52 protein-coding genes (2 of these 52 cut by a window edge) are annotated in these 56,369 nt (G+C 62.9%); 33 read left to right on the top strand and 19 right to left on the bottom strand.

Annotated elements, in window-relative coordinates; genetic code table 11:
* The 5 genes from pdxH to dinG form a co-directional block, all read right to left on the bottom strand.
* A protein-coding gene (gene pdxH / locus AB7M33_RS14810) for a pyridoxamine 5'-phosphate oxidase (protein WP_027594230.1) crosses the window boundary here: on the bottom strand, positions 1-636 show its 5' portion. Its footprint begins 12 nt before the window's first position; 636 of the gene's 648 nt are visible here — the first part of the coding sequence; its start codon is at positions 634-636; the stop codon falls past the left edge of the window.
* A 19-nt stretch (positions 637-655) separates the two neighbouring features.
* Positions 656-1,642, bottom strand: a complete 987-nt coding sequence (locus tag AB7M33_RS14805; protein WP_265968785.1) for an OmpA family protein — start codon at positions 1,640-1,642, stop codon at positions 656-658.
* A gap of 99 nt (positions 1,643-1,741) precedes the next feature.
* The gene (locus AB7M33_RS14800) at positions 1,742-2,887 is read right to left on the bottom strand and encodes a serine hydrolase domain-containing protein (RefSeq protein ID WP_265968783.1); all 1,146 of its coding nucleotides are present in this window, start codon (positions 2,885-2,887) and stop codon (positions 1,742-1,744) included.
* Positions 2,888-3,007: 120 nt separating this feature from the next.
* Positions 3,008-5,245, bottom strand: a complete 2,238-nt coding sequence (locus AB7M33_RS14795; RefSeq protein WP_454243040.1) for a beta-galactosidase — start codon at positions 5,243-5,245, stop codon at positions 3,008-3,010.
* A gap of 81 nt (positions 5,246-5,326) precedes the next feature.
* On the bottom strand, positions 5,327-7,471 hold the full coding sequence (gene dinG / locus AB7M33_RS14790) for an ATP-dependent DNA helicase DinG (protein ID WP_027594226.1): 2,145 nt from the start codon (positions 7,469-7,471) through the stop codon (positions 5,327-5,329).
* A 97-nt stretch (positions 7,472-7,568) separates the two neighbouring features.
* Between dinG and AB7M33_RS14785 the strand changes: the two genes are divergently transcribed.
* Complete coding sequence (locus tag AB7M33_RS14785; RefSeq protein ID WP_099430252.1) at positions 7,569-8,033, top strand: CopD family protein; 465 nt, start codon at positions 7,569-7,571, stop codon at positions 8,031-8,033.
* A gap of 34 nt (positions 8,034-8,067) precedes the next feature.
* Here AB7M33_RS14785 and AB7M33_RS14780 read toward each other — a convergent pair whose 3' ends face one another.
* The 3 genes from AB7M33_RS14780 to AB7M33_RS14770 all read right to left on the bottom strand — a co-directional run bounded on the left by AB7M33_RS14780 (position 8,068) and on the right by AB7M33_RS14770 (position 9,968).
* Positions 8,068-8,826, bottom strand: coding sequence for a collagen-like protein (locus AB7M33_RS14780; RefSeq protein WP_454243039.1), 759 nt, complete (start codon positions 8,824-8,826; stop codon positions 8,068-8,070).
* The gene (locus AB7M33_RS14775; protein ID WP_027594223.1) at positions 8,819-9,094 is read right to left on the bottom strand and encodes a DUF1145 domain-containing protein; all 276 of its coding nucleotides are present in this window, start codon (positions 9,092-9,094) and stop codon (positions 8,819-8,821) included. The genes AB7M33_RS14780 and AB7M33_RS14775 overlap by 8 nt, the downstream gene beginning before the upstream one ends.
* Positions 9,095-9,275: 181 nt before the next feature.
* A complete protein-coding gene (locus AB7M33_RS14770; RefSeq protein ID WP_027594222.1) occupies positions 9,276-9,968 on the bottom strand; it encodes an OmpA family protein in 693 nt (230 codons plus the stop codon).
* Positions 9,969-10,127: 159 nt separating this feature from the next.
* Here AB7M33_RS14770 and AB7M33_RS14765 point away from each other — a divergent pair, with 159 nt between their 5' ends.
* The 10 genes from AB7M33_RS14765 (at position 10,128) to pdeM (ending at position 22,037) form a co-directional block, all read left to right on the top strand.
* Positions 10,128-10,622: a DUF6231 family protein gene (locus tag AB7M33_RS14765; protein ID WP_027594221.1), complete on the top strand. Its 495-nt coding sequence runs from the start codon at positions 10,128-10,130 to the stop codon at positions 10,620-10,622.
* A 2-nt stretch (positions 10,623-10,624) separates the two neighbouring features.
* Positions 10,625-11,101, top strand: a complete 477-nt coding sequence (locus AB7M33_RS14760; RefSeq protein ID WP_099430254.1) for a YchJ family protein — start codon at positions 10,625-10,627, stop codon at positions 11,099-11,101.
* A 2-nt stretch (positions 11,102-11,103) separates the two neighbouring features.
* The gene (locus AB7M33_RS14755) at positions 11,104-11,580 is read left to right on the top strand and encodes an LEA type 2 family protein (RefSeq protein ID WP_454244223.1); all 477 of its coding nucleotides are present in this window, start codon (positions 11,104-11,106) and stop codon (positions 11,578-11,580) included.
* Positions 11,581-11,587: 7 nt separating this feature from the next.
* A complete protein-coding gene (locus tag AB7M33_RS14750; RefSeq protein WP_033694179.1) occupies positions 11,588-11,791 on the top strand; it encodes an SEC-C metal-binding domain-containing protein in 204 nt (67 codons plus the stop codon).
* 441 nt (positions 11,792-12,232) lie between these two features.
* Positions 12,233-14,674 carry a penicillin acylase family protein gene (locus AB7M33_RS14745; protein WP_454243038.1) on the top strand — a complete coding sequence of 814 codons (2,442 nt, stop codon included), beginning with the start codon at positions 12,233-12,235 and terminating at the stop codon, positions 14,672-14,674.
* A gap of 306 nt (positions 14,675-14,980) precedes the next feature.
* Entirely contained in the window at positions 14,981-15,997 is a 1,017-nt protein-coding gene (locus AB7M33_RS14740) for a ligase-associated DNA damage response exonuclease (protein WP_454243037.1), read from the top strand.
* Entirely contained in the window at positions 15,994-17,652 is a 1,659-nt protein-coding gene (locus tag AB7M33_RS14735; protein WP_454243036.1) for an ATP-dependent DNA ligase, read from the top strand. Before AB7M33_RS14740 ends, AB7M33_RS14735 begins: the two co-directional genes overlap by 4 nt.
* 98 nt (positions 17,653-17,750) lie before the next feature.
* Complete coding sequence (locus AB7M33_RS14730) at positions 17,751-18,866, top strand: succinylglutamate desuccinylase/aspartoacylase family protein (protein ID WP_454243035.1); 1,116 nt, start codon at positions 17,751-17,753, stop codon at positions 18,864-18,866.
* 67 nt (positions 18,867-18,933) lie between these two features.
* Positions 18,934-21,387: a ligase-associated DNA damage response DEXH box helicase gene (locus tag AB7M33_RS14725; protein ID WP_454243034.1), complete on the top strand. Its 2,454-nt coding sequence runs from the start codon at positions 18,934-18,936 to the stop codon at positions 21,385-21,387.
* Positions 21,384-22,037 carry a ligase-associated DNA damage response endonuclease PdeM gene (gene pdeM / locus AB7M33_RS14720; protein ID WP_454243033.1) on the top strand — a complete coding sequence of 218 codons (654 nt, stop codon included), beginning with the start codon at positions 21,384-21,386 and terminating at the stop codon, positions 22,035-22,037. The genes AB7M33_RS14725 and pdeM overlap by 4 nt, the downstream gene beginning before the upstream one ends.
* Before the next feature lie 12 nt (positions 22,038-22,049).
* On the opposite strand, the gene AB7M33_RS14715 is transcribed toward pdeM, so the two are convergent.
* Positions 22,050-22,277, bottom strand: coding sequence for a hypothetical protein (locus tag AB7M33_RS14715; protein ID WP_027594208.1), 228 nt, complete (start codon positions 22,275-22,277; stop codon positions 22,050-22,052).
* A 95-nt stretch (positions 22,278-22,372) separates the two neighbouring features.
* Entirely contained in the window at positions 22,373-22,939 is a 567-nt protein-coding gene (dcd, locus tag AB7M33_RS14710) for a dCTP deaminase (RefSeq protein WP_012313046.1), read from the bottom strand.
* Positions 22,940-23,279: 340 nt separating this feature from the next.
* Here dcd and AB7M33_RS14705 point away from each other — a divergent pair, with 340 nt between their 5' ends.
* A complete protein-coding gene (locus tag AB7M33_RS14705; protein ID WP_027594207.1) occupies positions 23,280-23,489 on the top strand; it encodes a cold-shock protein in 210 nt (69 codons plus the stop codon).
* A gap of 141 nt (positions 23,490-23,630) precedes the next feature.
* Here AB7M33_RS14705 and apbC read toward each other — a convergent pair whose 3' ends face one another.
* The gene (gene apbC, locus AB7M33_RS14700) at positions 23,631-24,725 is read right to left on the bottom strand and encodes an iron-sulfur cluster carrier protein ApbC (protein ID WP_099430263.1); all 1,095 of its coding nucleotides are present in this window, start codon (positions 24,723-24,725) and stop codon (positions 23,631-23,633) included.
* A 158-nt stretch (positions 24,726-24,883) separates the two neighbouring features.
* Here apbC and metG point away from each other — a divergent pair, with 158 nt between their 5' ends.
* The 7 genes from metG (at position 24,884) to AB7M33_RS14665 (ending at position 30,576) form a co-directional block, all read left to right on the top strand.
* Positions 24,884-26,923, top strand: a complete 2,040-nt coding sequence (gene metG, locus AB7M33_RS14695) for a methionine--tRNA ligase (protein WP_099430264.1) — start codon at positions 24,884-24,886, stop codon at positions 26,921-26,923.
* Between the two features lie 87 nt (positions 26,924-27,010).
* Positions 27,011-27,559, top strand: a complete 549-nt coding sequence (locus tag AB7M33_RS14690; RefSeq protein WP_454243032.1) for an Rnf-Nqr domain containing protein — start codon at positions 27,011-27,013, stop codon at positions 27,557-27,559.
* Complete coding sequence (locus tag AB7M33_RS14685; RefSeq protein ID WP_454243031.1) at positions 27,556-28,539, top strand: RnfABCDGE type electron transport complex subunit D; 984 nt, start codon at positions 27,556-27,558, stop codon at positions 28,537-28,539. Before AB7M33_RS14690 ends, AB7M33_RS14685 begins: the two co-directional genes overlap by 4 nt.
* The gene (locus AB7M33_RS14680; protein ID WP_454243030.1) at positions 28,536-29,135 is read left to right on the top strand and encodes an RnfABCDGE type electron transport complex subunit G; all 600 of its coding nucleotides are present in this window, start codon (positions 28,536-28,538) and stop codon (positions 29,133-29,135) included. The genes AB7M33_RS14685 and AB7M33_RS14680 overlap by 4 nt, the downstream gene beginning before the upstream one ends.
* On the top strand, positions 29,128-29,652 hold the full coding sequence (locus tag AB7M33_RS14675) for an Rnf-Nqr domain containing protein (RefSeq protein ID WP_454243029.1): 525 nt from the start codon (positions 29,128-29,130) through the stop codon (positions 29,650-29,652). The genes AB7M33_RS14680 and AB7M33_RS14675 overlap by 8 nt, the downstream gene beginning before the upstream one ends.
* 4 nt (positions 29,653-29,656) lie before the next feature.
* A complete protein-coding gene (gene nth, locus AB7M33_RS14670) occupies positions 29,657-30,295 on the top strand; it encodes an endonuclease III (protein ID WP_027594200.1) in 639 nt (212 codons plus the stop codon).
* Positions 30,296-30,399: 104 nt separating this feature from the next.
* Positions 30,400-30,576, top strand: coding sequence for a PA3496 family putative envelope integrity protein (locus AB7M33_RS14665; RefSeq protein ID WP_027594199.1), 177 nt, complete (start codon positions 30,400-30,402; stop codon positions 30,574-30,576).
* A 43-nt stretch (positions 30,577-30,619) separates the two neighbouring features.
* Here the strand turns inward: AB7M33_RS14665 and AB7M33_RS14660 are convergent, their stop codons facing one another.
* Positions 30,620-31,246: a response regulator transcription factor gene (locus AB7M33_RS14660; RefSeq protein WP_033702663.1), complete on the bottom strand. Its 627-nt coding sequence runs from the start codon at positions 31,244-31,246 to the stop codon at positions 30,620-30,622.
* A 368-nt stretch (positions 31,247-31,614) separates the two neighbouring features.
* Between AB7M33_RS14660 and AB7M33_RS14655 the strand changes: the two genes are divergently transcribed.
* Entirely contained in the window at positions 31,615-32,049 is a 435-nt protein-coding gene (locus AB7M33_RS14655; RefSeq protein ID WP_027594197.1) for a hypothetical protein, read from the top strand.
* 69 nt (positions 32,050-32,118) lie between these two features.
* Here AB7M33_RS14655 and AB7M33_RS14650 read toward each other — a convergent pair whose 3' ends face one another.
* Positions 32,119-33,336, bottom strand: a complete 1,218-nt coding sequence (locus tag AB7M33_RS14650; RefSeq protein WP_027594196.1) for an argininosuccinate synthase — start codon at positions 33,334-33,336, stop codon at positions 32,119-32,121.
* 488 nt (positions 33,337-33,824) lie between these two features.
* A complete protein-coding gene (locus AB7M33_RS14645) occupies positions 33,825-34,781 on the bottom strand; it encodes a flagellar protein MotY (protein ID WP_454243028.1) in 957 nt (318 codons plus the stop codon).
* 130 nt (positions 34,782-34,911) lie between these two features.
* Here AB7M33_RS14645 and pyrC point away from each other — a divergent pair, with 130 nt between their 5' ends.
* Positions 34,912-35,958, top strand: a complete 1,047-nt coding sequence (pyrC, locus tag AB7M33_RS14640) for a dihydroorotase (RefSeq protein ID WP_027594194.1) — start codon at positions 34,912-34,914, stop codon at positions 35,956-35,958.
* 59 nt (positions 35,959-36,017) lie between these two features.
* A complete protein-coding gene (rnt, locus tag AB7M33_RS14635; RefSeq protein ID WP_371097688.1) occupies positions 36,018-36,629 on the top strand; it encodes a ribonuclease T in 612 nt (203 codons plus the stop codon).
* A gap of 169 nt (positions 36,630-36,798) precedes the next feature.
* Here the strand turns inward: rnt and AB7M33_RS14630 are convergent, their stop codons facing one another.
* The gene (locus tag AB7M33_RS14630; protein ID WP_027594192.1) at positions 36,799-37,401 is read right to left on the bottom strand and encodes a peroxiredoxin; all 603 of its coding nucleotides are present in this window, start codon (positions 37,399-37,401) and stop codon (positions 36,799-36,801) included.
* Between the two features lie 210 nt (positions 37,402-37,611).
* On the opposite strand from AB7M33_RS14630, the gene AB7M33_RS14625 reads away from it, so the two are divergent.
* Positions 37,612-37,830, top strand: a complete 219-nt coding sequence (locus tag AB7M33_RS14625) for a bacterioferritin-associated ferredoxin (protein WP_099455144.1) — start codon at positions 37,612-37,614, stop codon at positions 37,828-37,830.
* A gap of 201 nt (positions 37,831-38,031) precedes the next feature.
* The gene (gene bfr, locus AB7M33_RS14620; protein ID WP_027594191.1) at positions 38,032-38,505 is read left to right on the top strand and encodes a bacterioferritin; all 474 of its coding nucleotides are present in this window, start codon (positions 38,032-38,034) and stop codon (positions 38,503-38,505) included.
* Between the two features lie 56 nt (positions 38,506-38,561).
* Here bfr and grxD read toward each other — a convergent pair whose 3' ends face one another.
* Together grxD and AB7M33_RS14610 are read right to left on the bottom strand one after the other, a co-directional pair.
* Complete coding sequence (gene grxD, locus AB7M33_RS14615; protein ID WP_012313029.1) at positions 38,562-38,897, bottom strand: Grx4 family monothiol glutaredoxin; 336 nt, start codon at positions 38,895-38,897, stop codon at positions 38,562-38,564.
* A gap of 91 nt (positions 38,898-38,988) precedes the next feature.
* Positions 38,989-41,097 carry a molybdopterin oxidoreductase family protein gene (locus AB7M33_RS14610; RefSeq protein ID WP_454243027.1) on the bottom strand — a complete coding sequence of 703 codons (2,109 nt, stop codon included), beginning with the start codon at positions 41,095-41,097 and terminating at the stop codon, positions 38,989-38,991.
* 364 nt (positions 41,098-41,461) lie between these two features.
* On the opposite strand from AB7M33_RS14610, the gene argF reads away from it, so the two are divergent.
* The gene (gene argF, locus AB7M33_RS14605; RefSeq protein WP_085273557.1) at positions 41,462-42,382 is read left to right on the top strand and encodes an ornithine carbamoyltransferase; all 921 of its coding nucleotides are present in this window, start codon (positions 41,462-41,464) and stop codon (positions 42,380-42,382) included.
* On the top strand, positions 42,379-43,488 hold the full coding sequence (locus AB7M33_RS14600; RefSeq protein ID WP_099430271.1) for an ABC transporter ATP-binding protein: 1,110 nt from the start codon (positions 42,379-42,381) through the stop codon (positions 43,486-43,488). The genes argF and AB7M33_RS14600 overlap by 4 nt, the downstream gene beginning before the upstream one ends.
* A 36-nt stretch (positions 43,489-43,524) precedes the next feature.
* On the opposite strand, the gene ybaK is transcribed toward AB7M33_RS14600, so the two are convergent.
* Positions 43,525-43,995: a Cys-tRNA(Pro) deacylase gene (gene ybaK, locus AB7M33_RS14595; RefSeq protein ID WP_054899441.1), complete on the bottom strand. Its 471-nt coding sequence runs from the start codon at positions 43,993-43,995 to the stop codon at positions 43,525-43,527.
* A 303-nt stretch (positions 43,996-44,298) separates the two neighbouring features.
* On the opposite strand from ybaK, the gene AB7M33_RS14590 reads away from it, so the two are divergent.
* The 4 genes from AB7M33_RS14590 (at position 44,299) to glpD (ending at position 49,636) form a co-directional block, all read left to right on the top strand.
* Positions 44,299-45,150: an MIP/aquaporin family protein gene (locus tag AB7M33_RS14590; RefSeq protein WP_027594186.1), complete on the top strand. Its 852-nt coding sequence runs from the start codon at positions 44,299-44,301 to the stop codon at positions 45,148-45,150.
* Positions 45,151-45,201: 51 nt separating this feature from the next.
* Entirely contained in the window at positions 45,202-46,701 is a 1,500-nt protein-coding gene (gene glpK / locus AB7M33_RS14585) for a glycerol kinase GlpK (RefSeq protein WP_099455148.1), read from the top strand.
* Between the two features lie 190 nt (positions 46,702-46,891).
* A complete protein-coding gene (glpR, locus tag AB7M33_RS14580) occupies positions 46,892-47,647 on the top strand; it encodes a DNA-binding transcriptional repressor GlpR (RefSeq protein WP_027594184.1) in 756 nt (251 codons plus the stop codon).
* 450 nt (positions 47,648-48,097) lie between these two features.
* Positions 48,098-49,636, top strand: a complete 1,539-nt coding sequence (gene glpD / locus AB7M33_RS14575; protein ID WP_265968739.1) for a glycerol-3-phosphate dehydrogenase — start codon at positions 48,098-48,100, stop codon at positions 49,634-49,636.
* A gap of 39 nt (positions 49,637-49,675) precedes the next feature.
* On the opposite strand, the gene AB7M33_RS14570 is transcribed toward glpD, so the two are convergent.
* Entirely contained in the window at positions 49,676-54,040 is a 4,365-nt protein-coding gene (locus AB7M33_RS14570; RefSeq protein ID WP_454243026.1) for an NEL-type E3 ubiquitin ligase domain-containing protein, read from the bottom strand.
* Between the two features lie 319 nt (positions 54,041-54,359).
* On the opposite strand from AB7M33_RS14570, the gene AB7M33_RS14565 reads away from it, so the two are divergent.
* The 3 genes from AB7M33_RS14565 to AB7M33_RS14555 form a co-directional block, all read left to right on the top strand.
* Positions 54,360-55,277, top strand: a complete 918-nt coding sequence (locus AB7M33_RS14565) for a glutamate/aspartate ABC transporter substrate-binding protein (RefSeq protein WP_454243025.1) — start codon at positions 54,360-54,362, stop codon at positions 55,275-55,277.
* 142 nt (positions 55,278-55,419) lie between these two features.
* Entirely contained in the window at positions 55,420-56,166 is a 747-nt protein-coding gene (locus AB7M33_RS14560; protein WP_265968733.1) for an amino acid ABC transporter permease, read from the top strand.
* Positions 56,167-56,369, top strand: the beginning of a protein-coding gene (locus AB7M33_RS14555; RefSeq protein ID WP_265968731.1) for an amino acid ABC transporter permease. Its footprint extends 469 nt past the window's final position; the window shows 203 of its 672 coding nt (coding positions 1-203); the start codon lies at positions 56,167-56,169; its stop codon lies beyond the right edge, outside the window. It abuts the gene before it with no gap.

Genomic DNA, 56,369 nt, shown 5'->3' with positions numbered 1-56,369 from the left:
CCGCTCTCGCAGCCATTGCCCATCGACCAGGCGGTAATTCAACCGGTCATGCAGGCGGCTCGCCCGCCCCTGCCAGAACTCGATACGCTCAGGCAACAGACGGTACCCTCCCCAATGCTCGGGGCAATGCGGCTGAGTGTCACAGAACCGCGCCTCGGTCGCCTTTACCAGCGCTTCCAACGCTTCGCGGCCGGTTATTACCTGGCTTTGCGGCGAGGCCCAAGCCCCCAGGCGGCTGCCCAGCGGTCGCACCTGGTAGTAATCGTCCGACTCCTTGGCCGTGACCTTCTCCACACGCCCTTCGATACGTACCTGGCGCTCCAGCGCCGGCCAGAAGAACGTCATGGCGGCGAAAGGGTTGGCCTGCAGTTGCTGGCCCTTGGCACTTTCGTAGTTGGTGAAGAAGGTAAAACCACGGTCATCGAGCCCCTTGAGCAGCAAGACGCGGCAATGGGGCCGGCCCTCGCCATCGACCGTGGCGAGGGTCAAGGCGTTGGCCTCGACCGGGGGTTGTTCAGTCTTCACCGCATCGGCGAACCACTGGTGGAACAAAGCGAACGGCTCCCCCGGGGCCTGGGCTTCTGCCAGGCCATCACGGGTGTAGTCGCGGCGCATATCGGCCAGGGTTTGAGTCATGGCTGCGTTTCCTTGACGATCAGTTGGTCTTCGCAGGGCTGTTGGCGGCTACTTTCTTGTCGGTGGTCGCCTTCTTGGCAGCGGGCTTGGCCGGCGCGGCTTTGCTTTTTGCAGCCGTCTTGGCGGGTGCCTTGGCCTTGGCGACAGGCTTTTTCGCGGCCGGTTTGGCAGCGGCCTTGGCAGCCGGTTTGGTGCTGACGGCCTTGGCGGCAGGTGCCTTGGCATCCTGAACCGCGACCATCGACGCTGGGGTCGGTGCCGGCGCGGCCTGTTGGTACTTGGCCAGCAGCGCGAGCATGGTGTTCTGTGGCGTCAGCAGCAATTCCACACGGCGGTTCAGTGCACGGCCTTCGGCGCTGTCGTTGGCGGCGCGCGGCATTACCGACCCCATCCCCTTCAGGCTCAGGCGATCACGTTGCAGGCCGCTGAGGCGGAAAATCGCCGACACCGAGGCGGCGCGCTCCAGGCTGAGCTTCTGGTTAGCCGCTGCAACACCGCTGCTGTCGGCATGGCCCAGCACCAACACGGCGGTCTTGGAATCGCCCTCGACGGTCTTGGCCACACGGGTGATCGGGCCCAGGGTCATCGGCAGCAGCATGTTCGGGCGATCAGGGTTGTACGAGCTGTCCACCGGAATGGTCACCGCCAGCACGTTGTCACGGCGCTCCAGTTCCAGCTTGCTGTCCTTGATGGCTTCACGCAGCTTGGGCTCGTATTCGTCCAACCAGGCTTGGGTGGCTTTCTGGTCGATCTTCGGTACAACAGGCCCTTTGGCCGTGTCGTCGCCGCCAAACGGCCACCACCAGCGGCTTGCGCTTTCAGACTTGGCATCGGCCTTGGCGACCTTTTCGGTGACGGCTTGCTTCACTTCCTGCTCGGCAACCTGGTCCGACCCAAAAGGCCACCAGTTGAAACCACTGTCCTTCGCGGCGTCCGGGGAGTGGCTGGCGCAGCCGGTAACGGCGGTCAGGCACAGGGCGAGTGCTAAGGTTTTATGTGAAGACATCAGCGATACACCATGAAATAGAAGGAAATTTTGCCAACGCACTTAACGCGTAGACATTGAGGATAGTCAAAGGGGTCAGCCAATACCCGCATTACCCGATCAAAGGCAACTGGCAAGAACGCGGACCAACTTCTGGGCTCTTGGGTCCATGAGCACATACGGGCCAAGGGTATTGACCACAAAACCGAATGCCACATCGTGCTCTGGGTCGGCGAAACCTACTGAGCCGCCCGCGCCGGGATGCCCGAACGCACGGGCACCGAGGCCAAAGGTGGCATTGGCCACCTCGGGCTGGTCAAGCATGCAGCCCAGGCCGAAACGGGTCTGGGTCAGCAAGGTGCGATCCTGGCCGATACTGTGCTCACGGGTGAGTTCGTCGAGCAGCTCGGACTCGAGCAGGCTGCCATCGAGCAGCCCGGCATAGAAGCCTGCCAGGCTGCGGGCATTGCCGTGGCCATTGGCCGCCGGTTGCTGCATGCGCCGCCACTCGGGCTTGTTGGTACTGGTGAGAATCGCTGGCGGGTTGGTGAACGCACGGGTCGACAGCGCCTCGGGCTCACGCATGGTCACCTGCAGCAAGCGCTGGGCCGCGGCATCGCCGGGGTTACCTTTGCCGCGTGCGATATGCGCCACACGGTAAAACTCGTCATCCGCCAGGCCGACATGGAAGTCCAGCCCCAACTGCCGGGCCGTACGGGCCACGATCGAATCGCCTGGGCCACGGCCGTCTGCACGGCGGATCAGCTCCCCGATCAGCCAGCCATAAGTGATGGCGGCGTAGCCGTGTTCGGTGCCAGGCGCCCACCACGGGGTTTCGGCGGCCAAGGCATCGACCATCGCCTGCCAGTCATACAACGCCTCGGCAGGCAGCAACTCACGGATGGCCGGCAGGCCAGCGCGATGGCTGAGCAACTGGCGCAGGGTGATGGACTGCTTGCCGGCCTGAGCGAATTCGGGCCAGTAATGCGCGACCGGAACATCCAGCGCCAATTTGCCCTCGCCTACCAGTTGCAAGGCGGTGACGGCGGTGAAAGTCTTGGTGCAGGAGAACAGGTTGGCGATGGTGTCGCTGTGCCAGGCCTGCTGCCCGTCCTTGTCGCTGGTGCCCGCCCACAGGTCGATCACGGTCTCGCCGCCCACCTGGATGCACAGCGCCGCGCCACGCTCCTGGGGATCATCGAACAACTCGGCGAAGGCTTCACGCACCGCCTCGAACTTCAGCTCATAGTGACCCTGGATCTGCACCCACTGTTCTCCGTACGACCTTCTGAAAATGGCGTGCATTGTTTCAGTAGTTGGCGGTTTTGCAAACTGGCTTAGGCTGGGTGGTCGCAGGTAAAGGGGCCGTTTGACGGCCCCGATGGCTCACGGCTGCGGCTTGGCCAACTGCGCGCGCAACTGACCAATGGCCTGCTGGTTGTTTTTACGCACCGCCTCGACGAACCCTGGGTAGGGCACATCAGTGATGGCCACCAGCCCCAGGTGCCCGTTCTCACCATCGAGCAGCCGCCCACTGGCCGGTTGGTCCAGGTACTGGAACCAATGCGCCCCGACGATCATCGGCTGCGCCAACGCGGCCTTGAGGAAGTTGCCATAGGCCGGCCCACGGTCTTCTTCACGCGCCACCTCCAACGGCCCCGGCCAGAACGGCCCACGGTCGCGGGAGCCGAACTGGAACTCGGACACCAGCACCGGCTTGTCCAGCTCGGCAAGGCGGGCGAAGTCGTAACCGTCCTCAGGCTTGAGGGTATAGAAGTTGAAACTCAGCACGTCGCAGAACTCCGCACAGGCCTTGACCGCTTCTGGCGTGCTCACCGCATAGCGGCCGCCGAGCAGCAGGTGATTGGGCGCGTGCCACTTCAACGAATCGGCGATGGTCTTGAAATAGGTCTCGGCGAACACCTGTTGGAAGTACTGGTAATCCCGCTCGATTTCCGGGTGCTCCGGGTTGGGCAAGGGGGCCTCGAAACCGGGGTCTTCCATCAGCTCCCAGGCGGACAGTTCAATCCCCCAAGCCTTGGACAGGCCCTCCTGGTTGCGGTATTTGTCCCGCAGTTGCTTGAGGAAGGCACGCTTGGCGGGCACGTCGGTGGTCAGGCGCAGTGTGCCGTAGGCCAGCCCGTAGCGGGCCTTGGGGTCATTGCCCGGGGCGGCCCAGGCCAGCTCGTTGTCAGCGAAGTAGCCGATCAGCCACGGGTCATCACGGTGGTCCCGGGCGGCAATGGCGACCGCGCGCTCGGTGGCCATGGCGAACCGAGGGTCGAAGGGGTCGGGCATGCTGCCCCACCAGTCCATGCCCGTACTGATGCTGGCGTAGTCACCGACAATCGACAGCGGCAAGGTGTAGGGCATGCGCTTGGCCTGGCCCAACGCCGAATCGCTCCAGTTACCCAGGGTATTGAAACCCCAGGCTTGCAGGCGATCGAGCGCGTGCGTCTGCCAGCGCGAGGCATCCAGCACCAATGGCGGGCACTCTACTGCAGGCTGCCCCTCAACGCTGGGCGTGCAAGGTTTGCCATAGGTGCGCTGGATATTGGCGGCATAGAAGTCGAACCAACGCCCCTGCTTGAAGTTGCGCCCTTGCGACGAGGCATTGCCGTCGTCGTTGTTACCCTTGCCATAGAACGCCGCCAGCGGATCATTATCGCCGGGCAGCGCCTTGAACATGCCGTCACGGCCTTCGACGTAGGTGCGCCCGCCATCCGCGGCCACGGCGTTGACACCCAGCGAGTAGAACGGGTGGCCATCCGGCGTTACCAGGTACCAGCGCCCATCACGCTTCTCGGTTCGGAAAAAGCCCTTGGCCTCGAACGCCGCCCCGTCCAGCAGCCCGCCATAGGTGTCCAGGGGCTGCTTGCCAAGCTCTGCCAGCCAGCCCTTGAGTTGCTGCTGTTCGCGCACATCGGCAGCCTTGAGCTGCTCGTCGCTGCCGATTTTTTCAGGCCATTGGCCACGCGTGGACTGGCCATAAGCGTCAATCAGCTCGTGGTAGGCCGCTTTATAGGCCTGGTCGTCATCCTGAATACCCACTTTCTCGATCAGCAGGCTCTGCGCCACCTTGGGGTTGGGGATCGTCAGGCTGACAGAGGCCACTTGCTTAAGGTCTACAGCGCCCGCGCTACTGGTCAGCAGCAGGCGCTGGCCGGCATACGTCCACGGCATTGGCGGGCCAGCGCGCATGCCCTGGCTCAACGGCGAGGTGGCCGTGAGCGGCACCATCACCGTCTGGGCCGGCCCGGCTGGCAGGTCGATGCGGCTGGTCAGCTTGCGGCCATCAGTGCCCAGCACGGTGACATCCACAGTCAGCGCCCAATCCATGGCGCTTTGCAGGCGCAAGGTCAGGAACTGCCCGGCCGACCAGTCCCAGGCACCGCTTTGCGGGCTCAGGCGCAGGGTCGGCCGCTCGACCGGGTTGAACACCACACGCCGCAGCACCTCCCCCCCGGCCGTTTGCTCTGCGTTGTACTGCGGCATGCCGGCATCTTCGGTCACCACGTTGACCACCGAGGCCGGGCGCACGAAGCTGAACAGCGTCTGCTGCCCGGCCAGCAAGGGCGAGCTGAACAACAGGGCGAATACGACAGGCAGGGTACGGCGGACCATAGGGCTGGGGCTCTCCTTCAGGGCCCTCGTGAGCCCAAGACTGAGTGATGGACAACAAGCCGGAGCAGTGTGCTCCGGCCGTCAGGAAATCTCCCGCCGGAAGGGCGGCAGCGCATTGAGAATAGCCTTGCCGTAGCGCTGGGTGACCAGGCGCCGATCGAGCAAGGTGATGACGCCGCGATCCTGCTCGGTCCGCAGCAACCGGCCACAGGCCTGGATCAACCGCAACGAGGCATCCGGCACGGCAATTTCCATGAACGGGTTACCGCCGCGGGCTTCGATCCACTCGGCCAGGGCCGCCTCGACCGGGTCGTCGGGCACGGCGAAGGGGATCTTGGCGATCACCACATGCTCGCAATAGGCACCGGGCAAATCGACACCTTCGGCAAAGCTGGCCAGGCCGAACAACACGCTGTGCTGGCCGTCATCGACCCGCGCCTTGTGCTTGTTCAAGGTCTCCTGCTTGGACAGGTTGCCCTGGATCAGCACCAGCTTGCGCCAGTCCCGGTCCAGGCCGTCGAACACATCCTGCATCTGCTTGCGCGACGAGAACAGCACCAGCGCACCGCGGGCATCGTCGAGCATGTTGGGCAGCTCGCGGATGATGGCGGCGGTGTGCGCCGCCGCATCACGTGGGTCGGCGCCCAGGTCGGGCACCCGCAGCAGGCCGGCATCACCATGCACGAACGGGCTGGGGACCACGCAGGTAACGGCATCACGCGGCAGGCCCGAACGCATGCGGTAGCGGTCGAACTTGCCCAGGGCGGTGAGCGTGGCCGAGGTCACCAGCGCGCCGTGGGCGACACTCCACAGGCTGCGACGGAGCATTTCGGCGGCGAGAATGGGGCTGGCGTTGACTTCGATGTCGAACAACGCTCCACTTTCGGCCAGGGTCAGCCAACGCGCCATGGGCGGGCTGTCTTCGGGGTCTTCGGCGGTGAAGGCCGTCCACAGCTCCCAGTTGCCCTGTGCGCGGGTCACCAGGCTGCCGAACAGCGGGTACCATTCTTCGGCCTGGTGGCTGGCGATACCGATATTGACTTCACCGTCCATGCCTTCCTTCAGCAGGTCGGCCAGGCGAGTGAACAGGTCGTTGAGACGGGCGAAGCCCTTTTTCAGTTCGATGCCCACCTCGCGGATCTGCTCCGGCACCACGCCCCCTTCGAAGCGATAGCGCGGGCGTTCACGGCCCTCGGTGTCTTCACTGGGGCGGAAGTCCGCGACCTGTTCGCACAGGGTGAACATGAACTGCTGCTGGGTGCGGATCTCACGTGCCAGCTCCGGCACCTGTTCGATCAGTTTGCCCAGGTCACCCGGCAACGGGTGCTGGGCCAGCAGCTTGGTGAGGTTCTTGGCGGTCTGCTCCAGCCAGTCGGCCGTGGAGCGCAGGCGCGAGTAATGCGCGAAGTGGCCAATGGCTTTGTCTGGCAGGTGGTGGCCTTCGTCGAACACGTACATGGTGTCGCGTGGGTCGGGCAACACCGCGCCGCCCCCCAGGGCCAGGTCAGCCAGGACCATGTCATGGTTGGTGACGATCACGTCGACCTTGCCCATGCCCTCGCGCGCTTTATAGAACACGCACTGCTGGAAGTTAGGGCAGTGGCGGCCGGTGCATTGACTGTGATCGGTCGTCAGGCGTGCCCAGTCCTGGTCTTCCAGGGCTTCGGACCAGCTGTCGCGGTCGCCGTCCCAGCGGTTGCCCGCCAGTTTCTCGATCATGCTGTTGAACAGTTTCTGGCTGCGCTCGTCGACTTCGATGTGGAAGCCTTCTTCCTCGAACAACTGCGCAGTGGCCGATTGTGCGTGGCCTTCTTGCAGCAGCACATCGAGCTTGGACAGGCACAGGTAGCGGCCGCGTCCCTTGGCCAGGGCGAAGCTGAAATTCAGCCCGCTGCTGCGCATCAGGTCGGGCAGGTCCTTGAAGACGATCTGCTCTTGCAGGGCGACAGTCGCGGTGGCGATGACCAGGCGCTTGCCGGCAGCCTTGGCGGCCGGGATCGCGGCCAGCGCATAGGCGACCGTCTTGCCGGTACCGGTACCCGCCTCGACGGCGACAACGGCAGGCTCGCCGGCACGGCGGCCTTCATCGTCGCAGGCGATGTCGCCGAGCACCTTGGCCACTTCGGCGATCATCAGGCGCTGGCCGTAGCGCGGCTTGAGGCTCTTGGCTTCGAGAAAACGCGAGTAGGCGCCCTGGATGGTGGCTTTGAGTTCGTTGCTGATCATGGTCTGCAGGCGCCCGAAGGGCTGGATATATTTTCAGTGTTTCGCATGGGCGGCTATCATACCCCGCTATTGCCCTTTATGCCGCATGGAGATCCGGATGCTTGCCTTTGCCCTCCCCTACACACTGCATGTCCTGGCCGCGCTGGTCTGGGTCGGCGGCATGTTCTTCGCCTGGCTGGTGCTGCGGCCGGCAACGGTTGCAGCCCTCGACGGGCCTGCGCGCCTGCGGTTGTGGGTGGAAGTTTTCCGACGCTTCTTCAGATGGGTCTGGTTGGCGGTCGCGATTTTGGCGATCAGTGGTATCGGCATGTTGCACATGCGCTTCACAGGCTTCGAGACCGCGCCCAAGTACGTGCATGTGATGATCGGTGGCGGCATTGCCATGTTCGCCCTGTTCATGCGCATCCAGGCCTTGCTGCTGCCAGAGCTGAAAACAGCCGTGCAGGCCGAGGACTGGGCGGCGGGGGCCGCGGTACTGGGCAGGATTCGACGGATGGTCGGCATCAACCTGCTGCTGGGCATCGCGGTGGTGGCAGTGGCCAGCTCGCGGTGGGTGCTGTAGGCGACGCAACCCTGGGCCGCGCCGCCCGCGCGGGTCAAAGGCGCTGCAGGATCAACTCACCCGAGGCACCGGCCAGGCCTGGCTGGCCCGGTTGCCCCGGCCGCCCGCTGGCACCGGCATCGGTGCGATAGACCAAACACCCTTTACTCGCCCCGCCTTTGCCTGCCTTGCCCGCTGTGCCGGCCTGGCCTGGGGCACCGCCATCCAGGCGCACCACAATGCGCGATTGAGCAAAGCCCTGCGGCACACTCAGGCGAATTCGCCCACCCGCCGCACCGTCATGCCCGTTGCCGCCATCATCGCCATTGGCGCCGCGGCTGGCTTGGCCCCAGGTGCAGCCCCCGGCTTGGCCGTTGGCACCATCAAGCCCTGCATAACCCGGCGCGCCGGCACCGCCTCGGGCATCGATCGACAGTTGCTCGGCCTCTAACTCATCCAGCTTCAAGTCCAGGCTTCGCCCGGAACGGGCCGCACGCTGGTAGGTGCCTGGCGCACCCGGGGCACTGATCTGGCTGCCCTCACCCAGCCGGGCACTGCGTGCTTCGATGCGCAGCGGGTAGTCAGCGGGGGCAATGGCGATACGCGCCTCGCGCCCCAGTTGCAGGTGATCGACCTTCAACTCGGTGAGCGTGGCAGGCAAAAGCAGCGTCGCCGAGTCGGCCACGCGCAGGGACTCAAGGTGCACGCTGGCCGACTTGTCGGGCAAGCGCAGCATGGAATTGGAAGCCACTTCAAGGCTTTCGGCCTGGGCCAAGGGCGCGGCCAACACCGCCAGCAACATCAGATTACGCATTGCGCGGCGCCTCCTGCGCACGAGGAATGGACATGACATGGAAGATCCCCGTCAGCAGGATCTGCAAGCGGTCGAACCAACGGTGGCTGCGCCCACGCAGGCTGGCGTTGAAGAACAACACCTCGAGCACATGCAGGCTCAGCAAGACAATGCCTGCCGCGTTGATCAGAAGATTGAATGGCAAGGGTTGCGGCATCAACAGATTGAACAGCGCCACGCCCCAGAAGATAACGGTCAGGACCTTGCCCAGGCCCAGGATGAACTTCATAGCCCCGCCCCTCTACATTTATTGTTATGTCGAAGCGGCCCGTTCGAGCGAGCCGTGCGACCAACAGTACCTGTAATGCCAAGGCGTGCGCCAGAGGCCCTGCAGTGACGCTTGTCGGATCGAACTGCCCAGCAGCCTGCGCCCGCGCCACTGCTCCAGGCGCGGACGCTGGTGCTGGCCGTCACCGCTGGATCTTGATCTCGGTGCGACGGTTCATGGCGCGCCCATCGGCCGTGGCGTTGTCAGCCACTGGCTGGGTTTCACCGGCACCCACTATCGAGACGAAGCTGCTGCGCGGCACACCGCTCTCGACCAGGTAATCGGTCACCGAGTGGGCACGGCGCTCGGACAGTTTCTGGTTATAGGTGTCAGAGCCCACGCTGTCGGTATGGCCGCTGACACTAAGGCGGGCACTCGGTGCTTCCTGTTTGAGGCGGGTGGCGATGGTGTTCAGCCGCTCTTTATCCTTGGCGGTCAGACGCGCAGAGTCGAACTCGAAGTGCACATCGCGGATGACGATGACTTCTTCCTTCTGCACCACGACTTCCTCGACCACCGCGACCGGTTCTGGCGGGCAGCCATTGGCATCGACCTGCACACCGCGTGGGGTGCCGGGGCACTTGTCACGGCTGTCCGGCACGCCGTCACCATCCTCGTCGCCATCGCCATGGGCCCAGCAATAGCCCGCCGCCAGGCCACCGCCCAGCAACGCGCCCCAGCCAGCCCAGCTGGAACTCTCGATGGCACCCAAGGCGGCGCCGCCTACGCCCCCGACGGCAGCACACTTCGGCCAGTCGGTTTTTTGCAAACCTGCACAACCAGTCAACACACTGGTGAGCAGTACCAGGGGTATCGCTGTGCGTACTATGCTCATTTTCGTTGCTTCTCCTAGGGGAATCGGCATAAGGCCGATCTCTGGGAGTAAAGACCGCGCAATCCATCCCTGCCAGCAATAAGCCACGACGCGGTCACATGCCGCTTTGCCCAGGCGCTGCGGCCCGTTAGTCTTGGATGACTTGAACGAGGATTGGCAATGACCGACGGTTTTTCCCAGCGCACGCCCCAGCAGGCCTTGGCGGCCCTGCTCGAGCGTTTTACCCCTCAACGCCTGTTGCTGGTAGGCACGCGCTTCCCCGCACTGGACGCCTTTGCCGAGGCACACCCGCAGGTGGCCATCGCAACGACTGCACCCGGCCCGTTGCCGGCAGACCTTGCCGGTCAACGCTTCGACTTGGCGGTGCTGGTGGACTGCCTGGAGCACCTGCCCAAGCGTACCGGCCTGGAACTGCTGGGCGGCATTCGTAACCTTAATGCCAGCCGGGTTGCGGTGCTGGCCGACCTCTCGGCCTGCGGTTGGCAAGACACCGACTTTTTCGCCCTGGCCTTGTCTGCCAGCGAAAAATTCCGTCGTGAAGGGCAGGTGTTGAGCCTCTTCACCTATGATCTACATGACTACAAGCAAGTCCCGGACTGGCTCAATGCGCGATTCTGGGCCAACCCTGAAAATTTTGGAAAGTACTGGTGGTGATGATGAGTGTCTCGGTCTGCCCTTGCGGCAGTGGCAACCTGCTCGACGCCTGCTGCGGGCACTACCATGCCGGAACCCCGGCGCCGGATGCCCAGACGCTGATGCGCTCGCGCTACAGCGCTTACGTGCTGGGCCTGATCGACTACCTGGTGAGCACCACCCTGCCGGCTCAACAAGCGGCGCTGGACCGCGCCGCCATGGCCAGCTGGAGCGCCCAGAGCACCTGGTTGGGGCTGGAGGTGGAAAGCGCCGAGGTGCTGGGCGGCCAACCCGAGCACGGTTTTGTCACCTTCACCGCGCGCTGGCACGATGAGGACGGCGATCACCAGCACCGCGAGCGCTCGGCGTTCGTCCAGCATGAGGGGCGCTGGTACTTCATCGACCCCACGGTCGGGCTGAAGGCCGGGCGCAACGACCCTTGCCCCTGCGCCAGCGGTCAGAAGTTCAAGAAATGCTGTGCCAGTTACGTGGCCAGCTGAGCATGATCGCCCAGGCCCGCGTACTGCTGCTCGGCGCCCTGCTGGCACTGCTGGCGGGCTGCGTCAGCTGGGGCGGCGACGACTGGCGCAAACCTGAGGTGCACCTGGTCAGGGTCGAAACGGTCAAGGCCAGGCTGCTTGAGCAGGAGTTCGTGCTGCACCTGCGCGTCGACAACCCGAATGACAGCCGCTTGTTCATCCGCAGCCTGGCGTATTCGATACGGCTCAACGACCTGCTGCTGGTGCAGGATGAGACCAGTGTGTGGCGCAGCGTCGGCGGCCATGCCCGGCGCACCTTTAAGATCACAGCGCGGACCAACCTGTGGCAGCACCTCAAGCCGCTGGCCAAGCTGCTTAAAAGTGACCAACCGCTGCATTACACCTTGCAGGGCGAGCTGGCCACCGGGTTGCTGTTCCACCGGGACCTGCACTTGTCGCGCAGTGGTGAGATAATCCCCGGTGATTTCATACCGGAGTAACTTTGCAATGACCCAGCAACCTCATGTTCATGGCCCTGACTGCAACCACGATCATGATCACCACCACGATCACGACCATGGCCATGTGCACGGCCCGCACTGCAACCACGGCCATCAGGAACCTGTTCGTAACGCCCTGAAGGACGTTGGCCGCAACGATCCTTGCCCTTGCGGCAGCGAGAAGAAGTTCAAGAAGTGCCACGGCGCTTGATCGGCACGTTGTACTGAGGGCCTGGGTGTAGGGCTTGAGTGATGTGCTGTTCTCGAGATCGAGCGCCGCCCGCGCGGCGCTTCGCAGCACAAGGCTGCTCCTACATCTGTTTCGGGCCAATTATTCCTGTCGCATGAGCGCGCGGCCCCTTATTGCCTGACACGATATCGAGTCGAACAAACAAGGCGGTCGCGCGCCTCTCTCTCAGGCATGACTGGCCCGAAACAGATGTAGGAGCAGCCTTGTGCTGCGAAGCGCCGCGCGGGCGGCGCTCGATCTTGAGAACACCACATCACTCAAGCCCTACACCTGCCGCCCCTCGCCCATCGCCCCTCCCACATACCATTCGTAAATAAACCGCCTCAGCACCTTGCACCGCGCCTGCGTGCTCACTACCTTAGCGCCTTCCAAACCCCCGCCACGCCTTGCAGGAGCCTTGTCATGGCCGCCCCCGCCTTTCCTCCCTTCCGCCCGCGGTTCACGACCGCTGCCACGCTGCTCGGCATGCTCGGACTCGCCGGTTGCCAGATGGGCGGCTACCAGGACAGCGTGCCACCGACCACCGGCGTACAGCCGCTCAAAGGCCTGGCACAAAACGTCTCGGTACGGCGCAATGCCATGGGCGCGCCGTTGATCGAGAGCGGCAACTTCCATGACGCGCTGTTCAGCCTCGGTTACGTACACGCCGGGGATCGCATCGAGCAGATGGTCGCCATGCGCCTGCTCGCCCAAGGCCGCCTCGCCGAACTTGCCGGCAGCGATGCCCTCGACATCGACCGCCTGATGCGCGCCGCCAACCTCAAGCAAAGCGCCGCCCAGCAATACGCCGACGCCTCGCCACGGCTCAAGCGCTTCTTCGAGGTCTACGCCCGCGGCGTCAACGCCTATCTGTTCCGCTACCGCGACAAGCTGCCCGCCAGCCTGGCCAGCAGCGGCCATCGCCCTGAGTACTGGAAGCCAGAAGACTCGGCGCTGATCTTCAGCCTGTACGCCTTCAGCCAATCGGTGAACCTGCAAGAAGAACTTAGCGCCCTGACCCTGGCGCAGAAGGTCGGCAGCGACAAGCTGGCCTGGCTGCTGCCCGGCGCACCGGACGAACCGTTGGCCGACAGCGAAGTGGACAAGCTCAAGGGCCTCAACCTCGCCAGCCAGCTACCTGGCTTGCCCGCCCTGGCGGCAGCCAGCCAAAAGCTCGCCGACCTCGACCTGCTCGGTAGCCCAGGCTCGGCCAACCTGGCCTTGGCAGGCCAACGCAGCCGCAGCGGCAAGAGCCTGCTGGCCAGCGACAGCCAGGCCGCCTGCGCGCTAAGCCCGGTGCAGATCCACACTGGCAAGTACCAGGTCGCCGGCCTGTCGCTGCCGGGCCTGCCGATCGTGCTGGCCGGCTACAACGGTAAGATCGCCTGGAGCAGCAGCGCCGTGATGGCCGACAACCAGGACCTGTACCTGGAGCAACTGCGCCGCCAAGGCAACCAGCTGAGCTACCTGGCCGACGGCAAATGGCTGCCAGCACGAGCACGCAGCGAAACCTTCTTCGTGCGTGGCCAACGCCCGCTGCGCGAGGTCATGTACGACACGCGCCACGGCACCCTGCTTGCCCAGCCGGCAAGCGCCAGCCTGGGCCTGGCGCTGAACCTGCCTCAATTCAAGGGCGACCGCAGCCTCGACGCGCTGTTCGACCTGACCCGCGCCAAGACCGTCGAACGGGCATTCGACAGCACCCGCGAAGTCGCCGCCGCGGCGCTGAACTTCGTCTTCGCCGAGCCAGAGCACATCGGCTGGCAAGTCAGCGGGCGCTACCCTAACCGCCGAGAAGGCCAGGGCCTGCTGCCTTCGCCCGGCTGGGACGGCCGTTACGACTGGGACGGTTACGCTGACCCGATGCTGCACCCATACGATCAGGACCCGCCGGCTGGCTGGATCGGCCACGCCAACCAGCGCAGCCTGCCGCGCGGCTACGGCATGCAGTTGTCCAACACCTGGTACTACCCCGAGCGCGCCGAGCGCCTGGCTCAGTTGGCAGGCAACGGCCGTCACGACAGCCGCAGCCTGATGGCCCTGCAAAACGATCAAGTCACCCTGCTGGCCGACAAGCTCAAGCAGATGTTCGACGCACCGGGCATGGCTCAACCGCTCAAGCAAGCCATCGATGCCCTGCCACCTACTCAGCGTGACAAGGCCCGCGACGCCTTGGCCCGGCTCAAGGCATTCGATGGCCGGCTGAGCCCGGTGTCGGCAGATGCCGCGCTGTACGAGCTGTTCCTTCATGCCTTCGCCCGCGAAACCTTCCTCGACGACCTCGGGCCAGAATCCAGCCCTGCCTGGCAGGCGTTCGTCAGCAACGCACGGCTCTCCTACTCGGCACAGGCCGACCACCTGCTGGGCCGCGAGGACAGCCCGTTTTGGGATGACCGCAGCACCCCGCAGAAAGAAGACAAGCCGGTGATTCTCGCCCGCAGCCTGGCCGCTGCGGTGGATGCCGGCACTGCGCAACTCGGCGCCGACCGCCGCGCTTGGCAGTGGGGCAAGCTGCACCAGTACCGCTGGCCGGCACCGGCCTACCATGGCCTGGGTGATGCCCTCAGCCGTTCACCGCTGGCTGCCGGCGGCGACTTCAGTACCCTGGCCCTCACCCCCTACGCCTGGGGCAGTGACTTCGACACCCGCCTGCCAGCATCGGCACGCATGATCGTCGATTTCGGCCAGGCCGAACCGTTGCAGGTGCTGACCAGCAGCGGCCAGTCCGGCAACGCGGCAAGCCCGCACTACAGCGACGGGTTGGATGCCTGGTTCAAGGGGCGCTTCATGAGCCTGCCGCTGCAACAGCAGAACTTTGGGCGGGCGTATGGGAGCCAGCGGCTGACCTTGGTGCCGGGTCGGTGAAGGGGATGGTGTGATGCCGTGAGTGCATGACGCCTCTCTTGTAGCGCCTGTGAGATCGAGCGCCGCCCGCGCGGCGCTTCGCAGCACAAGGCTGCTCCTACATCTGTTTCGGGCCAATTATTCCTGAGACGAGGGCACGCGACCTTCTTGGCGTAACCGTAAAAATGTAGGAGCAGCCTTGTGCTGCGAAGCGCCGCACGAGCGGCGCTCGATCTCACAGGCGCCACAACCCCCACGACGAACTCACTCGAACTTCCCATCGCCCACCGCGCTCCTAACTGGTAACCCACCACCGGCGCCCGTGCCATGGACCTCGTTATCGCCCGCCCCGAAGGCCTGTACTGCCCGCCCGGTGATTTCTACATCGACCCCTGGCGGCCGGTGGACCGTGCCATCATCACCCACGGCCACGGCGACCACGCCCGCACTGGCAATAACCATTACCTGACCGCCGCACCCGGCGCAGGCATCCTGCGCAGCCGACTGGGCCAGAACATCAACCTGCAAACCTTGGCCTACGGCGAGCGCATCCTCCACCACGGTGTAACCCTGAGCTTGCACCCCGCCGGCCATGTGCTGGGATCGGCGCAAGTACGCCTGGAATACCAGGGCCAGGTTTGGGTCGCTTCGGGCGACTACAAAGTCGAACCCGACGGCACCTGCGCCCCCTTCGAGCCAGTGCGTTGCCACACCTTCATCACCGAGTCGACCTTCGGCCTGCCTATCTACCGCTGGCCCCGCCAGCCTCAGGTGTTCGCCGGTATCAACGCCTGGTGGCGCGCCAATTGCGCGCAGGGCAAGGCCAGCGTGCTGTTCTGCTACGCCTTCGGCAAAGCGCAGCGCATTCTCCACGGGCTGGACGCGAGCATCGGGCCGATTCTGGTACACGGCGCGGTCGAGCCGTTGAACCGGGTGTACCGCGAAGCGGGCGTGCACCTGCCGGAAACCCGCTATGCCGGCGACATCCCGCGCAACGACCCATTAATGCGCCAAGCCTTGGTCCTGGCTCCGCCCTCTGCCGGGGGCAGTAGCTGGATGCGGCGCTTCGGCGATTACAGCGATGCCTTCGCCAGCGGCTGGATGCTGTTGCGCGGCACACGCCGGCGGCGTGGCGTCGACCGCGGCTTCGTGCTGTCGGACCACGCCGACTGGCCGGGCCTGCTGTGGGCCATTGGCCAGACCGGCGCGGAGCGCGTGATGGTCACCCATGGCTCGGTTAACGTGCTGGTGCGCTACTTGAACGAACAGGGCCTGGATGCTCGCGCCTTCGCCACCGAATACGGCGACGAAGACGAGCCCGCGACCTCGGAGCCCGAGGCATGAAAGCCTTCGCCGCACTGTACCTGCGCCTGGACGCGACCACCTCCAGCAACGCCAAGCTCGACGCCTTGCGCGACTACTTTGCCCAGGCGCCTGCCGAGGATGCGGCCTGGGCCGTGTACTTCCTCGCCGGCGGCCGCCCGCGGCAACTGGTGCCAACCCGTGTGCTGCGCGAACTGGCGACTGAGCTGGCAGAACTGCCTGAATGGCTGTTCGAAGAGAGCTATCAAGCCGTGGGCGATCTGGCCGAAACGATCTCGTTGCTGCTGCCCGAGAGCAGCCATGGCAGCGACGAGGGGTTGGCCCACTGGGTCGAGACACACCTGCTGCCCCTTCGTGGCCTGCCGCCCGACGTGATCCGCCAGCGCCTGCCCCCGCTCTGGGCGCAGCTCGACCGGCCAAGCCTGATGCTGTGCCTGAAGCTGATCACCGGCAGCTTTCGCGTCGGCGTGTCCAAGCTATTGGTCACCCGCGCCCTGGCGCAACTGGCCGGCCAGGACGCCAAGCGCGTGGCCCAGCGCCTTGTCGGCTACACCGACATCAGCCACCGCCCTACCGCCGCCGGTTACCAGCAGTTGATCGCTGCCGAGTCGGCAGATGAACACCGCCAGCGTGGCGGTCAGCCCTATCCTTTTTTTCTGGCCCACCCGCTGCAGGCGCCCGTCGAGCAATTTGATGCGCAACTCGGCCCGCCGAGCGACTGGCAGATCGAATGGAAGTGGGATGGCATCCGCGCACAGGTGGTCAAGCGCGACGGCCAGCTGTGGGTCTGGTCGCGTGGCGAAGAGCTCGTCACCGATCGCTTCCCCGAGCTGCACAGCCTGGCGCAAACACTGCCGGACGGTGTTGTGCTCGATGGCGAGATCCTGGTGTGGAAACCAGGGGCCACGGACGATGCCCTGGCCGTGCAACCCTTCGCCCTGTTGCAACAACGCCTGGGCCGCAAGACCCTGGGCAAGAAGCTGCTGGCCGACGCGCCCGTGGTGCTGCAGGCCTATGACCTGCTGGAATGGCAGGGCGAGGATTGGCGCAACCAGGCGCAGCACGTACGTCGTCAGCAGTTACAACGCCTGGTGGCAGATTACCCGCTGGCGCCTGTGCTGCTTTCGCCCTTGCTCGAAGGGCAAACCTGGGCCGAGCTGGCCGAACAGCGCGAGCAGTCACGCAGCCTCGGCGTGGAAGGCCTGATGCTCAAGCAGCGCGAGGCCTTGTATGGCGTCGGTCGCACCAAAGACATGGGCACCTGGTGGAAGTGGAAAATCGACCCGTTCAGCGTCGATGCCGTGTTGATCTACGCCCAGCGTGGCCACGGCCGCCGCGCCAGCCTCTACAGCGACTACACCTTCGCCGTCTGGGACGCGCCGCCCGGCACGGCCGGGCGAGCATTGGTGCCCTTCGCCAAGGCGTATTCAGGGCTGAGCGACGAAGAGATGCGCAAGGTTGACGCGATCATCCGCAAAACCACAGTGGAAACGTTCGGCCCGGTGCGCAGCGTGACCCCGACCTTGGTGTTTGAACTGGGTTTCGAAGGCATTGCCCTGTCCAAACGCCATAAAAGCGGCATCGCCGTGCGCTTTCCACGCATGCTGCGCTGGCGCCTGGACAAACCGGTCGAAGAAGCCGACGACCTCGCGACACTGCAGGCGCTGCTGATCTGACAGAGCCTAATTCGCACAGGCGCAGACGCAAAAATTATGCTTCTATCTGTGTGCCGACCCGTGTCGCAGACCGTATTCGCCACGTAGCCAGGACTACCATGCACCATTCGACCCACGACCTGCTTTCTCCCGTACCGGGCATTTCACGCCAACTGCACAGCTTTCACTTTGGCCCACGCGGTGGCGGCAAGGTGTACATCCAGGCCTCGCTGCATGCCGACGAACTGCCCGGCATGCTGGTGGCCTGGCACCTCAAGCGCAGGCTGGCCGAGCTGGAACTACAGGGCCGTCTGCAGCGGGAAATCATCCTGGTGCCGGTGGCCAACCCGGTCGGTCTCGAACAGGTACTGCTGGACGCCCCGCTGGGGCGCTTCGAACTGCAAAGTGGCGAGAATTTCAATCGCAACTTCGTCGATCTGTCCGATTCCATCGGCGATCAGATCGAAGAACACCTGACCCAGGACGCCGCACACAACGTCGCCTTGATCCGCGAATACCTGCGCCGCGGGCTAGACGCCCACCCCGCACGCACCCCACTCCAGGCCCAGCGCCTGATCTTGCAACGCCTGGCTTGCGACGCCGACCTGATACTCGACCTGCACTGCGACTTCGAAGCCGTCGAGCACCTGTACACGACGCCCGATGCCTGGCCACAGATCGAGCCACTGGCCCGCTACCTGGGCGCCCAGGCGAGCCTGCTGGCCACCGATTCAGGCGGGCAATCGTTCGATGAATGCTTCAGCCTGGTCTGGTGGCAGTTGCAGCAACGCTTTGGCAAGCGCTTCCCAATTCCGCTGGGCTGTTGCTCGGTCACTGTCGAATTGCGCGGCCAGGCGGACGTGAGCCATGACCTGGCCGGCAAGGACTGCCAGGCGATCCTCGACTTCCTGACCCACAACGGCGTCATCGAAGGCACCTGCGCCCCCCTTCCTCCACTGCCCCGCGCGGCCACGCCCCTGGCGGCCGTAGAGCCCGTGTCGACGCCGCTTGGCGGTTTGCTGGTGTACCACGCGCGCCCAGGCCAGCACCTGCAAGCCGACCAGTTGATCGCCGAAGTCATCGACCCGCTCAACGACCGGGTGACTGCGGTGCGCAACAGCCAACCCGGCCTGCTGTACGCCCGTAGCGTGCGCCGCATGGCGACGGCAGGCATGGTCATCGCCCATGTGGCGGGCGAGCAGGTGTGCCGCAGCGGCTACCTGCTGGGGAATTGATCCGGTAAAACCAATGCCCCTGGCGGGCGGTCAGTAGAAGCACAGCCTTCGAAGGATCACCCGCCCCATGGCCGCCTCCACCGACCTCGCCAACGCCTGGTTCGCCCTGCGCGGCTGGAAACCCTTCGCCTTTCAGCGCCGTGTCTGGGCGGCCGTCGAACGCGGCGAGTCCGGGCTGTTACACGCCAGTACCGGCGCCGGCAAAACCTACGCCGTCTGGCTGGCGGCCCTGCGCGCGTTCGCCGTTGCCAGCTCAGCCCGCCAGCCGGCCCCCTTGCAGGTGCTGTGGGTGACGCCCATGCGCGCCTTGGCCGCCGACACCGCGCGTGCCTTGCAAGCGCCGCTCGATGAGCTGGGCCTGAACTGGAGCGTGGGCGTGCGCAGTGGCGACACTGCCAGCGCCGAACGCGCGCGACAGGCCCGGCGCCTGCCCAGCGTGTTGATTACTACCCCCGAGAGCCTGACCCTGCTGCTGACCCGGGCACAGGCCCATGACGACTTCGCCAACCTGCGCCTGGTGGTGGTGGATGAATGGCATGAGTTGCTGGGCAACAAGCGTGGCGTGCAATTGCAACTGGCCCTGGCACGCCTGCGCCACTGGCACCCGCCGCTGCTTACCTGGGGCCTCTCGGCCACCCTCGGCAACCTGCAGCACGCACGCGACGTGCTGTTGCCAGGCGATGGGTTGCTGGTGCAAGGCCGGCAAGACAAGCAACTGCAGGTCGATACCCTGCTGCCCGACGCGATCGAGCGTTTCCCCTGGGCAGGGCACATGGGCTTGAAGATGCTCAATCAAGTCAGCCGGGAGCTCGACAGCAGCGACAGCAGCCTGGTCTTCACCAACACCCGCGCCCAGGCCGAACTGTGGTACCAGGCGCTGCTCGAGGCACGCCCCGACTGGGCCGGCCTGATCGCCCTGCACCACGCTTCGTTGTCCCGCGACACCCGCGACTGGGTTGAGCGAAACTTGAAGCAAGGGACGCTGAAAGCCGTCATCTGCACCTCCAGCCTGGACCTGGGCGTGGATTTCCTGCCCGTGGAGCGGGTGCTGCAGATCGGCTCGGCCAAAGGCATCGCCCGCCTGATGCAGCGCGCCGGTCGCTCCGGGCACGCACCGGGGCGCCCCTCGCGGGTTACCTTGGTGCCCACCCACAGCCTGGAACTGGTGGAGGCCGCTGCGGCCCGGCATGCCCTGCTCGCCGGGCAGATCGAGGCCCGGCGCTCACCACAGCTGTGCATGGATGTGCTGGTGCAACACCTGGTCAGCATGGCCTTGGGCAGTGGCTTTCGCCCCGAGCAGTTGCTGGCCGAGGTACGCAGCACCTGGGCCTTCCGCGCATTGCGCGACAGCCAGTGGCAGTGGGCGCTAGACTTCGTCTGCCACGGCGGCAACTCGCTCAGCGCCTACCCTGACTACCAACGTGTCGAACCCCACGCCGACGGGGTCTGGCGGGTTGCCAGCGAGCGCCTTGCACGGCGCCACCGCATGGGCATCGGCACCATCGTCAGCGAGGCCAGCCTGCAGCTCAAGTACTGGAGCAAAGGCGGCGGTGGCAAGTCGCTGGGCAGTGTCGAGGAAGCGTTCATCGCCCGCCTGCGGCCCGGTGATAGCCTGGTCTTCGCAGGGCGCGTGCTGGAACTGGTGCGCGTCGAGAACATGACCGCTTACGTCCGCCGCAGCACCTCGCGCAAGGCCGCTGTGGCCCGCTGGAATGGCGGGCGCATGCCGCTGTCCAGCGAACTGGCCGATGCCCTGGTCGAACAACTCGATGCCGCCGCCCACCAGCGTTACGAAGGCCCGGAAATGCGCGCCGTGCGCCCATTGCTGGCCTTGCAGGCAAGCTGGTCTGCACTGCCGACTACCCGCACGCTGTTGGCCGAAACGTTAAAATCACGCCAAGGCTCGCACCTTTTTCTGTACCCGTTCGCCGGGCGCATGGCCAACCTCGGCTTGGCCAACCTGATTGCCTGGCGGGTCAGCCAGGTGCAACCGCTTTCGGTCTCAATTGCGGTCAGTGACTATGGCTTTGAGTTGCTCAGCCCAAGCGCCGTGGACTGGCCGAGGCATTTGCCCAGCGCGCTCTCGACCGAGCACCTGCTGGAGGATGTACTGGCCAGCCTGAACGCAGGCGAGATGGCGCTAAGGCGCTTTCGCGAGATCGCCCAGATCGCCGGCCTGGTGTTTGGCGGCTACCCGGCGGCGCAAAAGAGCACCCGGCAGATCCAGGCTTCGAGTGGGCTGTTCTACGAGGTGTTTCGCAAGCACGATGCCGACAACCTGCTGCTGGGCCAGGCACGGGACGAAGTATTGCGCGAAGAACTGGAAATCGAGCGGTTGCACCGGCAGTTGGCGAAGCTGGGCCAACTGCAGCTGGACCTGCGTGAATTAAGCCGCCCAGGGCCGCTGGCCTTTACCTTGCTGGTGGAAGGCATGCGCGAAACCTTGAGCACGGAAAAACTCGCAGATCGCATTGCGCGGATGGTGGCAGACCTGGAAAAAGTGGCGGGCAACAACGCATGAATGATCACCTGGCCATCGAGCACTGCGGCGAAACCCTGTGGTTACTGCCGGACAAAGCGCTGTACTGGCCTGCCCGCCGGGCCCTGCTGGTAGCGGATGTGCATATTGGCAAAGCCGCCAGCTATCGCGCGCTGCATCAGCCCGTGCCGCGGGGCACCACCGAAGCCACTTTGGCGCGCCTGGACCAACTGCTGACAAGCCATGAGTGCCAGATGCTGATCATTTTGGGCGATTTCCTGCATGCCCGCACCGCGCGCGCACCGGCAACGCTGGCCAAGCTGCAAACATGGCGGGAACGGCACGCCGGACTGCGCATCGTGCTGGTGCGTGGCAACCATGATCGCCACGCGGGCGACCCACCGCCTGCGCTGGGTATCGAGGTGGTCGAAGAACCCTGGCTGCTGGCACCTTTCGCCTTACAGCACGAACCCGTCGCTCACCCCCAGCACCCTGTGCTGGCGGGGCACGTCCACCCGGTGTTCGTGTTGCAGGGGCGGGCCAGACAACGTCTGCGCCTGCCCTGCTTCCTGATGGGTGACGCGATCAGCTTGCTACCGGCCTTCGGTGAATTCACCGGTGGCTGGCGCGTGCACCCCGACGCCGAAAACCGCGTGTTTCTGGCCGGCGCCGGGCGGGTATGGGCGCTCTAAAGCAGCGCCCACTCAGGCGACGGGCGCGGGAGGTGGTTCGTCGGGCAGGGTTGGCTCACCGGGCTCCATGGGCTGCGTTTCGCCCGGTTCCGGTGGTTGAGGGGTATCGGGATCAGGCTGGTGGGGCACGCCGCCCGCCTGCATCGGCAGCGGGTGCGCCAGCAGTGACCATGGCAACATACCGACCTGGTTAGGCTGCAGGCCAGCCAGCTTGGCACTGATTGCGGGATGGAGTTTCATAGGCAGCTCCTGACGAGAGCCGACACGCATCATGCACATCGGCAGGTTACCCGTTGGAGTACCAAATGCGCGGGGAATTCCCCGCGCTCGTCGGCTCAGGTGCGTGGCAGGGTGACGCCGCGCTGGCCCTGGTACTTGCCGCCGCGGTCCTTGTAGGACACTTCGCACTCTTCGTCGGACTCGAGGAAGAGCATCTGCGCCACACCCTCGTTGGCATAGATTTTTGCCGGCAAGGTGGTGGTGTTGGAGAATTCCAGGGTCACGTGGCCTTCCCACTCGGGTTCAAGCGGGGTGACGTTGACGATGATGCCGCAGCGCGCATAGGTGCTTTTGCCCAGGCAGATGGTCAGCACGTTGCGTGGGATGCGGAAGTACTCCACCGTGCGGGCCAAGGCGAAGGAGTTTGGCGGGATGATGCAGACGTCGCTCTTGACGTCGACGAAGCTGCCGGCGTCGAAGTTTTTCGGGTCGACGGTGGCCGAATTGATGTTGGTGAACACCTTGAATTCGTCGGCGCAGCGTACGTCGTAGCCGTAGCTGGAGACGCCGAAAGAGATGACTCGGCTGTCGTGCTCGCCGCGCACCTGGCGCTCGACGAACGGTTCGATCATGCCGTGTTCCTGCGCCATGCGGCGAATCCACTTGTCCGATTTGATGCTCATGGCGGGGGTGTCCTGAAGAGTTGCGAGGTGAAAATCGTGAGGCGCATCTTACCGGTCCCAGCGCCCTCTTCAAAGTTCCATCCTGCATTCTTGCTACAATCCCCGCCAGGCGGGGGCTACAGCTGCCACCGATCTGAATTTCAGTAAAGCGGCTTCTGGCCATTGGCAGGTTGCGGAAAGTGGGTTAAGGTGACGCCACTGTGCTGCACGTGACACCGAGAATCTCTAGTTTGACGCACGATCCTGATCGGCCCATATCTGAATTTTCTGCTCTCTTTGCACTCAGTCCCGGGCAGGGTTTTTCCTGACCGTAATCAACTTTGTCCAAGGAGACAGAAACATGTCCAATCGCCAAAACGGTGTTGTTAAGTGGTTCAATGACGAGAAAGGCTACGGCTTCATCACCCCTCAGTCGGGTGACGACCTGTTCGTGCACTTCAAAGCCATCCAAGCTGACGGCTTCAAGACCCTGAAAGAAGGCCAGGCTGTTACTTTCGTCGCTACCCGCGGCCAGAAAGGCATGCAGGCTGAAGAAGTTCAGATCGCCTAAGTCGATCTCAGCTTTCTAGCTTTCAAAAAAACCCGCCTTCTGGCGGGTTTTTTATGCCTGGCTGAAACCGGTGCTGGCTTCTTCGCGGGTAAACCCGCTCCTACAGGCCTGTGGTGTACCTGTAGGAGGGGGTTTCTCAGGTTAATCCTCGCTGATGGTGATGCTCGGCATCGCCGGCGCTGCGGCTTCCTGCAGCACGATCCGCGCCCCAACCTGGCGGGCCAGCTCCTGGTACACCATGGCGATCTGGCTTTCCGGCTCGGCAATTGCCGTCGGCTTGCCACTGTCGGCCTGTTCGCGGATGAGCATCGACAGCGGCAGCGAGGCCAGCAGGTCGACACCGTACTGGGCTGCCAGCTTCTCACCGCCGCCTTCGCCGAACAGGTGCTCGGCATGGCCGCAGTTGGAGCAGATGTGCACGGCCATGTTCTCGACCACGCCCAGCACCGGGATATTGACCTTGCGGAACATCTCCACGCCCTTCTTGGCGTCCAGCAGGGCGAGGTCCTGCGGGGTGGTGACGATCACCGAGCCCGCCACCGGCACTTTCTGCGCCAGGGTCAGCTGAATGTCGCCGGTGCCTGGCGGCATGTCGATGACCAGGTAATCGAGGTCATCCCAGGCGGTCTGGGTCACCAACTGCAACAGCGCACCCGACACCATCGGGCCACGCCACACCATCGGCGTGTTGTCGTCGGTGAGAAACGCCATGGACATGACTTCTACACCGTGTGCCTTGATCGGCACAAACCACTTCTGCTCGCGAATCTGAGGGCGGGTGCCTTCTGCGATGCCGAACATCACGCCCTGGCTGGGGCCATAGATATCCGCGTCGAGAATACCGACCCGGGCGCCTTCACGGGCCAGGGCCAAAGCCAGGTTGGCAGCAGTGGTCGACTTGCCGACGCCACCCTTGCCCGAGGCCACGGCGATGATGTTCTTGACGTTGGCCATGGCCGGCACCTGGGCCTGGGCCTTGTGCGCGGCGACCACGCAGTCGATCGACACCTGGGCGCTGCTGACGCCGTCAAGGTTGCCGATGGCGGTCTGCAGCACCTGGGCCCAACCGTTCTTGAACAACCCAGCGGCATACCCCAGTTGCAACTGCACACTGACCTGCCCGCCCTGGATATCCACGGCGCGCACGCAGCCGGCGCTGACCGGATCCTGGTTCAGGTAGGGGTCGGTGTACTGGCGAAGCACGCCTTCGACGGCGGCACGGGTGACGGCACTCATGGAGACTCCCATTGGCAAACTGAATGTAAAACAGGCGCCTATCCTAACCCGTCAATCGTCAGCAGGTGCGTCTGTGGGGTGAAATATCTTCGCCAGCCCTTTATAGTGGCCGATCACCCTCATTTTTACCCCGTAGCCAGATAAGTAGCCGAGCCACCATGTCCGAGCCACGTCAGATTCTCGTCACCAGCGCCCTGCCCTATGCCAATGGATCAATCCACCTTGGCCATATGCTCGAGTACATCCAGACAGACATGTGGGTCCGCTTCCAGAAACTACGCGGCAACCAGTGCATCTATGTCTGCGCCGATGACGCCCACGGTTCGGCCATCATGCTGCGCGCCGAGAAGGAAGGCATCACCCCCGAGCAGTTGATCGCCAATGTCCAGGCCGAGCACAGCGGCGACTTTGCCGACTTCCTGGTGGATTTCGACAACTTCCACTCGACCCACAGCGAAGAAAACCGCGAGCTGTCCAGCCTGATCTACACGCGCCTGCGTGACGCCGGCCACATTGCCACCCGTTCGGTGACCCAGTACTTCGACCCCGAAAAGGGCATGTTCCTGGCCGACCGTTTCATCAAGGGCACCTGCCCCAAGTGCGCGGCCGAAGACCAATACGGCGACAACTGCGAGAAGTGCGGCGCAACCTACGCCCCGACCGAGCTGAAGAACCCCAAGTCGGCCATCTCCGGTGCCACCCCGGTACTGCGTGATTCCCAGCACTTCTTCTTCAAGCTGCCTGATTTCCAGGCCATGCTGCAGCAGTGGACCCGTAGCGGCACCTTGCAGGAGGCCGTCGCCAACAAGCTCGCCGAATGGCTGGACTCGGGCCTGCAAGAGTGGGACATCTCCCGCGATGCGCCGTATTTCGGCTTCGAGATCCCGGGCGAGCCGGGCAAATATTTCTACGTCTGGCTGGACGCGCCAATCGGCTACATGGCCAGCTTCAAGAACCTCTGCGCGCGCCGTCCAGAGCTGGATTTCGATGCTTTCTGGAAGGAAGACTCCAGCGCCGAGCTGTACCACTTCATCGGCAAGGACATCGTCAACTTCCACGCCCTGTTCTGGCCAGCGATGCTCGAAGGCGCGGGCTTCCGTAAGCCAACTGCGGTCAACGTGCACGGCTACCTGACCGTCAATGGCGCCAAGATGTCCAAGTCGCGCGGCACCTTCATCAAGGCCCGTACCTACCTGGATCACCTGCAGCCGGAATACCTGCGTTACTACTACGCGGCCAAGCTGGGCCGTGGCGTCGATGACCTGGACCTGAACCTGGAAGACTTCGTGCAGAAGGTCAACTCCGACCTGGTCGGCAAGGTGGTCAACATCGCCAGCCGTTGCGCAGGCTTCATTCACAAAGGCAACGACGGCGTGATGGTGGCCGGTGATGCCGCACCCGAGCTGACCGAAGCCTTCCTGGCAGCCGCGCCGTCGATTGCCGAGGCCTATGAGAGCCGTGACTTCGCCCGTGCGATGCGCGAAATCATGGCGCTGGCCGACCGCGCCAACGCCTGGATCGCCGACAAGGCGCCCTGGTCGCTGGCCAAGCAGGAAGGCAAGCAGGACGAAGTCCAGGCCATCTGCGCCCAAGGCATCAACCTGTTCCGTCAGTTGGTGATCTTCCTCAAGCCGGTACTGCCGGTGCTGGCTGCCGACGCCGAGGCCTTCCTCAATGTCGCACCGCTGACCTGGAACGACCACCAGTCGCGCTTGGAAAACCACAGCCTGAATGCCTTCAAGGCACTGATGAGCCGTATCGAACCCGCCAAGGTCGAAGCCATGGTCGCTGCCAGCAAAGAAGACCTGCTGGCCGCCGAAGCCAAGGCGCCGGCCGGCAATGGCGAACTGGCCAAGGACCCGCTGTCGGCGGAAATCGAATTCGATACCTTTGCCGCTGTCGACCTGCGCGTGGCCCTGATCGTCAAGGCCGAGGCCGTACCCGGTGCCGACAAGCTGCTGCAGCTGACGCTGGACATCGGTGACGAGCGCCGCAACGTGTTCTCCGGCATCAAGTCGGCCTACCCCGACCCGTCCAAGCTGGAAGGCCGCCTGACCATGATGGTCGCCAACCTCAAGCCTCGGAAAATGCGCTTTGGCGTGTCGGAAGGCATGGTCATGGCTGCCGGCCCTGGCGGTGAAGAAATCTACCTGCTCAGCCCGGACAGCGGCGCCAAGCCAGGCCAACGCATCAAGTAAGCCCCCAGCCCCGGCCTCTGTGCCGGGGCTGTTCTATCACCCGCTGAATGCCGGACAATCGATACGAATCCCGGCTATCGTCATGTCATGAGTGACTACGTTCTGGTCCTGATCAGCGCCACCCTGATCAATCACCTGTGCCTGCAGCAACAGCCAATATCGTGGCTGCGCGTGCATGTGCTCGGCTTGGCCTGCGCCTTGTCCGTGGCACTCGCCATGATCGGCGCTCACCTGTTCAAGTGGCTGGTGCTCGACCCTTGGCAGCTCCACGACCTGAGCCTGTTCCTGTTGCTGCCCTGGTTGGCATTGCTGGCCTACGGCGTGCCATGGGCGCTGGCCAGGCTACGCGCCGACTGGCCCGTGGCTGACCTGCCTGCAGTGCTGCTGAGCAACGTCGCCGTGCTGGGGTTGGCCCTGGAGGAGGCAGGCGCTGGCACGGCCTGGCTTGCGACGCTGAGCAAAGGCCTGCTGGCCGGCGTGGGCTTGTGGCTTGCACTGGCCCTGTTCGCGGACCTGCGCCAGCGCAGCGCCCATGCCGACATACCTGTTGCCCTGCGTGGCCTGCCAATCGAATTGCTCGGTGTGGGCATCATGGCCTTGGCATTTTCCGGTTTCAACGGACTTTTTGCGCAATGACCCCGACCAAGGCAAAGCCTGACCCACGCCTGCGTACCAGCATGGGCCTGGTGCTACTGGCCTGTGCCCCCGGTTTGCTAGCACTGCTGTGGGTGCAGGGCTGGGGGCTGCTGTGCAACCTGCTGCTGTGTGCCAGTGCAGCATTGCTCTGCGAAGCGCTGCTATTGGCCCTGCGCGGCCAACCTGTAGGAGTGACGCTGAGCGATGGCAGTGCGCTGGTCACCGCGGTGCTGCTGGCGGCCGCCCTTCCTGCGCTGGCCCCTTGGTGGCTGCCCATGGTCGCCGCTGGGGTGGCGATCGGGGTTGGCAAACAGGCCTTCGGCGGTGTCGGCCGCAACCTGTTCAACCCAGCCATGGTGGGCTACGCCTTCGTACTGCTGAGTTTCCCGTTGCAGATGAACCATTGGCCAGGGCACGCGCCGGGGTTGCTCGAGAGCCTGCAGCAGGTAGTGGGCGGCGGCGAGCACATCGATGCCTGGGCACAACCGACAATACTCGACGGCCTGCGCCACAACCGCAGCCTGACCATCGATGAACTGTTCGCCAGCCACCCCGGGTTCGGCAGCATCGGTGGGCGCGGCGGCGAATGGGTCAACTTGGCGTTTCTGCTGGGCGGGTTGTTTCTGCTTCAGCGCAGAGTGTTCAGCTGGCATGCGCCCGTGGGTTTGCTGGCTGGCCTGATGTTGTTCAGCCTGCTGGGCTGGAACGGCTCAGGCTCCGATTCCAACGGTTCTCCCCTGCTGCACCTGTTCTCTGGGTCGACCATGCTGGCGGCTTTTTTCATTGCCACCGAACCTGTCTCCAGCCCCAAAAGCGAGTGGGCCAAGCTGCTGTTCGGTTTTGGCACAGGCCTGCTGATCTACCTGATCCGCACCTGGGGCAGCTACCCAGATGGCACCGCGTTCGCCATCCTGCTGATGAACCTCATGGTCCCCAGCCTTGAACGGCTGGCCTTGCGCCGCCAAGAGGCTGCCCGATGAAGCGCCTCGCGCAGGCGGCAGTGTTGCTGGCGACAGCGGCGTTGGCCTTGTCGACGACGCTGATCTGGCGCTCGTGGACCACGCCCACCATTGGCCAAGCTGAACAACAGCTGCAGAGCCGCCAGCGGCTGGCAGTGCTCCCCGAGGCCAGTTACGACAATCACCCATTGGATACCCCCCTGCCAACGCCCGACGCACAACTTGCGCACAGCCGCATCGTGTCGGCCTACCGGGCAACGCTGGTGGGCACGCCTGCGGCGGTCGTCCTGATCACCCAGGCCCAGGGCTATGCTGGGCCGATCGTCTTGACCATCGCCATCACGCCCGACGGGCGCCTGCTGGGCAGCCAGGTGGTCGAGCAGCAGGAAAGCCCCGGGCTCGGCGGGCGCCTTGCCGACCCGCAGGTGCACTGGCTGACGCAGTTTGCCAATCGCAGCCTGGGTGATCACTGGGCACTGAAGCGTGACCAGGGCGACTTCGACCAATTGGCAGGCGCAACAGTCACCTCGCGGGCAGTGATCGAGGCGCTGCAAGATGCCCTGCGCTATTTCGATGAGCATCGTCACGTACTCATTGAGGGCCTCCCACATGAATAGGGACTACGTGCTGGTCGCCGCCCTCGCCCCGCTGTTAGGGACGACGCAAACGCTGCCCATGGCGGCTGTCATGGGCGGGTGCGCAGTGTTGATGGTTGGCCTGCATCAAGCCTTGCTGATGTCATTGCGCAACCGCCTGCATGGGGCGGCCTACGTACTGGCAAGCCTGCTCATACTCGCTGGCCTGGCCAGTTGCCTGCAATTGGCCCTGCGTGCCTGGCTGCTGCCCATGGCGCTGCTCCTGGGCCCGTACCCCGCACTGTTGTGCCTGACGTGCCTGGCAATGGGGCGGCTGCTGCCGGAAGCAGGCCGTTGGCGATCATTGCTGCTGCACCTGGGTGGCCTGCTGGCTGCATACCTTGTGCTCGGCGCCTGTCGCCAAGGGCTGGGCGAAGTGCTGGGCGTGCACCTTGCCAGCCTGGCCCCGGGTGCACTGCTACTGCTCGGAGTGCTGTTGGCCCTGTACAATCACCTGCGTCCGGGCCCTGCCCACCCACGTCGTCAAGGAAAGCCCTGAGTCCATGAATGCCGCAAAACGCCTGGAGATCTTTCGCAGGCTGCACGAAGACAACCCTGACCCGAAAACGGAACTGGCCTACACCACCCCGTTTGAGTTGCTTGTCGCCGTGACCCTTTCAGCGCAATCCACCGACGTAGGCGTCAACAAGGCCACCGCCCGGCTGTTCCCGGTCGCCAATACCCCGGAGGCCATCTACGCCCTGGGCGTCGAAGGGCTGAGCGAATACATCAAGACCATCGGGCTCTACAACAGCAAAGCCAAGAACGTGATCGAAGCCTGCCGGCTTTTGATCGAGCGCCATGGCAGCCAGGTGCCTGAAACCCGCGAAGCGCTGGAAGCGCTGCCTGGTGTGGGGCGCAAAACGGCCAACGTGGTCCTCAACACGGCGTTCCGGCAGCCGACCATGGCGGTGGACACGCATATTTTCCGGGTCAGTAACCGCACCGGCATCGCACCCGGTAAAACCGTGCTGGAAGTCGAGAAGAAGCTGATCAAGTTCGTACCCAAGCCCTACCTGCTCGATGCCCACCACTGGCTCATCCTTCATGGGCGCTATGTATGCCAGGCGCGAAAGCCCCGCTGTGGGAGCTGCCGAATCGAAGACCTGTGCGAATACAAGCACAAGACGTCTGACGATTGAGCCGATAGTTAAAAACCACCTTGCTCGATTGAAAAAATCTTTTTTACCAGCGTCTGCTTTCTGGTTATAAGGACGGCCAATGGCCCCTTGGCTTGGAGCGACTCATGAGTGCTGATAAAGACGACCTGTCAATCGAAGATGATTTTGTTGCCGCGGATGATGAAGCGGAGCCCCAGGTAGAGACTGCAAAGACCAACCTCAGTAAACGTCGCACCATCGACAACCTGCTGGAAGAGCGACGCCTGCAGAAGCAACTGGCCGATTTCGACTACGACTTATAGACCCTTGCAAAGCCTCCCACCGGGAGGCTTTGTAGCGCAGCGGTCAGTTCAACCCGTGGCGCTGTGCCAGCTCGATCAGGTCTACCAGCGACCGGGCGTTGAGCTTGAGCAGCAAACGGGACTTGTAGGTGCTGACAGTCTTGTTGCTGAGGAACATGCTGTCGGCAATTTCCTTGTTCGAGCGCCCGCGCGACAGCTGTTGCAAAACGGTCATCTCCCGGGCCGAGAGACGGTTGACCATGTCCGTCTCGCTGCCACCGCTGCCCCTGCCTCGCGAGGCATGCAAGGCCTGATTAGGGAAATAGCTGTAGCCTGACAACACCGCCTTGATGGCGCTAAGCAACTCGGTCAGCTCCTGCTGTTTGCACACATAACCCGCCGCCCCCGCCTGCATGCACCGCATCGAGAAGTTTCCAGGTACCTGGGAGGTCAGCACCAGCACCTTGCTGCCTGGGCTGAATGCCGCCATGCGGGCGATGACCTCAAGGCCATCGAGCTTGGGAATCCCGATATCCAGCACCACGATATCCGGTAGGTGCTCACGCGTCAGTTGCAAGGCGGCCACGCCGTTATCGGTTTCCGCAACGACGTCATACCCATGCCGCTCCATCAGCATGCGCACGGCCAGGCGTATGACCGGATGGTCATCCACGATAAGGACTTTATTCATGTGATATCCATTCATTCATTATTTTTGCTGTGGCACGCCACGATAACTGACAGAACGCTTAATGGCGCGACGATTTGTCAATGAAACTCATGAATAGACGAGCCCTACAACACTTACAGAAATTTCCTACACAAAACCTTGCAGCACGCTAATCGTGAGTGTTCATGTCTCGCAAGAAACGTAGCACTGACCCGATCGAGTGAACCAGTTGAAAACAAACTTCCGCGCGAAGAATAGGCCACTTTAAATGCGCGAAAAAAATCAGGCACCCGCCGTTGTGCCGACAATGCGCAGTCGGGAAACACTACAGCCTTTAGTTGAGCATAACAGTACGGTAATGATGAGCAAAACCGCAGGAGACAGCCATCATGCCCGACGTACAACCTGTCGCCCCGCTGACGATCATTGCTATCTTCGCGGGGATCATCGAAGCATCCGCCCTTGCAACACTGCCGTTTCTCAGCGAATCCAGCCAGAGTCTCTATACTTGGTTTCTGGTCGGCTTTCCGTTTTTCCTTACAGCCTTGTTCTTTCTAACGTTGAACTTCAATTACAAGTCGTTCTACAACCCTGCCCTAAAAAAAGTAACAACCGACAACCCAGAGGCTGAATCGCCTGAACCTGTGACCGTTATCTTTACTGGCCCCGATGCACAACAAAGGCTGGAACAGCATATCCTCGTGGCACTCGCACACGCGCCTGAATCAACACGCACGTGGCACTTCCTTAATCTGGACAAGCGTCAATGCGCACGCCTGTCTATCAGTGCGCTCCAGGAGGACGTCGTCAATCACAAGGCTTAAAGGCCATTGGCATAACGCACCAAAAAAAACCCCGGCCTGAGCCGGGGTTCGTGCAACGCTTGCCAGTACTTAGAGCAGCGAACGGCCCTTGTTGGCGGCAATGCGCATGCGCAGTGCATTGAGCTTGATGAAGCCCGCAGCGTCGGCCTGGTTGTAAGCGCCGCCGTCTTCTTCGAAGGTCGCGATGTTGGCATCGAACAGCGAGTCGTCCGACTTGCGGCCGACAACGGTGACATTGCCCTTGTACAGCTTCAGGCGTACCACGCCATTCACGTTGACCTGCGAAGCGTCGATCATCTGCTGCAGCATCACGCGCTCCGGGCTCCACCAGTAACCGGTGTAGATCAGGCTGGCATACTTCGGCATCAGCTCATCTTTCAGGTGAGCAACTTCGCGGTCCAGGGTGATCGACTCGATCGCACGGTGGGCGCGCAGCATGATGGTGCCGCCAGGGGTCTCGTAGCAGCCACGCGACTTCATGCCGACGTAACGGTTCTCGACGATGTCCAGACGGCCGATGCCGTTGGCACCACCGATGCGGTTCAGGTCAGCCAGGACGGTAGCCGGGGACTTCTCGACACCATCGATGGCAACGATGTCACCGTTGCGGTAGGTCAGCTCGATGTAGGTAGCCTGGTCCGGGGCGTTCTCCGGGGAGACGCTCCAGCGCCACATGTCTTCCTCGTGCTCGGTCCAGGTATCTTCCAGGACACCGCCTTCGTAGGAAATGTGCAGCAGGTTGGCGTCCATCGAGTACGGCGACTTCTTCTTGCCATGACGCTCGATCGGGATGCCGTGCTTCTCGGCGTAGTCCATCAGCTTCTCGCGGGACAGCAGGTCCCACTCACGCCATGGGGCGATGACCTTGACGCCCGGCTTGAGCGCGTAGGCACCCAGCTCGAAACGTACCTGGTCGTTGCCTTTGCCGGTCGCGCCGTGGGAAATGGCGTCGGCGCCGGTTTCGTTGGCGATTTCGATCAGGCGCTTGGCGATCAGCGGACGGGCGATGGAGGTACCCAGCAGGTACTCGCCTTCGTAGACGGTGTTGGCGCGGAACATCGGGAACACGAAGTCACGCACGAATTCTTCGCGCAGGTCGTCGATGTAGATCTCTTTCACACCCATTGCCTGTGCCTTGGCACGGGCCGGCTCGACCTCCTCGCCCTGACCCAGGTCAGCGGTGAAGGTCACCACTTCGCAGTTGTAGGTATCCTGCAGCCACTTGAGAATCACCGAAGTATCAAGGCCGCCGGAATACGCCAGTACGACCTTATTTACGTCCGCCATGCCATCACTCCACGGGGTTGTACGGAAAGGGGTCGATTCTAACGGCGTTATGGAAAAATTTACAGTGGGGCGACAGCTTCTGACGACAAAGCGACAGTAATTGTCGAGGGCGCGACGTTGCCTGAATGGATGCTTGGGAGGTATTGCGGTCTGGGCATGCGGGGGCATGGTTTGAGAGGTGTAGCGCCTGTCAGATCGAGCGCCGCCCGCGCGGCGCTTCGCAGCACAAGGCTGCTCCTACAGTTGTTTCGGGCCAATTTTTCCTGTGGCATGGGCGCGCGGCCCTCTTTGCGCCTACCTCATTATCGAGTCGGACCAACAAGGCGGTCGCGCGCCGCCTTCACAGGCGTGACTGGCCCGAAACAACTGTAGGAGCAGCCTTGTGCTGCGAAGCGCCGCGCGGGCGGCGCTCGATCTCACAGGCGCTGAAAATGTTGTGGCGAACCCCCAATGGCCCCGAAGCAATCACCTGCCATGCCCCCACGACCTCAGGGTAGCTTCGCCCCCGGCGCCACGGCAGCCGGGCTAGCTGGCGCCGGAGCAGCAGCTGGCACTGTTTGCTCAACCGGCTTCTCCACCGGTTTCTCAACCTCCGCAACCCGGTCCAGCTCTATACTCACCCGCCGATTGCGGGCCCGGTTAGCGGCATTGTTGTTCTTCGCCAATGGGTAGCGCTCGCCATGGAAGCGCACGGTGATTTGCGCTTCGGGCACGCCATGGGCCTTGAAGTAGTCCGCCACTGCCACTGCCCTGCGGCGCGACAGGTCACGGTTGGTCAGGCGGTTTCCGCTGTTGTCGGAGTGCCCGTCGAGCTCGATGTGGTTAACCGTCGGGTCGGCCTTCATGTAATCCAGCACAACGTCCAGCCGGGCTCGAGCCGAATCGTCCAGATCGATGCCGCCCCCCGGGAAGCCCACCTGCGTCTGCCTCACCTGGTCGTAATTCATCGGCAGCAACTTGCTGGCACAGGCCTGGTAGTCGCTATAGGCCTTGGCGAAACTCACCGGCAGTACCCGCACCTCCATTGCCCGCCCCGCCTCGCCGGTGTAGTTGCGCACCACCGTGCTGCGGCCATCGAGCAAACCATTGATCAGTCGGCCGGCCTGCCCCTGGGACGAGCTGAACAGCACGCCGCTACGCGCCATCCGCACCACACCCAGGTTGATATCACCACGCCCCGGCTGCCAAGGCGCCGCTGCGGCCAGCAACGTGGCAGACCCAGCCCCCAGCGCGTTAGTGTGCGAACGCAGCTGGAACACCGGCAGCTCACCGGCCCGGCGCACGAATTCGCCACTGCCAAAACCGTCGATCGGCTGGATCAGGCGGCACTCGAACTGGTCGCCCTCGACTTGCCAGGCAATGTTCTCCATGCGCGTCTGGAAAGTCAGTGCACCGGCCGGCAGGCTGGCGAACAGGGTCAACAGGGCTAGGTAACGCTGGCGCACGGGCGGCTCCACAAATTCTGACGGCTTACCTGCAGGGTATCGGACGCCACCCGAAAAACTTGATAGCCGTGCTCGGCCCAGGGTTTTCCGGTAGCATTGGGCCTTGAGTTCGACCCGCCTGGAATCCCCAATGTCCGATCGCCTGACCCTCCTGCGTCCCGACGACTGGCACATCCATCTGCGCGATGGTGCCGTCCTGCCCCATACCGTTGGCGATGTGGCGCGTACCTTCGCCCGTGCCATCATCATGCCCAACCTCGTACCGCCGGTGCGCAATGCCGTCGAAGCTGGCGCCTACCGTGAGCGCATCCTTGCCGCGCGCCCGGCCGGCAGCCGCTTCGAACCGCTGATGGTGCTTTACCTCACCGACCGCACCAGCCCCGAGGACATCCGCGCGGCCAAGGCCAGCGGTATCGTGTACGCCGCCAAACTGTACCCGGCCGGCGCCACGACTAACTCCGATTCAGGCGTGACCAGCATCGACAACATCTTCCCCGCTATCGAAGCGCTGGCCGACGTTGGTATGCCGCTGCTGGTGCACGGTGAAGTGACCCGCAGCGAGATCGACGTGTTCGATCGCGAGAAGCGCTTCATCGACGAGCACATGCGCCGTGTGGTCGAACGCTTCCCAACGCTCAAAGTGGTGTTCGAACACATCACCACCAGCGATGCCGCGCAGTTCGTCACCGAGGCCTCGGCCAACGTCGGTGCCACCATTACTGCCCAGCACCTGCTGTACAACCGCAACCACATGCTGGTTGGCGGCATCCGCCCGCACTTCTATTGCCTGCCGATCCTCAAGCGCAACACCCACCAGGTGGCGCTGCTGGATGCTGCCACCAGTGGCAGCCCGAAGTTCTTCCTCGGCACCGACTCGGCCCCTCACGCCCGTCACGCCAAGGAAGCGGCCTGCGGTTGCGCCGGCTGCTACACCGCGTACGCGGCCATCGAGATGTACGCCGAAGCGTTCGAGCAGCGTAACGCGCTGGACAAACTCGAAGGCTTTGCAAGCTTGCACGGCCCGGCCTTCTATGGCCTGCCGGCGAACACCGACACCATCACCCTGGTCCGCGAAGAGTGGACTGCCCCTGAAAGCCTGCCGTTTGGCGAGCAGACCGTGGTACCGCTGCGTGCCGGCGAGAAGCTGCGCTGGCGCCTGCTGGAGGAAAACGCGTGAGCGAAGACCTCTACGAAGACGATCAGGACGGCCAGGCCGGCAGCGGCTCGCGCCACCCGATGGCTGAGCGCTTCCGTGGCTACCTGCCAGTGGTGGTGGATGTCGAGACCGGCGGTTTCAACAGCGCCACCGATGCCTTGCTGGAAATTGCCGCCGTCACCATCGGCATGGACGAGAAAGGCTTCCTGTTCCCCGAACACACCTACTTCCACCGGGTAGAGCCGTTCGAGGGGGCTAATATCGAGGCTGCCGCACTGGAGTTCACCGGCATCAAGCTGGACCACCCGCTGCGCATGGCAGTGAGTGAAGAAAGCGCGCTGACCGATATCTTCCGCGGCGTGCGCAAGGCGCTCAAGGCCAACGGCTGCAAGCGCGCAATCCTGGTCGGCCACAACAGCAGCTTCGACCTGGGCTTCCTCAATGCCGCGGTCAACCGCAACGACCTCAAGCGCAACCCCTTCCACCCGTTCTCCAGCTTCGACACCGCCACCCTGGCGGGCCTGGCGTATGGCCAGACCGTGCTGGCGCGGGCCTGCCAGAGTGCTGACATCGACTTTGACGGGCGTGAGGCGCATTCGGCGCGTTACGACACCGAGAAGACGGCCGAGCTGTTCTGCGGCATCGTCAACCGCTGGAAAGAAATGGGCGGCTGGCGCGATTTCAACGACTGAGTGGAGATATTGGGGCCGCTTTGCGGCCCATCGCGACACAAGGCCGCTCCTACAGACAGATGCTGTACCTGTAGGAGCGGCCTCGCGTCGCGATAGGAGCGCGAAGCGGTCCCAAATGCAGGCACAAAAAAACCGGCCACCAGGGCCGGTTTTTTTATGCGCTTGGCAATTACAGCTTGCCAGCGTTCTCGCTCAGGTATGCAGCAACGCCTTCTGGCGAAGCGTTCATGCCTTTGTCGCCTTTCTTCCAGTTGGCAGGGCAGACTTCGCCGTGCTCTTCGTGGAATTGCAGGGCGTCAACCAGACGCAGCAGCTCGTCCATGTTACGGCCCAGTGGCAGGTCGTTGATGATCTGCGAACGGACAACACCGTTGGTGTCGATCAGGAAGGCACCACGGAAGGCCACGCCACCTTCGGACTCGACGTCGTAGGCTTTGCAGATTTCGTGGGTCATGTCGGCAGCCAGGGTGTACTTCACCTGGCCGATACCGCCGTTGTTGACCGGGGTGTTACGCCAGGCGTTGTGGGTGAAGTGCGAGTCGATCGAAACGCCGATCACTTCAACGTTGCGAGCCTGGAAGTCTGGGATGCGGTTGTCCAGGGCGATCAGCTCGGACGGGCAGACGAAGGTGAAGTCCAGCGGGTAGAAGAACACCAGGCCGTACTTGCCCTTGATGGCCGAGGCCAGGTTGAAGCTGTCGACGATTTCGCCAGTGCCCAGTACAGCGGGAACGGTGAAGTCGGGGGCTTGTTTACCAACGAGTACGCTCATTGTTATCTCCTGATGAGGGTGAAAAACCGTTTGCCGGGCCAGACGGGCTTGCCCGACATCCAACAAAGGCCGACCATCATACACGGCTTCTCATGACAGACCGAATCCAACCGCCGGTCGCTCAAGCACGCCCCTCTCAGAAAGTCTTTTGACAAGCATTCTCATTACCATTAAGCTCCAGACCATCTCAACCAGCGATGGTCCGACTTTATGTATGTGTGTCTTTGTGTCGGCGTGACCGACGGACAGATCCGCGATGCGATCTATGACGGATGCTGCAGCTACAAGGAAGTTCGAGCCGCGACCAACGTCGCCAGCCAATGCGGTAAATGTGCCTGCCTTGCCAAGCAAGTGGTCCGCGAGACCTTGACCGATCTTCAGGTCAGCCAGGCTGCCCTGCCCTATCCGGTAGAATTTACTGCCGCTTGAAACCCCCTATTTTGAAGAACCGGACCTAGCGTCCGGTTTTTTTATGCCCGCAATTCAATAACTTAGCACTCCAACGCGCTTCACAAACATTCTTATTCCTATTCATTTTCACTTATTATTCAATAACTTAGGTTTGACAGCCCTAAGTATCAGGCTCAAACTTCTCTGTATTGGCACACTTCTACAGGGCAGGAACCCGTCATGAAAGGCGACGTAAGCGTCATCCAGCATCTCAACAAGATCCTCGGAAACGAGCTGGTCGCGATCAACCAGTACTTCCTGCACGCACGCATGTATGAAGATTGGGGCCTGAACAAACTCGGCAAGCACGAGTACAAGGAATCCATCGACGAGATGAAGCACGCTGACAAATTGATCAAGCGTATTCTCTTCCTCGAAGGCATCCCGAACGTCCAGGACCTGGGCAAGCTGCTGATCGGCGAGCACACCAAAGAAATGCTCGAGTGCGACCTGAAGATCGAACAGAAAGGCCTGATCGACCTGAAAGCCGCCATCGCTCACTGCGAAACCGTTGGTGACTTCGGCTCCCGTGAAATGCTCGAAGACATCCTCGAGTCCGAGGAAGAGCACATCGATTGGCTGGAAACCCAGCTGAGCCTGATCGACAAGATCAGCATCGAGAACTACCTGCAGTCGCAGATGGGCGAAGAGTAAAATCCCGCCCATAAAAAAACCCGCCATGAGCGGGTTTTTTTATGGGCGTTCGAGGATCAGGCTTCAGAAGCCTTCGCCTTGGCAGCAGCATCCTTGATCAGGGTTTGCAGCTCACCGTTTTCAAACATTTCCAGCATGATGTCGCTACCGCCGACCAGCTCGCCTGCTACCCACAGTTGCGGGAAGGTTGGCCAGTTGGCGTACTTGGGCAGGTTGGCGCGGATTTCCGGGTTCTGCAGGATGTCGACGTAGGCGAACTTCTCGCCACAACCCATCACAGCTTGCGATGCCTTGGCCGAGAACCCGCACTGCGGGGCATTCGGCGAGCCTTTCATGTAAAGCAGAATGGTGTTGTTGGCAATCTGCTCTTTGATCGTTTCGATGATATCCATGGAACACCTCGTCTGAACTTTCCGACTCGATGGTCGGCACGGTGACGCATTGTATCGGAAAGCCGAGCGGTATGCTCGGCCTTGCCGTTGCTCAGGCGGCCTCGACGTGCACAGGCACGCCATTGAGGGCGGCATTGCCCGACACCTGATCGCGCAAGCGCTCATCGGTGAGGTCATTGGCACTGACCCCGGGTTGCCCCTGGGCGACCTTCAGGTGCACGCCCTGGCGACCATGGCCGTAGCCGTGTGGCAGGCTGACCACGCCCGGCATCATGTCGGTACACGCCTGCACTTCAACCTCAAGGGTGCCGGTACGCGAACGTATGCGCACGCGCTGGCCATCCTGCAGTTGCCGTTGCAGCAGGTCATCAGGGTGCATCAACAGCTGATGGCGCGGCTTGCCTTTGACCAGCCGGTGGAAGTTGTGCATCCATGAGTTGTTGCTGCGCACATGGCGGCGGCCAATCAACAACAGCGCCCCAGCGGCCAACGGTGCCTGCCGGGCAAGCCTGGCCAAGTCGTCGAGCAGCACCTGAGGGGCCGCCTCGATGGCCTGGCTGGCGGTGCGCAGGCGTGCTTGCAGATTGGCGCCTAGCGGCCCCAGGTCGAGCCCGTGGGGGTGTCGATCCAGTGTTTCGATCGAGAGCTTCCAGGCCGATTCATCACCATAGCGCCCCTTGCGCAAAGCCCAGTCGATCATCTGCGCCGGGGGTAGGGTCGGCTTGAGCTCCATTGCCGCACGCTCGGCAAAGGCCTTGGCCAGGCCGACAAAGATCTCCCAGTCGTGCAACGCGCCTTCTGGCTTGGCGAGTATCGCGCGGTTGAAGCGCGTCACGTTGCGTACCGCCAGCAAGTTGAAGGTGCTGTCGTAGTGGTCGTTCTCCAGCGCCGACGTGGAAGGGAGGATCAAATCGGCATGGCGGGTGCTCTCGTTGATGTAAAGGTCGATGCTGAGCATGAACTCGAGCCCCTCCAGCGCCTCGTCCAGCTGTCGACCATTGGGCGTGGACAGCACCGGGTTGCCCGCCACGGTCACCAGCGCCCGCACCTGGCCGTCACCGGGCGTGAGCATTTCTTCGGCGAGTGCAGCCACCGGCAGCTCGCCGGCGTACTCCGGCAGCCCCGAAACCCGGCTTTGCCAGGCATTGAAATGCCCACCCGAGGTACTCGCCACCAAGTCGACTGCAGGCTCGGTACACAGGGCGCCGCCCACGCGATCCAGGTTGCCGGTGACCAGGTTGATCAGTTGCACGAGCCAGTGGCACACGGTGCCGAAGGCCTGGGTCGATACGCCCATGCGGCCATAGCAGACGGCCTTGTCGGCAGCCGCAAAATCACGCGCCAGCTGGCGAATATCGGTAGCGGCAATGCCGCACAGCGGGCTCATGGCTTCAGCGGTCAGCGGGGCAATTGCGTTGCGCACCTGATCAACACCCTTGACCGGCACGTGCGACGTGCGGGTCAGGCCTTCGTCGAACAGGGTATTGAGCAGGCCACTGAGCAATGCGGCATCGCCGCCGGGGCGGATGAACACGTGGCGGTCAGCCATGGCCGCCGTTTCGCTGCGCCGCGGGTCCACTACCACCAGTTGACCGCCCCGGGCACGCAGGGCCTTCAGGCGCTTCTCCACATCTGGCACGGTCATGATGCTGCCATTGGATGCCAACGGGTTGCCGCCCAGAATCAACATGAAGTCGGTGTGGTCGATGTCCGGGATCGGCAACAGCAGACCGTGGCCGTACATCAGGTGGCTGGTCAGGTGCTGGGGCAACTGATCCACCGAGGTGGCCGAGAACCGGTTGCGGGTCTTCAACAGGCCGAGGAAATAGTTGCTGTGGGTCATCAGCCCGTAGTTGTGCACGCTGGGGTTGCCTTGATACACCGCCACCGCGTTGCGACCATGCGCCTGCTGGATGGCCCACAGCTTGTCGGCCGCTAGGGCGAAGGCCTCGTCCCAGCCGATCGCCTGCCAGCGTTCGCCAACCCGACGGTGGGGCTGACGGAGGCGGTCAGGGTCGTTCTGGATGTCTTGCAAGGCCACCGCCTTGGGGCAGATATGGCCACGGCTGAACGGGTCATCGGGGTCGCCCTTGATCGAGGTGATCAGCGCCCGGCCATCGTCTTCATGGCTGACTTCGATGTTCAGCCCGCAAATGGCTTCGCACAGGTGACAGGCACGGTGATGCAGGGTCTTGGTCATGGCCGGCTCTGCGTTGTGATGGGTCCGATCACGACTATGCGCCCGGCCCACGACCCTCGCCAGCGCGCTTTGCGCTGTGAATTCCCCGACATCAGGCAAACGATTCGCGACACGCATTTGCCAAATTGCGGGCAAGCCGTGTACAACCTCTGTAGCAAATAAAAAACAGCGCACGCTCAAGGGGTAACGACACCCTTTGCAACAGAGCTGCTGTTTCCCCTCTTGGTTTCAGGCGACATTTAATTATAGTATTGCGCCTTTCCCTATTTCGTCCGCCCCGTGCGGCTTACGCCGCAGGTCACTCCCGTTGTCAAAAAAAACCATACGGTCGACCTGCATACCGTTGCAGATAAGGTAGTCAAACATGAGCGCTAGGCACTTTCTCTCCCTGCTGGACTTCACCACCGACGAATTGCTCGGGGTGATCCGCCGCGGCATCGAGCTGAAGGACCTGCGCAAGCGAAGCGTACTGTTCGAGCCGCTGAAAAACCGCGTGCTGGGCATGATCTTCGAAAAGTCCTCGACCCGGACCCGCGTGTCGTTCGAGGCCGGCATGATCCAGCTCGGCGGCCAGGCCATCTTCCTGTCACCTCGCGATACCCAGCTGGGCCGTGGCGAGCCGATCAGCGACAGCGCCATCGTGCTGTCGAGCATGGTCGACGTGGTGATGATCCGCACCCACGCCCACAGCACCCTCACCGAATTCGCCGCCAACTCGCGCGTGCCGGTGATCAACGGCCTGTCCGATGAGTCGCACCCGTGCCAGCTGCTGGCCGACATGCAGACATTCGTCGAACACCGTGGCTCGATCCAGGGCAAGACCGTGGCGTGGATCGGTGATGGCTTCAACATGTGCAACTCTTATATCGAAGCCGCCCAGCAGTTCGATTTCCAACTGCGCATCGCCTGCCCCGAAGGCTACGACCCGGATCCACGCTTCATGGCGCTGGGCGGTGATCGCGTGCAGATCATCCGCGACCCGAAGGAAGCCGTGCGCGGCGCGCACCTGGTGACCACCGATGTCTGGACTTCCATGGGCCAGGAGGAGGAAACTGCACGCCGCCTGGCGCATTTCGCGCCTTACCAGGTCACCCGCGAACTGCTCGACCTGGCGGCACCCGACGCCCTGTTCATGCACTGCCTGCCCGCCCACCGTGGTGAGGAAATCAGCCATGACCTGCTCGACGACCCTCGTTCGGTCGCCTGGGACCAGGCTGAAAACCGCCTGCATGCACAGAAGGCCCTTCTCGAATTCCTTGTAGAACCGGCTTACCACCACGCATGAGTCAACCCCTACTGCTCAACCTGCGCAACCTCGCCTGCGGCTACGGCGACCAGCGCATCGTCCAGAACCTCAACCTGCACCTGAACGCAGGCGACATTGGTTGCCTGCTGGGTTCATCCGGTTGTGGCAAGACCACCACCCTGCGCGCCATCGCCGGTTTCGAGCCTATTCATGAAGGCGAGATCCAACTGGCGGGCGAGGTCATTTCCCGTGCCGGCTTCACCCTGGCCCCGGAAAAACGCCGCATCGGCATGGTGTTTCAGGACTACGCCCTGTTCCCGCACCTGACCGTGGCCCAGAACATCGCCTTCGGCATCGCCAAGCACCCGCGCCAGGGTGAGGTGGTCGAAGAGATGCTCGAGCTGGTCAAGCTGGGCGGCTTGGGCGGTCGCTATCCGCACGAGCTGTCCGGTGGGCAGCAGCAACGGGTCGCCCTGGCCCGCGCGCTGGCGCCAGAGCCTCAGTTACTGCTGCTCGACGAGCCGTTCTCCAACCTCGACGTGGAACTGCGCCGCCGCTTGAGCCATGAGGTGCGCGACATCCTCAAGAGCCGGGGTACCAGCGCCATTCTGGTGACCCACGACCAGGAGGAAGCGTTTGCCGTCAGCGACCAGGTGGGTGTGTTCAAGGAAGGTCGCCTGGAGCAGTGGGATACGCCTTACAACCTCTACCACGAGCCGCAGACGCCGTTCGTGGCCAGCTTCATTGGCCAGGGCTACTTCATCCGTGGCCAGATGAGCAGCCACGAGGCAGTCAATACCGAACTCGGCGAACTGCGCGGCAACCGCGCCTACATCATGGCGCCAGGCAGCTCGGTGGATGTGCTGCTGCGCCCTGACGATATCGTGTATGCGCCAGACAGCCTGCTGCGGGCCAGTATCGTGGGCAAGAGCTTCCTGGGGGCATCGACCCTGTATCGCCTGCAACTGCCTACCGGCAGCCAGCTGGAGGCGATCTTCCCAAGCCATATCGATCATCAGGTCGGTGAGGATGTAGGGATTGCCGTGGCGGCCGATCACCTGGTGCTGTTCCCGGTGCCGGGCAGTGTCGCGGCGCAGTTGCCACGGCAGGAAAATGGCGTTCGCCGCTACAGCTCGGCGACCTGACCGAAAACTGGGGCCGCGTTAGCGGCCCCAGCGATTTCAACCCCTGCCAATACCGGCAAACGTGCCCTGGGTATGTTCAGCCAGCACCGCCGCCGCCAACTCCACCTCCAGCCCACGCCGCCCGGCGCTGACATGGATGGTTGCAAAGTTCTGCGCCGAGTCATCAATAAAGGTGCGCAAGCGCTTCTTCTGGCCTAACGGGCTGATGCCACCGACCAGATACCCCGTAGCCCGCTGGGCCGCCGCCGGGTCGGCCATCTCGCACTTCTTCACCCCCGCCGCATGGGCCAGTGCCTTGAGGTCCAAGGTGCCCACCACCGGCACCACGGCCACCAGTAACTCACCTTTCTCACTGCTCGCCAGCAAGGTCTTGAACACTTGCTGCGGATCGAGCCCGAGCTTTTCCGCTGCCTCCAAACCATAGGAGGCCGATTTAGGATCGTGCTCATAACTGTGCACACGATGCTCAGCGCGGGCTTTTTTCAACAGGTCTAGGGCGGGGGTCATGCGCAGGCTCCGGTCAGGGACAAGTCGGCGGCTACTTTAGGACATATCCCACATCCCAGCCAGTTCGGAGGCTACGCACCTGTCTAGCGTGCGGTTTCGCGACCCCATACTACGTCCAAAACGTGACTGACCGTTCACTTTCGACCTTTGACATAAGCGTTTCTTGTCTATATTTTTTCGTTTCTGAAGAAATGGTGCACATTTAAGGTGCATTTCCTGTATCTGCCTGGGGTCAATGGGGATCGACTCCGGGCTTTGCTGTCGAGCGCCACGCGCCTCACAACAAAAAAAACGAGGTCATACATGACGACTGCTCTACGCGAACCCACCTTGTCCAGCCAATGCCTGGCAGAATTTCTTGGCACCGCCCTGCTCATTTTTTTCGGCACCGGTTGCGTCGCCGCGCTCAAAGTCGCGGGTGCCAGCTTCGGCCTGTGGGAAATCAGCATTATCTGGGGCGTCGGCGTGAGCATGGCGATCTACTTCACCGCGGGTGTTTCCGGCGCGCACCTGAACCCGGCCGTGAGTATCGCCCTCACCCTGTTCGCCGGCTTCGACAAGCGCAAACTGCCGTTCTACATGCTGGCCCAGGTATGCGGCGCCTTCTGCGGCGCAGCCTTGGTCTACACCTTGTACAGCAACCTGTTCTTCGATTTCGAACAAGCCCACGCCATGCTACGAGGCAGCAGCGAAAGCCTGGAGCTGGCGTCGGTGTTCTCCACCTATCCGCACCCCTCGCTGTCCACTGGCCAGGCGTTCCTGGTGGAAGTGGTCATCACCGCCATCCTCATGGCCGTGATCATGGCCCTGACCGACGACAACAATGGCCTGCCCCGTGGCGCCGTGGCGCCGCTGCTCATCGGCCTGCTGATTGCCGTGATCGGCAGCGCCATGGGGCCGCTGACCGGCTTTGCGATGAACCCGGCCCGCGATTTCGGGCCAAAATTGATGACCTTCCTGGCCGGTTGGGGCGAAATCGCCTTCACTGGCGGACGGGACATTCCTTATTTCCTGGTACCGGTGTTCGCACCGATCCTTGGCGCATGCCTGGGCGCCGCAGCGTATCGCGGCCTGATCGCCCGCAACCTGCCAGTAGCGCCAACCGCAAGCGCTGAGACAAACGACAATCGCCAGGGCGATACTCAAGTCAACTGATGTGGCCTCACGCCCAAGCCCTGACTTCCCATTTTTGCAAGGCCTACGACCATGACAGACACCCTGGATAAGAACTACATCATCGCCCTGGACCAGGGCACCACCAGTTCGCGGGCCATCATTTTCGACCGCGACGCCAATGTGGTCGGCACCTCCCAGCGCGAATTCGCCCAGCATTATCCGCAGGCGGGCTGGGTCGAACACGACCCGATGGAGATTTTCGCTACCCAGAGCGCCACCTTGGTCGAGGCCCTCGCCCAGGCGGGCATCAGCCACGCCCAGGTCGCTGCGCTCGGCATTACCAACCAGCGTGAAACCACGGTGGTGTGGGACAAGGAAACCGGCCGCCCGGTGTACAACGCCATCGTCTGGCAGTGCCGCCGCAGCACCGAAATCTGCGCGCAGCTCAAGCGGGATGGCCATGAAGACTACATCCGCGAGTCCACCGGACTGGTCACCGACCCGTACTTCTCCGGCACCAAGCTCAAGTGGATCCTCGACAATGTCGAAGGCGCCCGTGAGCGCGCCGAACGTGGCGAGCTGCTGTTCGGTACCGTCGACACTTGGCTGATCTGGAAATTCTCCGGCGGCAAGGTCCATGTCACCGACTACACCAACGCGTCGCGCACGCTGATGTTCAATATTCACACACTGGAATGGGACGAAAAGCTGCTGGAAATCCTCGGCATCCCACGCCAGATGCTGCCCGAGGTTCGCCCCTCCTCCGAAGTCTACGGCCACACCAAGAGCGGCATTGCCATCGCCGGTATCGCTGGCGACCAGCAGTCTGCGCTGTTCGGCCAGATGTGCGTCGAGCCCGGCCAGGCCAAGAACACCTACGGCACCGGCTGCTTCCTGCTGATGAACACCGGCGACAAGGCCGTCAACTCGTCCCATGGCCTGCTCACCACCATCGCCTGCGGCCCGCGGGGTGAAGTGGCCTATGCACTGGAGGGCGCCGTGTTCAATGGTGGCTCTACCGTGCAGTGGCTGCGTGACGAGCTGAAGATCGTCAACGACGCACTCGATACCGAGTACTTCGCCAGCAAGGTCAAGGACAGCAATGGCGTGTACCTGGTGCCCGCCTTCACAGGCCTGGGCGCACCCTATTGGGACCCTTATGCCCGTGGCGCCCTGTTCGGCCTGACGCGCGGGGTTAAGGTCGACCACATCATTCGTGCAGCGCTGGAATCGATCGCCTACCAGACCCGTGACGTACTGGACGCCATGCAACAGGATTGCGGTTATCGCCTGTCCGAATTGCGCGTGGATGGCGGTGCGGTGGCCAACAACTTCCTCATGCAGTTCCAGGCCGACATCCTCGGCACCTGCGTGGAGCGCCCGAAAATGCGCGAGACCACAGCCCTCGGCGCCGCCTACCTGGCAGGCCTGGCCTGCGGCTTCTGGAGCAGCCTGGATGAGTTGCGCGACAAGGCGATCATCGAGCGCGAGTTCAGCCCGCAGCTGGACGAGACGCAGAAAGAGAAGCTTTACGCCGGGTGGCTGAAGGCCGTCGACCGTACCCGCGACTGGGAAGATCACGAAGCCTGACACCCTCCTGGAGGTGCAGCCTTGTGCTGCGAAGAAGCCAGTGATCAGACAGTGAATATTCGCTGCTAACACCGGCCTCTTCGCAGCACAAGGCTGCTCCTACACGCGTCCTGCACATTCGTCTACTGGCCGTCATCCGCTTCCTACGGCATCATTGCAGAATTTGTCCGGCAGCCCATAAGGACCGCCCATGAATCTGCCCCCCCGCCAACAACAAATCCTCGAGCTGGTCCGCGACCGCGGCTACGTCAGCATCGAAGAAATGGCGCAGCTGTTCGTCGTCACCCCGCAAACCATCCGCCGCGACATCAACCAGCTCGCCGAGCTCAACCTGCTGCGCCGCTACCACGGGGGTGCCGCGTATGACTCGAGCATCGAGAACACCGCCTACGCCATGCGCGCCGACCAGATGCGCGACGAGAAGCAGCGCATCGCCGAAGCCGTGGCCTCGCAGATTCCCGACCATGCCTCGCTGTTCATCAACATCGGCACAACGACCGAATCGATCGCCCGCGCACTGCTCAACCATAACCACCTGAAGGTGATTACCAACAACCTCCACGTGGCCTCGATCCTGGCGGCCAAGGACGATTTCGAAGTACTGGTGGCAGGTGGCACGGTGCGCCGCGATGGCGGTGTGGTCGGCCAGGCCAGCGTCGATTTCATCAACCAGTTCAAGGTTGACTTCGCCTTGGTTGGCATCAGCGGCATCGACGAAGATGGCAGCCTGCTGGACTTCGATTACCAGGAGGTACGGGTTTCCCAGGCCCTGATCGCCAATGCACGCCAGGTTATCCTGGCCGCCGACTCCAGCAAGTTCGGGCGCAATGCCATGGTTCGCCTGGGCTCGATCAGCCTGGTGGACTGTTTGGTGACCGACCAGACGCCGACGCCTGCCCTCGCCCACTTGCTTAACCAGTACAAGATTCGCCTCGACGTGGTGTGAAGCAGATTGTGGGACTGAAGCGTATGGATTGAGATTTTTATCGCTCTCGAGATCGAGCGCCGCCCGCGCGGCGCATCGCGAGCAACGCTCGCTCCTACGTTTGTTTCCGGCCAATTATTCCTGTGGCATTGGCGCACGGCCCTTGGCGCCCGCCTCAATGTCGCGTCGGACCAACCAGGCGGTCGCGTGCGCTGGCACAGGCGTGACTGGCCCGAAACAAACGTAGGAGCGAGCGTTGCTCGCGATGCGCCGCGCGGGCGGCGCTCGATCTCGACAACGCCAAATGAATCAAGCCCTACACCCGAATTTTCGTAAATGTTCACTTTATTGTCATCCGATCAGTATTTTCTATAAAGACTGACTGGATACCCGCCTTCTGTTGCGCTAGTATTTTCGGAAACGAACATCAATGTTCATATTCGATGTGAACAGCCCCAGGAGGCCTTGCCCGTGTCCCAGCCCGTTTCGTCCCAGCCCCCCCTCACCGACTGCTATGACCTCGCCGTGATCGGCGGTGGCATCAATGGTGTGGGCATTGCTGCCGACGCCGCCGGGCGCGGCCTGAAGGTGTTCCTTTGCGAAAAGGACGACCTGGCGCAGCACACGTCGTCGGCGAGCAGCAAGCTCATCCATGGTGGCCTGCGCTACCTGGAGCACTACGAGTTCCGCCTGGTGCGCGAAGCCCTGGCCGAGCGCGAAGTCCTGCTGGCCAAGGCGCCGCACATCGTCAAGCCAATGCGTTTCGTGCTGCCCCACCGCCCGCACCTGCGCCCGGCCTGGATGATCCGTGCCGGCCTGTTCCTCTACGACCACTTGGGCAAGCGCAAGCGCCTGGGCGCTTCGCGCAGCCTGCGCTTCGGCCCGGGCTACCCGCTCAAGCCGGCCATCACCCGCGGTTTCGAATACGCTGACTGCGCCGTGGACGACGCCCGCCTGGTCGTGCTCAATGCCATGGCAGCCCGCGAAAAAGGTGCGCACATCGTCACCCGCACCCGCTGCCTGCGTGCCGAGCGTGTCGATGGCGTGTGGCAGGTCGAGTTACAGCATGCCGACGGCAGCCTGCAGAGCATTCGTGCCCGCGCCCTGGTCAACGCTGCTGGCCCGTGGGTGGCCAGCTTCATCAAGGATGACCTCAAGCTGGATGCGCCTTACGGCATCCGCCTGATTCAGGGCAGCCACCTGATCGTCCCGCGCCTGTACGAAGGCGAGCACGCTTACATCCTGCAGAACGAAGACCAGCGCATCGTGTTCTGCATCCCTTACCTGGACCGCTTCACCCTGATCGGCACCACCGACCGTGAGTACAGCGGCGACCCGGCCCAGGTGAAAATCACCGAGGCCGAGACCGACTACCTGCTCAAGGTGGTCAACGCGCACTTCAACCATCAGCTCAGCCGTGCCGACATCCTGCACACCTACTCCGGCGTACGCCCGCTGTGCAACGACGAGTCGGACAACCCGTCGGCCGTGACCCGCGACTACACCCTGGCGCTGTCGGCAGGTGAAGGCCAGGCGCCGTTGCTGTCGGTGTTCGGCGGCAAGCTCACCACGTACCGCAAGCTGGCCGAATCGGCCATGGCCGAGCTCAAACCGTTCTTCACCCAGATGCGCGCCAGCTGGACCGCTACAGCGCCGCTGCCCGGCGGGGAAGACATGACCACCGCGCAGGCACTGACCGACGCCATTCTGGCGCAGTACGGGTGGCTGCCGGTGGACATCGCCAAACGCTGGGCAGTGACTTACGGCAGCCGCGTATGGCGCCTGCTCGAGGGTATTCAGGGCCCGGAAGGTTTGGGCCAGGCCATTGGCGGCGGCCTCTTCAGCCGCGAAGTCGACTACCTGCGCAGCGAAGAGTGGGCTGTAGATGCTGCCGACATTCTGTGGCGCCGTACCAAACTGGGCCTGTTCACATCGCCTGCGGAACAGCAGGCGCTGCACGACTACCTAGTGACAGCGCCGCTGAGCCAAACTTCGTTCAAGGCTGCCTGAAGGCGACGTTGAAGCCGGTGCCGCCTGCGCGGCACCCGCTCACGGCAACACCCCATCAATCCCGAACCAACGGTCAAACGCTTCGCGGGCCAGCGTGACAATCAAGTCGCGCTCGCCGTCGTGTATGGCTTGCACGATGCCTTCGCAGTACTTCAAGTATTGCTCCTCACTGACCTCTCCCGCTTCTGCACGCTCCCGGTAGGCCTCTTCAGGTGCCCGGAACGCGTCCACCAGCGCCGTGAAGCGGCGCTCGTAACGGTCCCGCACGTAATGTTCCCAAAACGCCTGATCAGCCAGTGCCTGAGTCAAACGCTCTGGGGTTTCCGCGCGTAAAACTTCGACCCTGGCGTTGTTCAGGTCGGCGGGGGTCAACCCGGCATAGGCTTCAAAATGCAGGGCAGCAGGTTGGGCAGGCAGGCGCAGCGGGCCCGCCAAGCGAACACGGTAGGTGAGGTAGACTTCGATATCGTCCACATCGTGCCCAGCATCGCGAATCCTCTGGATACGCCGCGTCGCGATCTCATCCAGCGCATCCAGGCGAAACAGTGAGCGGCTCAGGCGCATCAGCTCAACCTCGCTCTGGGCAATGGACATCCCCGAGGTGTGCCGGTGGATCAACGCACTCACCTCCATCTGGCTGAACAGCCACAACAGGCGGTCCTCGCAGGAAGCGTTGCCGCCCGACATGATGAACAACTGTTCACGCAGTTCAGTGTTCTGCTCGCAGGCCTCGATGATGTTCCAGACCCTGGCCCGATAGTAGGTTGGTCGCTGCACAAAGTCGGACGATCGAGCGAAGTCGCGGAGGAAGTTGAAGAAAGGCCGGGACGTCGTTTCCAACTGCAGGTTACGCCACTGCATCTCGCGCTCGCTACGTTGTGCGCCCGTCGAGCCGAGCAACCAGTGCTCGCGCTCGTTTACCTGCACCAGCTGATGACGGAACGACGAAGTGCCCGACAGTTGATTCAGGTACTCCTCGCTCGCTTCATCCAAGGGATTGTCGTGCAGGGCCATGCGCTGCAGACGCTGGCGCAGGCCGTGGAGGTCCTGATTGACCTGACGGATCTGGTTGTTGCGCAGGTCGGCGACGCCGCGCAGTGGCAACTGCTGCAGGCGCGAGGGGAATGAGGTGATACCTGTCGAGCGCAGCCCCACCGGCCTGAGGTGGATCAACCCACGTATATCGGGGGCAAAGCCGAGCGGGTTGTAATTGAGCTCAAGCGTTTGCAAGTGGGTCAAGGCACTGAGCCGGCGGTTGCCGGCGACGTCCATGATGATCCGATTGTGATCCAACTGCAGCCCCCGCAGCGCTGTCAGCCGCTCTACGCCCGGCGGGATGGCGGCAAGATGATTCGCACGTAGGTCAAGCTCGCGCAGGTTAGGGAAGCGCGCGAGGAAATCAGGATCGATTTCCGACAAGTCCATGTCGCGCAGGGTCAGCCGCGTGACATGCGGGAAGCTCACCCCCTCTTCCAGCGTGGGCAAGCTGCCGACACGTTCGCCGCGAATGTCTAGCGCGTAGGTGCCATCGCTGCGCAGGCCCGTCTTGCATCGCCAGCAACGGCGGATGCTGTTCGCGACCCGACCACGCCGCAGCAGGTCCAGCACGCCAGCGTGTTCCATACGCCACCGCCGCAAGACCTGGCGCAGGCTCGCCAGTTGCTGGCTGAGCTCGCTGTAGTGCTGCCACGGGTCGACCCCGCGTGCAATCAGGTCCAGCAGATAGCGTTGCAACTGGCTGTCGCCAAGGGTCGGGAAGATTTGCCGCAGCCCTCGCCGGCTGGCCTGCCCACGGCTTTCGCCGCGCCCACTGAGTGGGTAACCCAGGCGCCCGTCTCCCCACCGCACGGGCGGCCGCACGCCACCGCCTATCGGCGCCTGGCCGATCAACTGCGCGGCCAGGTCACGATGCGTGCGGGCGTGCTCGGCCAGCAGGTCGCTCAGCGCTCGCGTGTCCAGCGTGCGGGTCCCCAGTGCGTCTGTTTGCGCGTCACTCAAGGTCAACGAAAGTGCCTGCAGCAGGCTGTCGGTTGGAACAGTGCCTGCCAACAGCTCACCCGTCGCAGCGTAGGCGGTATATCCAGTCGGCGTTTTGACGATACTGAACCGCTGAGCAGCAGCATCCGCGCCGGCATGTGCCAATACCGCCCCTGTGCGGCTCTCGGCTCGCACTTCGACGGCATAGGGTTCAAGCCACGGCGCCAAGTGTTCGATAAGGCCAACGGCCAGCTTCGCGGTATCGGCATTGGCTGCCGAAGCCTGACGTAAACCTGCGCAGGCACGGTCAAGGCGGCTGTCGCGCAAAAACCAGCGCGCGCGTTCAGCCAAGGCCAAGGGGACGCGATCACTGGCCAGCATCTGCTCGACCTGCTGGCTGTCGACCTGCTGGATAATTTCATGGGCCCCGCGCTGCGACAGGCCAGGGAAGTCCCGGCGCAGCGCGACACTGGCCAACTCTTCATTGCCTTGCGCTGTGCTGACCAGAAACTCGAACGCCTCGCCCTGTACGGTGGGGAATTGCTCATGCAAGCGGTAGCGCTCCAAGGCATCGAGCAACCGTGCGGGAGGCGGCGCGTTTTCCAGGTGCAGACGCCTTAGCTGTGCGTCATCGAAGCCCGTGCTGTCGAGCACCCTGCGTACGTCTTCATCGCTGACGTCGGCCAGTTCAGCGCTCAACCGCCGCATCAAGCGCGCAGGCTCTGCCCACTCCTCTGCACGCTCCAGCGCATGCCGCCAGCCCCCAGTGCCGTTGTGCTCGAGCATTGGCTGAAAGGCCTCGCTGCGCTGAGGATGACGGATGAACAGGTGCTCGCCATCCTTGTAGCCCGCCAACTGAAAACTGGCTTCGTGCAACTTCAATTGCCACTGGTCATCCTCCGGGATCAGTTCGCCAACCGTCACGCCCTGCTCCTTTACCCGGTAAGCAGACAGGTCATGGGCACACAGCTTGACGTGACCGGCATCGGTGCGAATCGGCGACAGCTCATCGACGAACACGATGCGCTTGAGCACGTGCCCCGCCACTGCTGTGCCAGCGCCTATCGCAGCGCCCAGTGCAACACTTTCAGCCACACTGAACACGTGCTCCAGCGCCCCTTGGCGATCGCCCAACTGCCAATCCTGGTAACCCTCGTAGACCTCATCGGCAATCTGCACGGCAGCGACCGCGAGCATCAATTCGCCCACCACCGGCACGAACAGCCCAGCCAGGTTCAACAAGGTCAGTCCCGCTTGCTGATACCCCCTCAGCCGCTCATCCCGCGTCTTGCTGTCCTCGTCGGCAGTGGGTACGGCCAGCACACGGGCATCATCGAGCATCTTGTCGATGCGCGAAGCACGCAGGAAGGCAAACACTGGTTGGTTGATGGCAAAGTCACGACCATCGAGCTGCAGCACAGCCCCCTCAGCGCTCGACGACAGCAAACGCTTCAAGGTGCCGAAAAAGGCAACCCGATCACGCTCGGCGATGAACCGCGCCATGAACGCCGCATAGTGTGGGTCGCGCAGGCGCAGGCCCATGGCCTGGTAGAACGCCCACCAGGATTCGAACACCTGCACGGGCTGCTGAGGGTCACCCGGTATCCAGAGCAGGATCCCGCGCAAATAAGCCTGATCGCGGTCTTGAATCTCGATGGCCACCACCCCGTGCAGGCACTTGCCCAGCAGGTAGACCTGGCGAGCCGTCAACACAACAGGGTAAGCAGGCACCACAGCAGGCTTTGCAAAGATCGGCAGTGTCTGCAGGTAGTTGTCGTGGCTGATCTGGCCTTTGAGGGCTGCCAGGCGTACAGCCGCTTCCATCGACGAGCGCAGGGCCTCCTCCAGCAATGCCTCGACCTCACGACGGGCCTGACCGGGTTCGTCGCCTGGCCGATCTGCTGGCAGCAGATGCGCGCGCAACAGGGCCTGATAGCGGCCGCCCAGGTCGAGCGTGCGGCACAACTTGGCGAAGCGCTCGAACGATACCGACAGCGTGACACCGGCCACATCGCGCAGCGCGACCTGGGTGAAAGGCCCTGGCTTGGTTTCTGCCTGGGTGAAGTTGTGCAGCGCGGTCGTCAACAGAGGCTGAGTCGAGATGCGGACAATGTTCGGCGACGGCGTTGGCGGAATGGGCGTTGCCAGAATGATTTGAACCACCTTGCGCAGTGTCGCTTTGCGCACGTCAGTGCTTACCTTGAAACGCCGACGCAACGCGTCCTCCAGCAGTGCGGCGGCAAAGTCGTCCAGGGCCGGAATGTGGCTGAACAACTGCCGCACACGCTCAGCACTGTGCTGCTGCTGACGCAGCGCCTGGTGAAGCGCACGCTGCTGGTCGATCGTGGCCGAGGTAAGCCAGGCCGGTAAACGTTGGGAAATCAGGGCATCTATCGAAGCAGGCGCTTCATCGGCAGAAAGGGTCATGGCAGTGCGGTCCGTAAAAGCCGTTAACAGACCACGCTGCAAACCGTCACCTGCGGTAACTAAATCTAGGCCCCATTCATTCGGGTTTCCGAACAGCAAAAGCCAACCCATTCGGAATCACGGACAACACATGCTGTCGATTTACTGTCAAAAAAGATCGATACCCCGTAATTTCGGGGCGTTATGATCAAGAAGGAAGCTTGGCACGACTCATGCTCTACACTCTTTAGCCGAATGCACCCGCTTCATGTTGTATTCGTTGAACGAAAGAGTCCGCCAACGGCTCCATAAAAAAAACAAACATGTCGAGGAAAATTTGATGCGTATCGTTCGTCAATTGCTGGGCGCCGCTATCGCGGCTGCAGTCATCGCTTCGCCGGCCATGGCCGAGGAGCTGACCGGCACCCTGAAGAAGATCAAGGACTCGGGCACCATCACATTGGGCCACCGCGACTCCTCCATTCCATTTTCCTACCTGGCAGGCAAGCCGGAACCCGTGGGCTACTCCCACGACATCCAGCTGGCCGTGGTCGAGGCCCTGAAAAAACAACTGGGCACCGACATCAAGGTCAAATACAACCTCGTCACCTCCCAGACCCGCATCCCGCTGGTGCAAAACGGCACCGTCGACCTGGAGTGCGGCTCCACCACCAACAACGTCGAGCGCCAGCAGCAAGTCGGTTTCTCGGTCGGCATCTTCGAAGTCGGCACCCGCCTGCTGACCAAGGTCAAGGACGGTCAGCCTTCCTATAAAGACTTCCCGGACCTGGCTGGCAAAAACGTGGTGACCACCGCCGGCACCACCTCCGAGCGCATCCTCAAGGCGATGAACGCCGACAAGCAAATGAAGATGAACGTGATTTCCGCCAAGGACCACGGTGAAGCCTTCAACATGCTCGAAGGCGGCCGCGCCGTGGCCTTCATGATGGACGACGCCCTGCTGGCCGGTGAAATGGCCAAGGCTCGCAAACCGGCCGACTGGGTTATCACCGGTACCCCTCAGTCGTACGAAATCTACGGCTGCATGGTGCGCAAGGAAGACGCTGCGTTCAAGAAAGCGGTCGACGAGGCCATCGTGGCTTACTTCAAGTCGGGCGAAGTCAACAAGAGCTACGACAAGTGGTTCATGCAGCCAATCCCGCCAAAGGGCCTGAACCTGCAGTTCCAGATGAGCGACGAGCTGAAAAAACTGATCGCCGAGCCGACCGACAAAGCGGCGGACGAGAAGAAGTCCTGATCCTCAGATAGTGGCCTGGTGCGCATGCGCACGAATCAATTCTGCAGGCCACTCATTAGTGTCTAACCTTTCATCCGAGGGCGCCATGCGCCCCCGGATGTTCGAAGGTGCCCGTGAAACAACCGTCTGAGGGGAAATCCCGATGAATTACAACTGGGACTGGGGCGTGTTCTTCAAGTCCACCGGCGTGGGCAGCGAAACCTATCTGGACTGGTACATCACCGGCCTGGGCTGGACCATCGCCATCGCCATCACCGCCTGGATCATCGCGCTGCTGCTGGGGTCTGTCCTTGGCGTCATGCGTACTGTGCCGAACCGCCTGGTATCGGGCATCGCCACTGCCTATGTGGAACTGTTCCGCAACGTGCCGCTGCTGGTGCAGCTGTTCATCTGGTACTTCCTGATACCGGACCTGCTGCCCGAAGGCCTGCAGGAATGGTTCAAGCAGGACCTCAACCCGACCACCTCGGCGCTGATCAGCGTGGTTGTGTGCCTGGGCCTGTTCACTGCGGCCCGTGTTTGCGAACAAGTGCGCACCGGCATCCAGGCGCTCCCCCGCGGCCAGGAATCCGCAGCCCGCGCCATGGGCTTCAGCCTGCCGCAGATCTACACCAACGTGCTGCTGCCGCAAGCCTACCGGATCATCATTCCGCCGCTCACGTCAGAGTTCCTCAACGTGTTCAAGAACTCCTCGGTGGCCTCGCTGATCGGCCTGATGGAGCTGCTGGCACAAACCAAGCAGACCGCAGAGTTCTCCGCCAACCTGTTCGAGGCGTTCACCCTGGCCACGCTGATTTACTTCACCCTGAACATGGGCCTGATGCTGCTCATGCGCCTGGTCGAGAAAAAAGTCGCAGTACCTGGCCTGATTTCCGTGGGAGGCAAGTAAATGGACATGGATTTCAGCGAAATCATCCCCGCCCTGCCCGCCCTCTGGGAAGGCATGATCATGACCCTGCAACTGATGGTCATGGGCGTGGTCGGCGGTATCGCACTCGGCACCCTCCTGGCGCTGATGCGCCTGTCGTCGAGCAAACTGCTGTCGCGGCTGGCGGGCGCTTACGTCAACTACTTCCGCTCGATCCCGCTGCT

It is taken from the genome of Pseudomonas sp. Y3 TE3536, from assembly GCF_053629175.1.
This window is presented reverse-complemented; position numbering and strand designations above follow the sequence as displayed.

Coding starts and splice junctions, on each gene's coding strand:
- AB7M33_RS14805 (WP_265968785.1), bottom strand. CDS start 1,642: ATGTCTTCACATAAAACCTTAGCACTCGCCCTGTGCCTGACCGCCGTT.
- AB7M33_RS14795 (WP_454243040.1), bottom strand. CDS start 5,245: ATGGTCCGCCGTACCCTGCCTGTCGTATTCGCCCTGTTGTTCAGCTCG.
- dinG (WP_027594226.1), bottom strand. CDS start 7,471: ATGATCAGCAACGAACTCAAAGCCACCATCCAGGGCGCCTACTCGCGT.
- AB7M33_RS14785 (WP_099430252.1), top strand. CDS start 7,569: ATGCTTGCCTTTGCCCTCCCCTACACACTGCATGTCCTGGCCGCGCTG.
- AB7M33_RS14780 (WP_454243039.1), bottom strand. CDS start 8,826: ATGCGTAATCTGATGTTGCTGGCGGTGTTGGCCGCGCCCTTGGCCCAG.
- AB7M33_RS14775 (WP_027594223.1), bottom strand. CDS start 9,094: ATGAAGTTCATCCTGGGCCTGGGCAAGGTCCTGACCGTTATCTTCTGG.
- AB7M33_RS14770 (WP_027594222.1), bottom strand. CDS start 9,968: ATGAGCATAGTACGCACAGCGATACCCCTGGTACTGCTCACCAGTGTG.
- AB7M33_RS14765 (WP_027594221.1), top strand. CDS start 10,128: ATGACCGACGGTTTTTCCCAGCGCACGCCCCAGCAGGCCTTGGCGGCC.
- AB7M33_RS14760 (WP_099430254.1), top strand. CDS start 10,625: ATGAGTGTCTCGGTCTGCCCTTGCGGCAGTGGCAACCTGCTCGACGCC.
- AB7M33_RS14755 (WP_454244223.1), top strand. CDS start 11,104: ATGATCGCCCAGGCCCGCGTACTGCTGCTCGGCGCCCTGCTGGCACTG.
- AB7M33_RS14750 (WP_033694179.1), top strand. CDS start 11,588: ATGACCCAGCAACCTCATGTTCATGGCCCTGACTGCAACCACGATCAT.
- AB7M33_RS14745 (WP_454243038.1), top strand. CDS start 12,233: ATGGCCGCCCCCGCCTTTCCTCCCTTCCGCCCGCGGTTCACGACCGCT.
- AB7M33_RS14740 (WP_454243037.1), top strand. CDS start 14,981: ATGGACCTCGTTATCGCCCGCCCCGAAGGCCTGTACTGCCCGCCCGGT.
- AB7M33_RS14735 (WP_454243036.1), top strand. CDS start 15,994: ATGAAAGCCTTCGCCGCACTGTACCTGCGCCTGGACGCGACCACCTCC.
- AB7M33_RS14730 (WP_454243035.1), top strand. CDS start 17,751: ATGCACCATTCGACCCACGACCTGCTTTCTCCCGTACCGGGCATTTCA.
- AB7M33_RS14725 (WP_454243034.1), top strand. CDS start 18,934: ATGGCCGCCTCCACCGACCTCGCCAACGCCTGGTTCGCCCTGCGCGGC.
- pdeM (WP_454243033.1), top strand. CDS start 21,384: ATGAATGATCACCTGGCCATCGAGCACTGCGGCGAAACCCTGTGGTTA.
- AB7M33_RS14715 (WP_027594208.1), bottom strand. CDS start 22,277: ATGAAACTCCATCCCGCAATCAGTGCCAAGCTGGCTGGCCTGCAGCCT.
- dcd (WP_012313046.1), bottom strand. CDS start 22,939: ATGAGCATCAAATCGGACAAGTGGATTCGCCGCATGGCGCAGGAACAC.
- AB7M33_RS14705 (WP_027594207.1), top strand. CDS start 23,280: ATGTCCAATCGCCAAAACGGTGTTGTTAAGTGGTTCAATGACGAGAAA.
- apbC (WP_099430263.1), bottom strand. CDS start 24,725: ATGAGTGCCGTCACCCGTGCCGCCGTCGAAGGCGTGCTTCGCCAGTAC.
- metG (WP_099430264.1), top strand. CDS start 24,884: ATGTCCGAGCCACGTCAGATTCTCGTCACCAGCGCCCTGCCCTATGCC.
- AB7M33_RS14690 (WP_454243032.1), top strand. CDS start 27,011: ATGAGTGACTACGTTCTGGTCCTGATCAGCGCCACCCTGATCAATCAC.
- AB7M33_RS14685 (WP_454243031.1), top strand. CDS start 27,556: ATGACCCCGACCAAGGCAAAGCCTGACCCACGCCTGCGTACCAGCATG.
- AB7M33_RS14680 (WP_454243030.1), top strand. CDS start 28,536: ATGAAGCGCCTCGCGCAGGCGGCAGTGTTGCTGGCGACAGCGGCGTTG.
- AB7M33_RS14675 (WP_454243029.1), top strand. CDS start 29,128: ATGAATAGGGACTACGTGCTGGTCGCCGCCCTCGCCCCGCTGTTAGGG.
- nth (WP_027594200.1), top strand. CDS start 29,657: ATGAATGCCGCAAAACGCCTGGAGATCTTTCGCAGGCTGCACGAAGAC.
- AB7M33_RS14665 (WP_027594199.1), top strand. CDS start 30,400: ATGAGTGCTGATAAAGACGACCTGTCAATCGAAGATGATTTTGTTGCC.
- AB7M33_RS14660 (WP_033702663.1), bottom strand. CDS start 31,246: ATGAATAAAGTCCTTATCGTGGATGACCATCCGGTCATACGCCTGGCC.
- AB7M33_RS14655 (WP_027594197.1), top strand. CDS start 31,615: ATGCCCGACGTACAACCTGTCGCCCCGCTGACGATCATTGCTATCTTC.
- AB7M33_RS14650 (WP_027594196.1), bottom strand. CDS start 33,336: ATGGCGGACGTAAATAAGGTCGTACTGGCGTATTCCGGCGGCCTTGAT.
- pyrC (WP_027594194.1), top strand. CDS start 34,912: ATGTCCGATCGCCTGACCCTCCTGCGTCCCGACGACTGGCACATCCAT.
- rnt (WP_371097688.1), top strand. CDS start 36,018: ATGGCTGAGCGCTTCCGTGGCTACCTGCCAGTGGTGGTGGATGTCGAG.
- AB7M33_RS14630 (WP_027594192.1), bottom strand. CDS start 37,401: ATGAGCGTACTCGTTGGTAAACAAGCCCCCGACTTCACCGTTCCCGCT.
- AB7M33_RS14625 (WP_099455144.1), top strand. CDS start 37,612: ATGTATGTGTGTCTTTGTGTCGGCGTGACCGACGGACAGATCCGCGAT.
- bfr (WP_027594191.1), top strand. CDS start 38,032: ATGAAAGGCGACGTAAGCGTCATCCAGCATCTCAACAAGATCCTCGGA.
- grxD (WP_012313029.1), bottom strand. CDS start 38,897: ATGGATATCATCGAAACGATCAAAGAGCAGATTGCCAACAACACCATT.
- AB7M33_RS14610 (WP_454243027.1), bottom strand. CDS start 41,097: ATGACCAAGACCCTGCATCACCGTGCCTGTCACCTGTGCGAAGCCATT.
- argF (WP_085273557.1), top strand. CDS start 41,462: ATGAGCGCTAGGCACTTTCTCTCCCTGCTGGACTTCACCACCGACGAA.
- AB7M33_RS14600 (WP_099430271.1), top strand. CDS start 42,379: ATGAGTCAACCCCTACTGCTCAACCTGCGCAACCTCGCCTGCGGCTAC.
- ybaK (WP_054899441.1), bottom strand. CDS start 43,995: ATGACCCCCGCCCTAGACCTGTTGAAAAAAGCCCGCGCTGAGCATCGT.
- AB7M33_RS14590 (WP_027594186.1), top strand. CDS start 44,299: ATGACGACTGCTCTACGCGAACCCACCTTGTCCAGCCAATGCCTGGCA.
- glpK (WP_099455148.1), top strand. CDS start 45,202: ATGACAGACACCCTGGATAAGAACTACATCATCGCCCTGGACCAGGGC.
- glpR (WP_027594184.1), top strand. CDS start 46,892: ATGAATCTGCCCCCCCGCCAACAACAAATCCTCGAGCTGGTCCGCGAC.
- AB7M33_RS14570 (WP_454243026.1), bottom strand. CDS start 54,040: ATGACCCTTTCTGCCGATGAAGCGCCTGCTTCGATAGATGCCCTGATT.
- AB7M33_RS14565 (WP_454243025.1), top strand. CDS start 54,360: ATGCGTATCGTTCGTCAATTGCTGGGCGCCGCTATCGCGGCTGCAGTC.
- AB7M33_RS14560 (WP_265968733.1), top strand. CDS start 55,420: ATGAATTACAACTGGGACTGGGGCGTGTTCTTCAAGTCCACCGGCGTG.